The sequence below is a fragment of the Vogesella oryzae genome (assembly GCF_902829295.1).
GTDB lineage: Bacteria > Pseudomonadota > Gammaproteobacteria > Burkholderiales > Chromobacteriaceae > Vogesella > Vogesella oryzae.
Map to the genome: position 1 here is coordinate 1 of NZ_CADEPL010000009.1, position 57,111 is coordinate 57,111.

A 57,111-nucleotide genomic window follows, 5' to 3' on the forward strand; every position below is an offset into this window, starting at 1 on the left:
GTAGCGCAGCGCCTCGCCATCGATGCCCGTCGCGTAGATTGCCCCCACTACGCTGCCGGCACCAGCGCCGGCAGCGTAGTGGGGGCAATCTACGCGACGGGCATCGATGGCGAGGCGCTGCGCTACCGCGCGATGGGCATCGACGAGAGCCAGCTGCGCGACTTCACCTTTTCCACCACCGGTTTTCTCAAGGGCGAGAAGTTGGCCGCATTGGTGAACCGGCAGGTAGACGGCAAGAAGATCGAGCAGATGGTGCGCAAATTCGGCGCGGTGGCCACCAATCTGGATACCGGCGCGCGGGTGGTATTCCGCAGCGGCGATACCGGCACCGCGGTGCGTGCCTCGGCGGCCATTCCCAATGTATTCCAGCCGGTGAGCATCGCCGGCAAGCGCTATGTCGACGGCGGGCTGGTGAGCCCGGTGCCGGTCAGCGCGGCGCGCGAGATGGGCGGCGACGTGGTGATCGCGGTGGATATTTCCGCCAAGCCGGTAGGCAAGGCGGCGGACAGTTTCTTCAGCCTGCTGGACCGCAGCCTGAGCATCATGAACATGGCGGCGCTGGCGCAGGAACTGAAGCAGGCTGACGTGGTGATCCGTCCCAATGTGCTGACCATCGGCGCCGCCGATTTCGACGAGCGCAGCAGCGCCATCGCCGAAGGCGAGAAAGCCGCCCGCGCCGCGCTGCCGCAGATCAGGGCGGCAATCAGCCGCTGGCAACAGCAGCATGGCTAAACTGCGCCTGCTGCTGGCAACGTTGGCCGCTGCCGTGCTGGCCGCTTGCACTACGCCGCAACCGCCAACCAGCCCGGCGCTGCCGGCAGTCGCTTCCGCTCCCGCCGCAGCCAGCAGTCCGGTGGCCAGCGTGCCACCGCCGGCGGCCGCGCCTAAAGCTGCGCCGCCGCTGGCCCGCCCGCCCGTGCGCGCGCCGCGTATCGCGTTGGCGCTGGGCGGTGGCGCCGCCAAGGGGTTTGCCCATGTCGGGGTGATCCGCGTGCTGGAGCAGGCCGGCATCCGCCCGGAAATCATCGCCGGCACCAGTGCCGGCAGCGTGGTGGGGGCGATCTACGCCTCCGGCATCAGCGGCGAGAAGCTGTACCGCCGCGCGCTGGCGCTGAACGAGGACGAACTGAAGGATTTCACCCTGTCGGCCAACGGCTTCCTGAAAGGCGACAAGCTGCAGGACTTCGTCAATCGCCAGGTTGGCCGCCGACCGATCGAGGCCTTGCCGCGCAAGTTTGCCGCGGTGGCCACCAACTTCGACAGCGGCGAGCGCTCGGTTTTCCGTAGCGGCAACACCGGGCAGGCAGTACGCGCCTCGGCGGCGATTCCCAATGTGTTCCAGCCGGTCAGCATCAAGGGGCGGCGCTATGTGGATGGCGGGCTGGTGAGCCCGGTGCCGGTGGTGGCGGCGCGCGAGATGGGCGCCGACATCGTGATCGCGGTGGATATCTCGGCCAAGCCGGTACAGCGCAAGAGCGGGCTGTTCGGCAATCTGGACCAGAGCCTGACCATCATGAATCAGGCGGCGCTGGCGCTGGAGCTGAAACAGGCCGACGTGATTCTGCGGCCGCGGGTGCTTGCCCTGGGGGCCGCCGACTTCGACCAGCGCCGGCTGGCGATACGCGAAGGCGAAAAGGTTGGCCGCGAGGCGTTGCCGGTGATCCGCCGCATTGTGGCGGCCTGGCAGCAGCGCGCGCAGCTGGCCAGCCGCTGAGAGCATGTTCACGATCTGCTGCGCTTCGGCGATACGGCGTTGCATTCGACTCGGCGATGCGCATTGATGCCATGTCACAGCGCGCCCCTCAGTTTTCGTCTTGTCTCGCTCTAGCTCGCTAGATCGTGAACGCGCGCTAAGCGGCACGCACCAACCCCCTGATCCTGCCTTACACCGCCAGACGCCACCGCTTAGCCGGTGGCGTTGTCGTTGGTGGTGATATCGAACAGCTGCAACTGTTGCGGCACGCGCTGCGCCTCCTGCAGCCGCACCCCGACCCCCAGTAAACGCACCGCACGGTTGCCGCGGGCAAAGCCGGTGGCCAGCAGGCCGTCGATCACCGCCTCGTCCAGTAATTGCGCCACGGTTTCCACCGTGGTCTGGCTGAAGTCGGCAAACTTGATCTTGATGTTGACGCCGCGAAACGGCGGATCGCCGGCACGGCGCAGGCGGTCACGCAGCCGCTGCAGCAGCGCCGGCAGTTCGGCGCGACAGGCGGCGAGGTCCGGCAGGTCGCGGGTGTAGGTTTCTTCCACGCTCACCGATTTGCGCTCGTGGTCGTTATGCACCGCGCGATGGTCGATGCCGCGTGCCAGCTCGTACAGGTTTTTGCCGAACTTGCCGAAGCGGCGCAGCATGTCCAGCAGCTCCAGCTGTTGCAGGTCGCCGCAGGTATGAAAGCCCTGCTGTTTGAGCTTGGCGGCGGTCACTTCGCCCACGCCCCAGATCTTTTCCACCGGCAGCACGCGCACGAAGTCGGCAACATCCTCTGGTCGTACCAGAAACTGGCCGTCCGGTTTGTGCCAGTCGCTGGCGATCTTGGCGAGGAATTTGTTGGGGGCGATGCCGGCGGATGCGGTGATGCCGACCTCGCTGCGGATGGCGTCGCGGATCTCGGCCGCCATCAGGCTGGCGCTGCCCTGGCAGTGCGGCTGGCCGCTGACATCCAGATAGGCCTCGTCCAGCGACAGCGGTTCGATCAGGCTGGTGAAGCGCTGGAAGATGGCGTGCACCGCCTGGCTGGCGGCGCGGTAGCGGGCAAAGTCGGACGGCACGATCAGCAGTTCCGGACACAGCCGCAGCGCCAGCGACGATGGCATGGCGCTTTTCACGCCGTAACGGCGTGCCAGGTAGTTGCAGGTGGAGATCACGCCGCGCTGGCCCGGCTGGCCGCCCACCGCCAGCGGGATGTCGCGCCAGGCCGGGTTGTCGCGCATTTCCACCGCCGCGAAAAAACAGTCGCAGTCGATATGGATAATCTTGCGTTGCACTGACATGGTGCGGCCAACCCTGGTCTAGCTGGCGGGCTTGTCGCTGTGGCCCAGCGATTTTTCCGGCGCCACGCGGTCGCGTACCCGCTGTTTCAGTTCCTTGATGTCGGGAAAGCCGCCATCGCGGGCGCGATCCCAGATCAGCGCGCCGTCGATGCTGACCTGGAACACGCCGCCGCTGCCCGGCTGCAGTGCCACTTCGGCGACGTCTTTTTCAAAGGTGGTGAGCAGCTCCTGCGCCATCCAGGCAGCGCGCAACAACCAGCGGCAGCCGGTGCAGTAACGGATGGCAATACGGGGCAGAGTGCTGGAAACGGGATCGCTCATGACAGGTTGGCCGCAATGAAAAGGCGATGGTACTGGCCGCTGGCGATACTGGAAACTGGGATGTGCTATCGGGGGGAATGCTGGATGGGGAAGAACCCCGCGGGGGACGTTGCACCGTCGCCTTGTTCCGCTTGATGTCTGTATTGTGTCTGTTGTGGCCCATGCTGAGCTTGTCTCTCCTCCATCACCCGGTCTTTGGTAAACCTGGCGCAGTGCTGGAGGCGGCAGTGCAACGTGAGGGGCAGTGTGCATCATGTTGGCGCATCGGGGAAGCACAAGCGGCAACTGTCTGACAATGTTGCACTGCACGATGTGACATCGCTGCAACAATTCGTTGCAATTTTTATAACGTTCTGTCGAGAAATGCCGCTGTTATGCCCGCAGCGGCAATGGTCTTGCCGCGGCCAGGAACTGCTCCAGCGCCGGAGCCGCCAGCGGCCGGCTGATCAGGTAGCCCTGGGCAAAATCGCAGCCGTGCTGCGCCAGGAAACGCGCCTGTTCGATGTTCTCGATGCCCTCGCCGGTGACCGATGCGCCCAGGGTGTGGCCCATGGCCACGATCATGCGCACCAGGTTGCTGCTGCTGTCGTTCTCCGGCACATGGTCGAGGAACTGCTTGTCGATCTTCAGCTTTTCCACCGGGAAGCGGCGCAGGTAGCTGAACGAGGCGTAACCGGTGCCGAAATCGTCAATGGCGATGGCGATGCCCAGTGCGCGCAGCAGCTGCAGGTTGCTGTCGATGGCCGGCGTGTTGCGCAGTGCCAGGCCTTCGGTCACTTCCAGTTCCAGTGCCTCGCCCGGCAGGTGGTAGGTGGCCAGAATCGCCGCCACCATCTCGGCAAAGCGGGCATCTTCCAGTTGCAGCAGCGAGATGTTGATGGAAATGACAAAGTTGCTCAGGTAATGCTGGCGCCACTGCACGGCATGGCGGATGCCTTCCTGCAGCACCCATTCCCCCAGCGCGTGGATTACGCCGGATTCCTCGGCCAGCGGGATGAAATCCACCGGCGGAATCAGCCCCAGCTCCGGGTGCTGCCAGCGGACCAGTGCTTCGGCACCGGCCACCTTGCCGGACTTCAGCGACACATACGGCTGGTAGTTCAGCAGCAGCTCGCCGCGGGATACCGCCTGGCGCAGGTCGGCCTGCAGCCGGTTGCGCCGGCGCCAGTTACTGTTGATCTCCGGATGGAAGCGCACCCAGCTGCCCGGGCTTTCGCGCGACAGCAGCAGCGCGGCCTCGGCATTGTCCAGAATCGCCTCGGCTTCGTCGCAGTCGTGCGGGTAGATCGCCAGCCCGACGCTGAGGCGCAGGAACAGTGGCTGGCCCTGCACCTCCAGCGGCTTGGCCAGCTGGCTGGTGATGTCATCCACCCGGCGCGACAGCTGCTCTTCATCCTGCCCCAGCAGCTGCAAGGCGAAGCGGTTGTCGGCACAGCGCGCCACCATTTCGCCATTGCCGATACTGCTTTCCAGCCGGCGTCCCAGCTCGCGGATCACCAGGTCGCCGTTGTCGCGGCCGAACAGCTCGTTGATGTTGGCCAGCCCCTCCACTGCCATCATCATGCAGCCCACCGGCTGCGCCTCGCGCTGGCTGCTGTGCTGGCGCTGCTGCAACAGCTCGTCCAGCTGCATCAAGAGGCGGGTGCGGTTGGGCAGGCCGGTAAAGCGGTCGTAGTAGAACTGGCGGTACAGCTCGCCTTCGGCATGCAGCCGGGCGCGTGACTCCATGACCAGGGCGATCACGTTGGCCGCAGCGGTGATGAAACCGATCTCGTCCGCTTGCCATTCGCGGCGCGGGGTTTGCGACTCGGCGCACAGCACGCCCTGATGCATGCCGCCGACCACAATGCTGGCATCCAGCAAGGCGGTGACGCCGCGGGAATACAGGTACTGCTGCAGCGACAGCAGCCGCGGGTCGTCCTGCGGCTGGTTGCTGGCCAGTACCTGTTCGCTCTGCAGCGCCTGCAGGTAGTCATCGTGCTTGCTCTCGTCCAGCGTCTCGCCACCAAGGCGCTCGCCGGTGAGGGTGTTGATGCCGGCGATGCATTGCAGCTCCTTGCGGTCAGTGCTGAATTGCCAGACGCTGACCCGCGAGATGCTCAGGGTTTGCGCCAGCAGCGGCAGGACATCCGCCAGGTAATCGTCCAGATCCTGCTGGTCGTCGTGGCGCAGGTTCATCAACTGCTGCAGGGTGTTGCCGTGCTGCCGCTGCCGTTCCGATTGTTGCTGTTGCCGTTGCTGCAGATGGCGCGAGCCGCGGATCACCAGCATGCTGAGCAGGAACACGCTGCCCAGCAGTATCAGGCTTTGCGGCAGTACCCGTTGCAGTAATGCCTGGCCCGGACTCTGCCTGGGCCAGCTCAGATAGGCCAGGTTCTGGCCGCTATTGTTCTTCAGCGGCAGCACGTCCTCCAGTGCCGGATCGCTGATGCTGAAGTTGAGCGTCAGCCTGGGCAGGCCATAGGCCGTGGCGATCTGTTGCAGCAGGCTGCTGTCCAGATGCCGGGCGAACAGCAGATAGCGTGGCACCGGCCCCGGCAGTTTCTGCGGGTCTTCCGGCGAGATGCGCTGCAGCGACAGCATCAGCAGCCGCGATTCGGGCTGTCCCGATTGCGGGTTCAGTGCGTTGTACTGCAGCAGCTGGCTGAATGGCTGGTCGTACTGGTTGGCCGCAGCATAGCGGTCGGCGTTGCGCATCAGTTGCTGCCACTGCGCGGTCGACAGCGGCAGCAGCTGCGCCGGCTTGTCGACCAGTACGCCGTGCTGGCGGCCGACCAGCACGCCGCGTTCCTTGTCGACCAGCAGGGCCAGCTGTACGCCCAGGTTGTGGTAGATGGACGGGGTGAGGTTGTCGTTGAGCCAGAGCAGGTCGGGTTGCAGCGCGTTGACATGGGTAGCCATGTCATCCCAGATCGCGTAGTCGGCCAGATTGGTGGCCAGCTGGCGACGCTGGCGCAACAGCTCCTGCTCCAGCCCCTGCTGCACCAGCTGGTGGGCGGCATTGTCCAGTTCGCTGGCGGCACTGCGGGCAATCTGCCAGATGCCGGCCAGGCCGAGCAGCAATAGCAGTAGCAACAGAAGGGATGAGCGGTAGCGGGTGTTGAGCATGCGCGGCGCCGAGGGTGCGGCCAGGGTCGATGAGGCAATAAGCATAGCAGGACAGCGCATTGCCCCGCCGTGCTTTCCGTCGCAATGGCGGCTACACCGGCCCGCCGGCGGGGGCTGGCTGTTGCAGGAAGCGGAATTTCCCCTGCCGGCAGCCGCGGATGGCGTGCCGGCAATAAAAAAAGGCCACCGCAGTGGCCTTGCGCCGTGACGGCAATTATTGCGGCATTTTCATGCCATCGTGCTGCATCGGCATGGCGCCGCCATCTTCCACCTTGACCTCGACATTGATCTCGCCGGCCTTGTCGAACTTCAGCGTCAGCGGGAATTTGTCGCCGGCATGCGGCTGCTGTTTCACCCCCAGCAGCATCACGTGCAGGCCGCCGGGTGCCAGCGTCACGGTTGCGCCTGCCGGCACGGCAATGCCGCCCTCGATCTGGCGCATGCGCATCACGCCGTTGTCGTTCTGGTGGCTATGCAGTTCCACGCTTGCCGCCAGCGGGCTGCTGGCGCCCAGCAGCTTGTCGGCGGTTTTACCGTTGTTGCTGATGGCGAAGAAGGCGCCGGTGGTCGGGGCCATCGGCGGCATGGCGCGGCTGTACGGGTGGGCGATCTTCAGCGCGCCCAGGGTGTATTCGTGCGCGGCGGCAGGCAGGGCGATCAGGGCGGCTACGGCAATGGCAAGCAGGGAACGCATGGACAATCCTTGGACAACGGGTTGAATCGGTAAGTTGGCCGCCACGCTATCACGTCACGGCGGGCGGCGGCAGTGACAAAGTGTCGCAGGGGCGGTGGCGACGCGAACAGTGTGTTTGCGCAGCGCAGGGCGCGACTATGCCAGAATCGCGCTTTTTGCGGCGGGAGAGGGACTATGCAGCAGTTCGAAGGCGCTTGCCAGTGCGGCCAGCTACGTTACCGGGTGCGCGGTACGGTGGCGGCGCTGTTTGCCTGCCATTGCCGCGATTGCCAGCGCCAGTCGGCCAGTGCCTTCGGTATGGCGCTGTGGCTGCGCGACGCCGAGCTGACCCTGCTGCAGGGAAGCACGGCCTGCTGGGCGCGGCATACCCCCGGCGGGCGGGTAACGGATTGCCGGTTCTGCCCGCAGTGCGGCAGCCGCTTGTTCCACCAGAACCGCGATACCCCGCAGTTTCTCAGCATCAAGCCGGGCTCGCTGGACGATACCTCCTGGTTGCGGCCGGCGGCGCATATCTGGACGCAGAGCGCCCAGCCATGGCTGCCGTTGCCGGCGGAGGTGCCGGGCTGGCCCGGCAACCCGGACGATTTCGCCGAATTGATGGCGGCCTGGCAGGCCGCGCCGCATGATTGCCGCGGCTGAGGCAGATGGCCCGGTCGCTGCTGGCAAGCGGCGGCCAACCTTGTGGAGATAAAACATGTCTGACCGTGTTACCGCGCTGCTGGCCGGCAGCCGCGACACCATTCCGATGCTGGTGGGCGCCGCGCCGTTCGGCGTGATTTTCGGCACGCTGGCCATCGCCAGTGGCATTCCGGCCTGGGCCACGCTGGCGTTGTCGGCGCTGGTGTTCGCCGGCTCGTCGCAATTCGTTGCCGTCGGCCTGATCGGCGGCGGTGTGGCGTTGCCGGTGCTGTGGCTGACCACCTTCGTGGTCAACCTGCGGCATGCCTTGTATAGCGCCACGCTGCTGCCGCATGCGCGGCATCTGCCGGCGCGCTGGCGCTGGCCGCTGGCGTTCTGGCTCACCGACGAAACCTTTGCCGTGGTGGAGCACCGCCTGCGCGAGCATGGCGACGATATGGCCGGTGCTTGGTACTGGCTGGGCTCCTCGCTGGCGATGTACCTGAACTGGCAGCTGTGGACCATCGCCGGCGTGCTGCTGGGCAAGAGCGTGCCAGGCCTGGCCGAGCTGGGGCTGGATTTCGCCATGGTGGCTACCTTTGCCGCCATCGTGGCGCCGCAGCTGCGGCAGCGGCCGGTGTTGCTGGCGGCGCTGCTGGCCGGCACGGTGGCGCTGCTGGCGCGGCATTTGCCGTACAAGCTGGGGCTGATGCTGGCGGCGCTGGCCGGTGTGGCCGGCGGCATGCTGGCGGAAAGGTTGGCCGCAGGCACGGTCGCGGAGGAACAGGCATGAACCTGACGACACAGCAATTGCTGCTGGCGATCGCCGGCATGCTGGCGGTGACCTACGGCATCCGCCTGAGCTTTCTGGTGTTCGGCCACCGGCTGGCGTTTCCGCACTGGCTGGAGCGCAGCCTGCGCTACGTGCCGGCGGCGGTGCTGACCGCGCTGATCGTGCCGATGGCGCTGGCACCGCAGGGCGACATCGCGCTGAATCTGAGCAATGCCTACCTGCCGGGGACCGTGGCCGCCGGCGTGCTGGCGTTCTATACCCGCCAGACGCTGCTGGCCATCATCGGTGGTTTCGTGGTGTACGGACTGTGGCGCTGGCTGCTGTAGCGTTGCCGTTTACGGTGCCTGCAAGTCCGTGGCGGCATCGCTGAGCAGTGGCCATAGCCGTTCGGCATCGGCCGGATCGAAGTCGGCGTGTTTGTGCTTTTTGATGCCGTGATCGGATAGTTCGATGCAGCGGTCGGCGCGAATGCCGGCCTGCAGCAGACAGCCCTGTACGCAGGCCAGCGGGCAGCCGTCCAGCGCCAGGATGCGGCGGCCGCTGCGCGCCAGCCGCAGCAATGCCGGCACCTGGCCGCCGACGCCGGCGATGCACGACATCTCGGCCAGACCGGCGCGGGTCAGGCGTAGCGCGAAGTGGTTGGCCAGCTGCGCGGCACTGGAACAGCCGGAGCAGGAATAGACCAGCGGCAGGGCGGGATCGGGCTTCATGCTGGCAAGGCTAGCGCTGCCAGATTGCCACGGCTATTGGCCGGGTGGACTAGGCCAAAAGACGATGCGGCCAACCCGAGAGGTTGGCCGCATCGTGTGGTGTGTAGGCTTAGCGGTTGCGGTTGCCGATACTCATCAGCATGCCCAGCGCCACCGCCAGTGACACCGTGGCGGTACCGCCGTAGGACATGAACGGCAGCGGTACGCCGACCACCGGCAGGATGCCGGCCACCATGCCCATGTTGACGAAGGCGTAGACGAAGAACGACAGCGTGATGGCGCCGGCCAACAGGCGGCCGTACAGCGTCTGGGCACGGGCGGTAATCAGCATGCCACGGCTGATGATGCACAGGTACAGCACCACCAGCGTCAGGTTGCCGATCAGGCCGAACTCTTCGGAGTACACCGCGAAGATGAAGTCCGTCGTCCGCTCCGGGATGTAGTCGAGGTGGGTCTGGCTGCCGTTGAGCCAGCCCTTGCCCCACGGCCCGCCGGAGCCGATGGCGATCATCGACTGGATGATGTGGTAGCCGTCGCCCAGCGGGTCCTGCATCGGGTCGAGCAGCGTCAGCACGCGGCGGCGCTGGTAATCGTGCATCATGTTCCACACTACCGGCAGGCTGGCGGCGAACGCCACCAGGCCGCCGATGATCACCTTCCACGACAGGCCGGCAAAGAACAGCACGAAGAAGCCGGCGCTCATGATCAGCACCGCGGTGCCGAGGTCCGGCTGCTTCAGCACCAGCGCGCCCGGTACGGCGATCAGCAGCGCGGCCACGATGTAGTGTTTCCAGTTGAGCGTGGTCTCGTATTTCTGGAAGTACCACGCCAGCATCATCGGCAGCGCGATCTTCATGATTTCCGAGGGCTGGATGCGCACGATGCCCAGGTTCAGCCAGCGTTGCGAACCGTTGACGATCACGCCGAACAGCTCCACGCCGACCAGCAGGATCACGCCGATCGCGTACAGCGGCGGGGCAAAGTTCATGATCGCCTGCGGCCGCGCCTTGGCCAGCACCCACATGACGACCAGCGACAGCAGGGTATAGACCAGCTTGTTGTCGAGCTTGTACCAGCTCTGGTTGGAGGCGGAGTACAGCACCAGCAGGCTGAGCAGGAAGATGCCGCCGAGAAACGCCATCAGCCAGCCGTCAAACGGCTCGGCAATCGCGTCCCAGATGCGCTTAGCGAGCGGCTGATGCATCGCGTACTCCTTGATCCGGTTTCTTGCTCGAGGGGATGGTCAGCAGCTGCCCTTCCAGTTCCGGCGGTACCTTGCCGGTGAGTGCATAGTCGGTCACCGCACGGGCGATCGGTGCCGCACTGGTGGCGCCGAAGCCGGCGTTTTCCACGATCACCGCAATGGCAATGGTGGGGTGCTCCACCGGTGCGAAAGAGATGAACCAGGAGTGGTCACGGTACTGCTCGGCCAGCGCGCCGGCGTTGTATTTGGCGCCCTGCTTGATCTGCACCACCTGCGCGGTACCGGTCTTGCCGGCCATGTTGTAGCTCAGGCCGACACCGATACGGGCGGCGGTACCGCCGGCCTGCAGCACGGCATGCATGCCCTCTTTCACCGTGGCGAAGTGCTCCGGCTTGAAGGCAAGGGTTCGTACCGGTTCGGAATCGACCAGCCGCACCTTGTTGCTGGTGGCATCGACAATTTTTTCTACCAGGTGCGGAGTGAATGCCTTGCCGTCGTTGGCCAGGATGGCGGTGGCGTTGGCCATCTGCAGCGGCGTGTAGGCGTTGAAACCCTGGCCGATACCGACGCTGACCACGTCGGCCGGATACCAGCGGCCAACCTCGGGGCGGGCCTTGGCAAAGCGCTTGGCTTTCCACTCCTTGCTGGGCAGCACACCGCTGGCCTCGTTATCCAGGTCGATGCCGGTCTTGCTGCCCAGACCGAACTGCGCCACCAGCGGGTGGATGCGGTCGATGCCCATCTCCCACGCCAGACGGTAGAAATAGGTATCAGAGGAGACTGCAATGGCTTTGGCCAGGTTCACCATGCCGTGGCCGCTGGGCACCGAGTCACGGAACTGGTGGCTGGAGCCGGGCAAGGTGAAATAGCCGGGCGCCGGGCGCAGTTCGTTGGGATTGAGCGCGCCGGATTCCAGCCCCGCCATGGCAAAGAACGGCTTGAAGGTGGAGCCCGGTGGATACAGGCCGCGCAGTGCGCGGTTCACCAGTGGTTTCTGCCAGTCTTCGTTCAGGTTTTTCCAGGTGGCCGTGTCGATGCCGTCGATGAATACGTTGGGGTCAAAGCCCGGCTTGGAGACAAAGGCAAGCACGCCGCCGGTCTGCGGGTTGATGGCCACCAGCGCGCCGCGGCGCGTGCCGAACAGCTTGTCGGCGATTTCCTGGATGCGGATGTCCAGCGCTAGTTGCAGGTTGTTGCCGTGCACCGGTGGCGTGCGGCGCAGGCTGCGTACCGCGCGACCGCCGGCATCGGTTTCCACTTCCTCGAAGCCGTTCTTGCCGTGCAGTTCGTTCTCGTAGGTGGCTTCCAGCCCCAGCTTGCCGATATGGGTGGCACCGCGGTAGTTGGCCAGCGTGCCTTCCTCTTCCATCTGCTTCTGGTCACGCTGGTTGATACGGCCGATATAGCCCAGCACGTGGCTGGTCAGCTCCTTGTACGGATAGTCGCGGAACAGCCAGGCACGCACCTCGACGCCGGGGAAGCGCCAGATGTTGGCCGCCAGCCGTGCGGCTTCTTCTTCCTTCAGTTTGAGCTTGAGAGGTACCGGCTCGAACTCCTTGCTCTCGGCGAGGAATTTGCGGAAGCGGCGTTCGTCACGCGGGGTGATTTCCACCAGCTGGCCCAGCGCCTTCACAGTGGCATCCAGGTCCGGAATCTTGTTCGGCACCAGTTCCAGCGTGTAGGCCGCGTGGTTCTGTGCCAGCACGATGCCGTTGCGGTCGAGGATCAGGCCGCGGTTGGGCTGCACCGGCACCAGCGAGATACTGTTGTTCTGGGCCAGCGTGGAGAAGTGGTCGTATTGCAGTACTTGCAGCCAGACAAAGCGTGCGGCCAACAGCAACAACATCAGCACCATGAAGCCGAAGGCAATCAGCAGCCGTAGCTGGAACTGGTTTTCTTCGGACTGCGGGTCTTTCAGACGGGCGTGACGTGACATGCGGCTTACACGCTATGGTGACGGTAGGGCAACAGCAGCAGCTTGTTGAGCAGCGGCCACAGCAAGGCGCCGATCAGCGGCGGCAGGAAATAGCCCCAGCCGATAAAGGCGGCACCGCTGGCCAGCCGTACCAATACCATGATCAGCTGGTTGGCCTGCAGCAGCGCGAGGATCACCAGTGCCTGCTGTCCCAGGTTGAACATCACCAGCTGGTTCTGGCGCAGTTGCACCAGATAGGCGGTGATGCAGTAGGCCAGCGCGTGCTGGCCGAACAGGCCGGCGGTAGTGACATCGGCAATCAGGCCGATCAGGAACGCCATGCCGACGCCGATGCGCCGCGGCTGGTTGATCGCCCAGTACAGGATCAGCATGGCGACCAGATCCGGCAGCCAGCGGGTGGAGCCTACCGGCAACGGCAGCAGTTCCATCAGCAGGGCGACGGTGAACGTCAGGGTGATGAAGCGGCGGCGTATCGGCTTGAGCAGTTCTTGCGGGCGGTCGTAGCTCATGTCTAGCCAGCATCCTCGTCGGTGGTTTTTTTCTTCTTCTTGACGGCCGGTTCCGGTGCCGGAGCCGGTTCCGGCGGCATGGCGGAACGGGCCGGCAGAATCAGCACGTAGCGGCTGGACTGCACCCCGGCCACGCTCTGGCACAGCACGCGGGCAAAGGCGGCACCTGCCGGGCGGTCGACGCGGGTGACCCGTGCTACCGGAATGCCTTCCTGGTACAGATCATCGATGCCGGAGGTGACCAGTTGGTCGCCCGGACGGATGTCGGAACCGGATGACAGGTAGCGTACCTCGACCCCGCCGCCATAGCCGTACAGCAGCGTGCGCTGGCCGGTGCGCAGGTTGACCACCGGCACCATCTGGTTCTTGTTGATGATCAGGGTGATTTCCGAGGTCAGCGGCTGCACGCGGGTGATCTGGCCGATCAGCCCCTGCTCGTCGATGACCGGCAGCCCAGGCTTGACGCCGGCGTCCAGGCCCTTGTCGATGATGATCTTGTAGCTGAACGGATCGCGCGCGGTATACAGCACCTCTGCCAGTTGGCCGCGGTCGCTGCGGCCAACCTTGAGCTGGTTCAGCGCCTTGAGCTGTGCCAGTTCGCGTTCCAGCATCTGCAGCCGCATCAGGCGGCCGGACTGCGCCAGTTCCACGCTGCGCAGGCGGTCGTTTTCCTGTTTCAGTTCTGCCTGGGTGACGAAGAAATCGCCAATATGGCGGCCGGCCGTCAACGGCAGGTTGACCGCGCGCTGTATCGGGTAGAGCAGGACGGAAATGGCATCGCGGGCGCGATCCATCAGGCCGAAATGGCTATCCCCCACCAGCAGCGCCAGCGAGGCGAGCACGCACAGAATCAGACGCGCACCCGGACCCAGACCCTGGCTGGTGAAGCTCGGTGTATTGGCAAAGTTCATGCGACCGCACGCCGCCCGTGGCCGGGCGGCGTCTCATCAATGAGAAGCAGGATTGATTAAGGTACGTTGGTGAAAATGGTGCCGACTTTGTCCATTTTATCCAGCGCCTTGCCGGAGCCGCGTACCACGCAGGTCAGCGGTTCTTCGGCCACAAACACCGGCAGGCCGGTTTCTTCGGCCAGCAGGCGGTCGATGTCCTTCAGCAGCGCACCACCACCGGTCAGCACCATGCCCTTGTCGGCAATGTCGGCGCCCAGTTCCGGCGGGGTCTGTTCCAGGGCGATTTTCACCGCGGAAACGATCTGGTTCAGCGGCTCGGTCAGCGCTTCCAGGATTTCGTTGCTGGAAACGGTAAAGGCGCGCGGAATGCCTTCGGCCAGGTTGCGGCCCTTGACTTCCATTTCCTTGACTTCGGTGCCCGGGAAGGCGGAGCCGATGGTCTTCTTGATTTCTTCGGCAGTGGTTTCGCCGATCAGCATGCCGTAGTTGCGGCGGATGTAGTTGATGATGGCCTCATCAAACTTGTCGCCACCGACGCGCACCGAGTTGGAGTACACCACGCCGCCCAGCGAAATCACGCCCACCTCGGTGGTACCGCCACCGATGTCCACCACCATGGAACCGGTCGGGTCTTCTACCGGCAGGCCGGCACCGATGGCGGCAGCCATCGGTTCTTCGATCAGCTCGACACGGCGCGCGCCGGCGGCCAGGGCGGAGTCCTTGATCGCACGGCGTTCCACCTGGGTGGAACCGCACGGCACACAGATCACGATGCGCGGGCTGGCAGCGAAGAAACGGTTCGGGGTGACCTTCTTGATGAACTGCTTGAGCATCTGTTCGGTCACGGTGAAGTCGGCGATCACGCCGTCCTTCATCGGGCGGATGGCCTGGATGCTGCCCGGGGTACGGCCCAGCATGCGTTTGGCTTCCAGGCCGACGGCCAGGATGGACTTCTTGTTGGTGGGTGCATCGCTGTGGATGGCAACTACCGACGGTTCGTCGAGCACAATGCCCTTGCCGCGCATGTAGATCAGGGTATTGGCCGTGCCGAGGTCGATGGCCAGATCATTGGAAAAGTAGCCGGTGAGCGAACGAAACATGTGGCGATCCTGAAAAGATTTTTGGTGGCGCGGGCGGTATGGATGCCCGGCAAGCCCGGTGGCGGTTTGGTCATCTTGCAGGCGAAAGGTTCAACAGGCGTTACAGCGTGAGAAACCCGCCCGGCGGCCCTGCGCGATGGCCTTGTATTCTTGGGTGAATCAAACCAGTTATGATACCCTACAACGCTTGAATTATTAAAGGTTTTGACGAGGGTGTCATGTCGCTGACTCATGAGGATGTTGCGCGGATTGCGCGTTTGTCCCGCATCGCTGTAACCGACGCCGAAATCGAGGCCGTCGGCAAGCAGCTGAACAATATTCTTGGCCTGATCGAACAGATGCAGGCCGTCAACACCGATGGTATCGAGCCGATGGCGCACCCGCAGGATGTAAGCCTGCGCTTGCGCGAGGACGCGGTTACCGAGCCGGACCGCCGTGAAGTCTGCCAGGCGGTGGCGCCGCAGGTGGAAAAAGGCCTGTTCCTGGTGCCCAAGGTTATCGAATAACGCGACCTGTGCTGGTCGCTCCGCACTGCCGCAGTCATGCGGTTATGTCATTCCGGACGGAAATCAATACACAATGATTAACGCCACGCTGAAACAGCTATCCGCGCAACTGGCCGCCGGTCAGGTTAGCGCTGTCGAGCTGGCTGCTGCTTATCTCGACCGTATCGCGCTGCTCAATCCGCAGCTCAATGCCTTTATCACCGTTGACCGCGCCAAAACCCTGGCCGAGGCCGCTGCCGCCGATGCGCGCCGCGCTGCCGGTAATGCCACGGCGCTGACCGGTGTGCCGATCGCGCACAAGGACATCTTCTGCCAGCAGGGCTGGAAGACCAGCTGCGGCTCGAAGATGCTGGACAACTTCATCTCGCCGTACAGCGCACATGTGGTGGAGCAGTGTGCCGCCGCCGGCATGGTGACGCTCGGTCGCGCCAATATGGACGAGTTCGCCATGGGCTCCTCCAACGAGAACTCGTTCTACGGTGCAGTGAAGAATCCGTGGGACTTGAACGCCATTCCCGGCGGCTCTTCCGGCGGCTCTGCCGCTGCGGTAGCGGCCCGTCTGGCACCGGCAGCAACGGCTACCGATACCGGCGGCTCCATTCGCCCGCCGGCCAGCCATTGCGGCGTGACCGGGATCAAACCGACTTACGGCGCGGTGTCGCGCTTTGGCATGGTGGGCTACGCCAGCTCGCTGGATCATGGCGGCCCGATCGCGCAGACCGCCGAGGACTGCGCGCTGATGCTGAACGTGATGGCCGGCTTCGACGAACGTGATTCCACCAGCCTGGAGCGCGCCAAGGAAGACTACACCCGCGAGCTGGACCAGCCGCTGGCCGGTCTGCGTGTCGGCCTGCCGCGCGAATACTTTGCCGAAGGTCTGGCCAGCGACGTTGGCCGCATCATCGACAGCGCCGTGGCCGAGCTGAAGAAGTTGGGCGCCGAGGTGGTGGAAGTCAGTCTGCCCAATACCCAGCTGTCGATCCCGGCTTACTACGTGATCGCGCCGGCGGAAGCCTCTGCCAACCTGTCGCGCTTCGACGGCGTGCGCTACGGTCATCGCGCCAGCGAGTACAAGGACCTGGTGGACATGTACGAGAAGACCCGCGCCGAAGGCTTCGGCAGCGAGGTGAAGCGCCGCATCATGGTGGGTACCTATGTGCTTTCCCATGGTTACTACGATGCCTACTACATCAAGGCACAGAAGATCCGCCGCCTGATCGCCGACGACTTCAAGGCCGCTTTTGCCGGTTGCGACGTGATTCTCGGCCCGGTGGCGCCGACCGCCGCCTTCAATCTGGGCGAGAAATCCGGCGATCCGGTGCAGATGTACCTGTCGGACATCTACACCCTGTCGGTGAACCTGGCCGGTCTGCCGGCGATGAGTGTGCCGGCCGGCTTTGCCGACAACGGCCGTCCGGTGGGGCTGCAGATCATCGGCAACTACTTTGCCGAAGCCAAGATGCTTAATGTGGCGCACCAGTTCCAGCAGGCGACCGACTGGCATACCCGCGCTCCGGCGCTGTAATCGCGATCAATGTACAGGTTGGCCGCATGCGGCCAACCTTCTGAATAGAAAAAGGATTTTCCAATCATGAAATGGGAAGTCGTTATCGGTCTTGAGGTGCATGTGCAGCTCAACACTGTTTCCAAGATTTTCTCCGGTGCCAGCACCGCCTTTGGCGCCGAGCCGAATACCCAGGCTTCGCTGGTGGAGCTGGCGCTGCCGGGTGTGCTGCCGGTGATGAACAAGGCGGTGGTGGACAAGGCCATTCGCCTGGGTTTGGCGCTGGACGCCGACATCAACCAGAAGAACGTGTTCGCACGCAAAAACTACTTCTACCCCGACTTGCCCAAGGGCTACCAGATCAGCCAGATGGATCTGCCGATTGTCGAGCATGGCAAGCTGGCGATTCTGGTGGGTGACGAAGAGAAGGTGATCCGCGTTACCCGCGCGCACATGGAAGAAGATGCCGGCAAATCGCTGCATGAAGACTTCCATGGCATGACCGGTATCGACTTGAACCGTGCCGGCACGCCGCTGCTGGAAGTGGTGTCCGAGCCGGACATGCGCTCGCCGGAAGAGGCGGTGGCCTACGCCAAGGCGCTGCACACGCTGGTGACCTGGCTGGGGATCTGTGACGGCAACATGCAGGAAGGCAGCTTCCGCGTGGATGCCAACGTGTCGGTACGCCCGTTCGGTCAGGCCGAGTTCGGTACCCGCCGCGAGATCAAGAACCTGAACTCGTTCCGCTTCCTGGAGCAGGCGATCAAGTACGAGATCCAGTGGCAGATCGACACCATCGAGGATGGCGGCAAGATCCAGCAGGCTACCGTGCTGTTCGACCCGGACAGCGGCGAAACCCGCATGATGCGCAGCAAGGAAGACGCGCATGACTACCGTTACTTCCCGGATCCGGATCTGCTGCCGGTGCGCATCAGCGACGAGCAAATCGCGCGCATTCGCAGCGAAATGCCGGAACTGCCGGGGCAGATGAAGGCGCGTTTTGTCGAGCAGTTCGGCGTTTCCGCTTACGACGCGGCGCTGCTGACTTCCAGTCTGGCGCTGGCGCAGTATTTCGAGGCGGTGGCGACGGCAACCGGTCAGGGCAAGCTGGCGGCCAACTGGCTGGGCGGTGAGGTGGCGGCACGTCTGAATCGCGAAGGGCTGGATATTGCTGATTGCCCGATCCCGGCCGAGCGTTTGTCTGGCCTGATTGCGCGCGTTGCCGATGGCACGCTGTCCAACAAGCTGGCCAAGCAGGTGTTCGATGCATTGTGGGAGAGTGATCTGAGCGCCGATGCCATTATCGAGCGCGATGGCCTGAAGCAGGTGTCCGATGTCAGCGCCATCGAGAAGATGGTGGAAGAAGCCATTGCGGCCAACCCCAAGGCGGTGGAAGAGTTTCGTGCCGGCAAGGAAAAGGCACTTAACGCACTGGCAGGTCAGGTGATGAAGGCCTCCAAAGGCAAGGCCAATCCGGCGCAGGTGCAGGAAATCCTGAAGCAGAAGCTGGCCTGATCCGGCGGTGGTCTGGTTGCTGGCGGCGCACCCGGGTGGTGCGCCGCAGTTTTTTGGGGTGTGACCAATCGTGCCAATGGCATGATTTGACACCCTTTCTTGGGTTGTTTCTGTAAGCCGCTGATTTGCCTACATTTCCCGCTTTAAACAAACCGGTAAGTCATTGTCGCCAAAGGCTAATTGCCTTTTTTCGATGTTGACCGGGTAAAACCGTTTCCCTATAGTGGCGAAAAGTGGGGTGAAGTGGGTAATTGTGGGGCGATGGCCCCTAACTTCTAGGCGAAGTGTCCAAGCAAAATGATCGGCGGCGTAAGTCTTGTCTCTCTTGATGCCAAGGGGCGTCTGGCCATTCCGGCCAGGCACCGCGAGACACTGCTGTCCGCATTCGGCCACAAGCTTGTCGTTACCCTCGAATCCTCCGATCACCTGCTGATCTACCCCGAACCCAACTGGAAGCCCGTCGAGCAGCGCCTGCTGGCTCTGCCTAGCGGTAACCCCATGCTGAAAAGCTACCAGCGTCTGGTGCTTGGCCATGCCGAAACGCTGGAAATGGACTCTGCCGGCCGCATCCTGCTGCCAGCCCGCCTGCGCGAGCTGACCCGGCTGGACAAGGATGTGGCACTGGTGGGAATGGGAAACCGCTTTGAACTGTGGGATGCCGCCGGCTGGGACAACCAGACCACCGCGGCACTCGACATTGATCCTGCTGACCTTGCGCAGCATCTTGGAGATTTCACGCTTTGACCGACGCAGTTTTTGTTCACCGCACGGTGCTACTCGATGAGGCCGTCGCGGCCCTCGCCATTCGTCCGGATGGCGTTTACGTCGATTGCACCTTCGGGCGCGGCGGCCACAGCCGGTTGATCCTGTCCCAGCTCGGGCCGCAGGGTCGCCTGATCGCATTCGACAAGGATCCGGAAGCCATCGCCGTAGCCACTGCGCTGGCGGCGGCGGATCCGCGTTTCACCATCGTGCACAACGGTTTCGAAACCTTTGCAGCCGAACTGTCTGCGCTCGGCGTAGACAAGGTGGACGGCGTGCTGATGGATTTGGGTATTTCCTCGCCGCAGATCGACGATGGTCGTCGCGGCTTCAGTTTCCGGTTCGATGCGCCGCTGGACATGCGCATGGACACCACTCGCGGCATGACGGCGGCCGAATGGCTGGCAACTGCCGACGAGGCCGACATTGCAGAGGTAATCAAGACTTATGGTGAAGAGCGGTTTGCTCGCAAGATCGCAGCAGCCATTGTTGCGCAAAGGGCTGAGCGCCCCCTCGAGACGACGCGTGAGCTCGCCTTGCTCGTTGGGAAGAACGTCCGCACTCGGGAACCAGGTCAGGACCCCGCGACGCGAACCTTCCAAGCGATAAGGATTTACATCAATCGCGAGCTGGATGAGCTGAAAGCAGTGCTGCCGCAGGTGGTATCCCAGCTGGCGCCGGGCGGCCGCATGGCGGTAATCAGCTTCCATTCGCTGGAAGACCGTATCGTCAAGAATTTCATCCGCGCTGCCAGTACTACTGACACCTTGCCGTCCTGGGTGCCGGTCCGTGCTGCCGATATCGCCGAGGCGGCGATCAAGCCGGTGGGCAAGGCGATTCGCGGTAGCGAGGAAGAGGTTGCGGCCAACCCACGGGCGCGCAGTGCCATTATGCGCGTGGCCGAGCGTACTGCCGGCGAATGGAAGGGGGCGCAGTGAGCATTAACAAGCTCAATGCCGCCTTGCTGGTGGCCGTGATCGGGTGTGCGATGTCCGTGGTGACTTCGCAGCACGTGTCGCGCCACCTGTACAACGAGCTGGAAAAGCAGCAGAAGCTGTCGCGCCAGCTGGATGTCGAGTATGGCCAGCTGCAGCTGGAGCAGAGTACCTGGGGCGCGCATGCCCTGATCGAGAAGTCCGCCACTAGCCGTCTTGGCATGCTGACACCCAGTCAGCGCCAGGTATACGTCATTACGCCGGAGGGTGTGCGATGAGCCGCGTGTACTCGCCGCCGATCCGTAACACCGTCAAACCGCATATGCGGCTGGCGCCGGGCCGTGTGGCCGTGGTGCAGCTGGTGCTGGGCCTGCTGTTGCTGGGCCTGCTGTCACGCGCCATCTATCTGCAAGTGGTGCAACAGGATTTTCTGGTCAACCAGGGCGAGGCACGCTTCCGCCGCAGCATGGTGCTGGAAGCCAACCGCGGCGTGATTACCGATCGTAACGGCGAGGTGCTGGCGATCAGCACCCCGGTGCAGTCCATCTGGGCCAGTCCGATGGATATGAACCCGGTGCCGGCCGACAAGTTGGCCGCATTGTCGCGCCTGCTGGAGTTGCCGCTGGCGGAGCTGCAGCAGAAGTTTGCCGACAAGAAGCGTGAGTTTGTGTATCTGAAGCGCCAGATCAGCCCGCAGCTGGCGGAGCAGGTAATGGCGCTGGGCATTCCCGGCATCGCCAAGCAGCAGGAATATCGCCGCTATTATCCGGCTGGCGAGATGCTGTCGCACGTGATCGGCTTTACCGGGGTCGACGGCAAGGGCCAGGAAGGGCTGGAGCTGACCCGCGAAAAGATGCTGGCAGGCCGTTCGGGCAGCCGTACAGTACTGAAAGACCGTCGCGGTCACATTATCGAGGACGTGACCGCTATCGAGCCGCCACGCGACGGCCAGACACTGGCGCTGTCTATCGACAAGCGCATCCAGTACCTGGCCTACCGCGAGCTGTCGGCGGCGACCGAGGCCTTCAAGGCCAAGGCCGGCGGGGTGGTGGTGCTGGATGCCCAGACCGGCGAAGTGCTGGCGCTGGCCAATACCCCGTCGTACAACCCCAACAACCGTGCGGTGCTGGAGCCGGAAATGCGCCGCAACCGTGCGGTGGTGGACATGTTCGAGCCGGGCTCCACCATGAAACCATTCACGGTGGCGATGGCGATTGACGCCGGTCGTATTAACCCGAATACCGTTTTCGACACCCGTCCGTACATGATCGGGCCGGCCACGGTGCGCGACTCGCACTCCAACCCGACACTGACTGTGACCGGCATCATCCAGAAATCCTCCAACGTCGGCGCTTCCAAGATCGCGGCGATGTTCAGTCCGGAGCAGATGTGGACCTTCTACCGCCAGAGCGGTTTCGGCCAGAGCCCGCAGTCCGGCTTTCCCGGTGAGTCCAGTGGCCGCCTGCGCGACTGGCAGACCTGGCGTCCGATCGAGCAGGCCACCATGTCTTTCGGCTACGGCGTAACCGTCAGTCTGCTGCAGCTGGCCCGCGGCTACACCATCTTTACCCACAATGGCGCCTTGTTGCCGCTGTCGTTTACCCGACTGGCGGTGCCAAACCCGGGGCGTCAGGTTGTGAAGCCGGCCACCGCCAAGGCCATGAGCGAAATGATGATGACGGTTACCGAGGAAGGCGGCACGGCGGTGCGTGCACAGGTGCTCGGCTATCACGTCGCCGGCAAGTCCGGTACCGCCCGCAAGCTGGTGGGCGGCCATTACGCGCCGGACAAGCATATCGGCCTGTTTGTCGGCTTCGCGCCGGCAACCCGGCCACGGTTGATCGTGGCAGTGATGATCGATGAGCCGAGTGTTGGTGGTTACTACGGCGGCACAGTATCGGGCCCTGCCTTCTCCAACATCATGGCCGGCAGTTTGCGCATTCTGGGGGTCGAGCCGGATGCTCCCTCCAATAACCAATTGATTCCGGAACAGCAGATTTCGGAAGTGCGGGAAGAAACATGAAAACCACTCTGGTCAATCTGCCGGACTGGGACCCTGCCATGCTGCAGGGTCTTGGCGTAGCCATGAGCCGCGTCGAAACCGACAGCCGGCGCGTGCTGCCGGGCGACCTGTTCCTGGCCTGTCGCGGCGAGTACACCGACGGCCGCGACTTCATTCCGGCCGCGCTGGCAAAGGGCGCGGCAGCGGTGCTGTGGGACAGTGCCGACGGTTTCAGCTGGAACCCGGCCTGGCAGGTGCCAAATCTGCCGGTGCCGGACCTGCGTGCCAATGCCGGCATCGTGGCGGCCCACGTTTACGGCCAACCCAGCCGCGATATGGCGGTAATCGGCATTACCGGCACCAACGGCAAGACATCGATCTCGCACTGGCTGGCGCAAGCCTACGCGCTGCTGGGCGAGAAGGCGGCGCTGATCGGTACCGTCGGCAACGGCTTCTATGGCGAGCTGACCGAAACCACCCACACCACGCCGGACCCGGTCACCGTGCAGCAGAAGCTGGCCGAATACCGTCGCCAGGGCGCCAGCGTGGTGAGCATGGAAGTCTCCAGCCACGGGCTGGACCAGTTCCGCGTTAACGGCGTGACCTTCCGCTCGGCCGTGTTCACCAACCTGACCCGTGATCATCTGGACTACCACGGCAGTATGGAAGAGTACAGCGCCTCCAAGGCCAAACTGTTCCACTGGCAAGGTCTGCAGCACGCGATCATCAATGCCGATGACGCTTTCGGCCGTACCCTGGCCGCCGGCATCGATAGCAGCAAGACCCGGGTGATTACCTACGGGCTGGAGCAGGGCGATGTGCGCCCGCTGAGCCTGGCGGCCAACCTGGATGGGCTGCAGCTTGCCGTTACCACGCCGTGGGGCGATGCAGTGATCAAGAGCCCGCTGCTGGGGCGTTTCAATGCGGCCAACATGCTGGCTTGCCTCGCGGTGCTGTGTGTCAACGGCGTGGCGCTGGAAGATGCTGCCCGCGTGCTCGGCAAGATTCAGCCGGCGCGCGGCCGCATGCAGCGCATCGGCAGCAGTCTGGAGCCGCTGGTGGTGGTGGATTACGCCCACACGCCGGATGCGCTGGACAAGGCGCTGGCCACGCTGGCGGAGATCCGTCCCGCCGGCAGCAAGCTGTTCTGCGTATTTGGCTGTGGCGGCGATCGCGACAAGGGCAAGCGTCCGCTGATGGGCGGGATCGCCGAGCGCATTGCCGATGTGGCGGTGGTCACCAGTGACAACCCGCGCAGCGAAGATCCGCAAGCCATCATCAATGACATCCTGGCCGGCATGCAGGCGCCGGGCCATATCGAAATCGACCGTGCTGCCGCCATTCATTGGGCGGTGCTGCAGGCGCGTGTCGGTGATGTGATCCTGATCGCCGGCAAGGGCCACGAGGAATACCAGGACATCGCCGGGGTAAAGCACCCGTTCTCCGATTTCCGCGTTGCCGAAGACGCACTCACCGCCTGGGGGGCCAAGCATGCTGCTGCTGAGTGAGGCCGCCCACATCCTGTCCGGCACACTGGCCGGCAGCGATGCCGAGTTCCTGCGCGTGGTGACCGATAGCCGCGCGGTGCAGGCCGGCGACCTGTTCGTGGCGCTGAAGGGCGACAACTTCGATGCCCACGACTTCGTGGCCGACGTACTGGCCAAGGGTGCTTTCGCCCTGGTGCGCCGTGACTTTGCCGCCAGCAGTGGCAGCGTGATCCGTGTTGACGACACCCGGCTGGCGCTGGGCACCCTGGCCGCAGCCTGGTGCGCGCGGCTGGATGTGAAGCGTATCGGCATCACCGGCTCCAACGGCAAGACCACGGTCAAGGAAATGGTGGCGGCCATCTTGCGTGCCCATGCCGGTGACGCCGCGGTGCATGCCACCGCCGGCAACTTCAACAACGACATCGGCCTGCCGCTGACGCTGTTGGCGTTGCGCCCGGCGCACCGCTACGCGGTGATCGAGATGGGCATGAACCACTTTGGCGAGATCCGCTACCTTTCCGGGCTGGCCCGGCCGCAGGTGGCGCTGGTCAACAATGCCATGCGCGCGCATCTGGGCGGCGGCTTCGACAGCACCGCCGACATCGCCCGCGCCAAGAGCGAGATTTTCGAAGGACTCACCGCCGACGGCGTAGCCATCATCAATGCCGACGATGCCCAGCTGGACATCTTCGCCGCCGCTGCCGGCCAGCATCGCCAGCTGCGTTTCGGCCTGAACGCTGCGGCCAACGTTCGCGCCCGTGACATCGTCGCCAGCGCCACCGGCAACCATTTCACCCTGGTGTGCTCGCAAGGCGAGCAAGCGATCGAGCTGCCGGCTGCCGGCGAGCACAACGTGCGCAACGCGCTGGCTGCCGCTGCGGTAGCGCTGGCGCTGGACGTGCCGCTGGCTGCCATCGCTGCCGGTCTTGCTGCCTTCGGTGGCGTGAAGGGCCGGCTGCAGCTGAAGCAGGCCGCCTGTGGCGCCACGGTGATCGATGACAGCTACAACGCCAATCCGGATTCGATGAAGGCCGGTATCGATGTGCTGGCGGCCTATCCGGCGCCGCGCATCTTCGTGATGGGGCAGATCGGCGAATTGGGCGACACCGCGCCGCAACTGCACGCCGAAGTGGGCGCGCATGCCCGTGCCCGCGGCATCGAGCAGTTGCTGTGCCTGGGCGAACTGGCCCGCCATGCGGCCAACGCCTATGGTGCCGGTGCGCAGTATTTCGACGATCTGCCGGCGCTGTTGGCCGCGCTGGATCAGCAAGTCACCGCCGGTAGCACCGTGCTGGTGAAAGGGTCGCGCTTCATGCGCATGGAACGGGTGGTCGACCACCTGCAAACACAACAAGAACACGGGAAGGATTAAACGTGCTGCTACTGCTGGCCGATCTGCTGCGCGAACACATTCGCGCCTTCAATGTACTGAACTACGTCACCCTGCGCGCGGTGATGGCGGCGCTGACCTCGCTGGCCATTTCGCTGTGGATGGGGCCGTGGGTGATTGCCAAACTGACCGAACTGAAAGTCGGCCAGGCAGTACGCAAGGATGGTCCGCAGACCCATCTGGTCAAAACCGGCACCCCGACCATGGGCGGTACGCTGATCCTGCTGGCGATGACGGTGACCACTCTGCTGTGGGCCGACCTGTCGAACCTGTATGTATGGATTCTGCTGCTGGTAACGCTGGGTACCGGCGCACTGGGTTTCTACGATGACTGGCGCAAGGTGGTGTACAAGGACCCGAAAGGCGTCTCCGCCCGCTTCAAGATGATCTGGCAGTCCACCATTGCCATTGCCGCCGGCGTGTTCCTGCTTACCACCGCCAAGCTGCCGGCCTCTACCGAATTCATCGTGCCGTTCTTCAAGAACATCGTCTATCCGCTGGGCGGCATCGGTTTCTGCGTGCTGACCTATTTCGTGATCGTCGGCACTTCCAATTCGGTGAACCTTACCGATGGCCTGGATGGTCTGGCGGCGCTGCCGGTGGTGCTGGTGGCCGCCGGCCTGTCGATCTTCGCCTACGTGGCCGGTCACGCCGTGTTCTCCAAGTATCTGGGCATGCCGTTTGTACCCGGTGCGCACGAGGTGGTGGTGTTCTGTGCCGCCATCTGCGGTGCCTGCCTCGGCTTCCTGTGGTTCAACGCCTATCCGGCGCAAGTATTCATGGGTGACGTCGGCGCGCTGGCACTGGGCGCCGCACTGGGTACCGTGGCAGTGATCGTGCGCCAGGAAATCGTGCTGCTGATCATGGGCGGCCTGTTCGTGATGGAAGCCCTGTCGGTGATGATCCAAGTGGGTTCGTTCAAGCTCACCGGCAAGCGCGTGTTCCGCATGGCGCCGCTGCATCACCACTACGAGCTGAAGGGCTGGAAGGAAACCCAAGTGGTGGTGCGCTTCTGGATCGTGACCATGATGCTGGTGCTGGCCGGTCTGGCCACCCTGAAACTGCGTTAAGGACTACGTGATGCGCTTCGATAACCGCCACATCATCGTCATCGGCCTCGGCGACACCGGCGTTTCCGCCGCGCGCTGGCTGCTGGCGCATGGCGCGCGCGTCACCATCGCCGACAGCCGCGACAACCCGGCCAATGCGGCCAACGTGGCCGCCGAGCTGGGCGTGGCCCTGCGCCTGGGCGCGTTCAGCGACGCCACTTTCGCCGACGCCGACCTGCTGATGGTGAGCCCGGGCGTCAGCTGCCGTACACCGGCCATTGCCGCCTTTGCTGCCCGCGGTGGCGAGGTGGTGGGCGATGTCGAGCTGTTCTGCCGTGCCATCGCCGGCAATGGCAGCAAGGTCATCGCCATTACCGGTTCCAATGGCAAGAGCACGGTGACCAGCCTTGTTGGCCACCTGTGCGAGGCCGCCGGGCTGGATACCGTGGTGTGCGGCAACATCGGTCTGCCGGTATTGACCGCGCTGGCCGAGCGCGAAGCCAGCGGCAAGCAGCCGGACGTGTACGTGATCGAGCTGTCCAGCTTCCAGCTGGACACCACCAGCAGCCTGCGCGCCGATGCCGCCACGGTGCTGAATATTTCCGAAGACCATCTGGATCGCTACAACGATCTGCTGGATTACGCGCATAGCAAGACCGCCATCTTTGCCGGTGCCGGCGTGCAGGTGCTGAACCGCGACGATGTGTTCTGCCGCGCCATGGTGCGCCCGGGCCGGCCGCTGCGCTGGTTCTCGCTGCGCGAGCAGACCGATTACGCTCTGCAACAGACGGATGGCCGCTACCTGCTTACTATCGCCGGCCAGCCGGTTTTCGACTGCGCCGATATGCCGTTGCAGGGGCTGCACAATGCGGCCAACGCCCTGGCGGCGCTGGCACTGGTAGAGGCGATCGGTGTCGATCGCGCGTTGCTGTTGCCGGCGCTGCAGACCTTCCGTGGCCTCGCGCATCGCGTGGAGTTCGTCGCCGAGTTCGGCGGTGTGATGTTTATCGACGATTCCAAGGGCACCAATGTCGGCGCTACCGAGGCCGCGCTGAACGGCATGACCCGCAAGGTGGTGCTGATCGCCGGCGGTGATGGCAAGGGGCAGGATTTTGCGCCGCTGGCAGCCGCCTGCGCCCGCATTGCCCGTGCCGTGGTGCTGATCGGTCGCGATGCGCCGGCCATCCGCGCCGCGCTGGCCGCCAGCGGTGTTGCGTTGACCGACTGCGCCACGCTGGAAGACGCCACCCGCACCGCCGCCAAACTGGCACAAGCCGGTGACGTGGTGCTGCTGTCGCCGGCTTGCGCCAGTCTGGACATGTTCAAGAACTACGCGCATCGCGCCCAGGTGTTCATCGATACCGTGGCGGCGATCCGGGCCGAGGGGGCGTACTGATGGTCAGCCTCGGGCAGCGTTCATCGGTCACCGCCATCACCGTGCTCGACGAAGCACTGATGTGGGCGATTGCGCTGCTGCTGTCGATCAGCCTGGTAATGGTGTATTCGGCATCGATTGCCTATGCCGAGGCCGATCCGGCCACCAACAACCGCTACTTCTACCTGCAGCGCCACATGATCTTCATGACCATTGGCCTGGTGGGTGCCTGGGTGACCTTCCAGGTGCCGACCCGACTCTGGCAGCAGTATGCGGGCAAGTTTTTCCTGCTGGCGGGTTTCATGTTGCTGCTGGTGCTGATTCCGGGCATCGGCAAGGTGGTGAACGGTTCGCGGCGCTGGATCAACCTGCTGGTGCTGAACCTGCAGCCATCGGAAGTGATGAAGTTGGCCGCGGCGATTTACGCCGCCGATTACACGGTACGCAAGGCGGCCAAGCTGCACAGCTTCCGCCAGGGGTTTTTGCCAATTCTGGTGGCCATCGTGTTTGTGGCCATGCTGTTGCTGCTGGAGCCGGACTTCGGCGCGCTGATGGTGGTGATGAGCATCACCATGGGCATCGTGTTTCTGGGCGGCATCAACCTGCGTATTTTCGCCGGTCTGGCGGCGATGGCGGTGGTGGCGATCGCGTTGTTGATCATTACCTCGCCGTACCGGCTGAAGCGGGTGCTGGGCTTCCTCGATCCGTGGGATGACCCGTACGGCAAGGGCTATCAGCTTAGCCACTCGCTGATCGCTATCGGTCGCGGCGAATGGTGGGGCGTGGGGCTGGGCGGCAGCGTGGAAAAACTGTTCTACCTGCCGGAAGCGCATACCGACTTCATCATGGCGGTGATTTCGGAAGAGTTCGGTTTTATCGGCATCTGTGTGGTGCTGGGGCTGTATGCCTGGATTGTGCGTCGCGCCTTCCACATCGGCGTGGAAGCAAAGAAGCTGGAGCGTTACTACCAGGCGCTGGTGGCGCAGGGGATCGGCATCTGGCTGGGGATCCAGACCTTCTTTAACGTCGGCGTGAACATGGGTTTGCTGCCGACCAAGGGTCTGACCCTGCCGCTGATGTCGTTCGGTGGTTCGGCGATGCTGTGCAACCTGGCGTCGCTGGCCGTACTGCTGCGCGTGGATTATGAAAACAGGCGCTTGATGCGGGGCTTCAAAGTTTGAAGCACCGCATGGCTCCGCAAGGAGCTCGAGCGCAGCGAGCAGGCGCCTGTTTGCCCGAGCCGTAGGGCGAGTGGAGCGAAGCGTCAGGCGTTGATTTGCCCGCGCGCGTAGCGGCGAAGGAAAAACAGGCAGTGAGGCTCCACGGTTTAACGGAAAACGCTGCGGCCAACGTTGGCCGCAGAGATAGCAACAACGGGCAAGGCCCACGGTAGGGAAAGCAGAGATGGCAAAGCGTACGGTCATGGTGATGGCAGCAGGCACGGGTGGACACATCGTCCCCGGCATCGCCGTGGCGCGCGAGCTGCAAGACCGTGGCTGGAGCGTGGTGTGGGTCGGTACCGAGCGCGGCATGGAAAACAAGCTGGTGCCGCCGGCCGGCTTCCCGCTGGTGCGGCTGCCGTTCCACGGTGTGCGCGGCAAGGGCCTGCTCGGGTCGATCAAGGGCGTGTTGCAGCTGGGGCTAGCTTTCCTGCAGAGCCTGAAACTGATGTTCGAGCACCGTCCGGACGTGATCCTCGGCATGGGCGGTTATGTCTGCCTGCCGACCGGTCTCGCCGGCGCGCTGCTGTGGAAGCCGCTGGTGATGGTGAATGCCGACGCCGGCCTGCTGCTGAGCAATAAGGCGCTGCTGCCGTTTGCCGACCATCTGGCCTGCGGTTTCGACGGCGAAGCCGCCAAATTGCAGAAAGCGGTGGTGACCGGTAACCCGGTACGCGCCGAGATCGAACAGATGATGCCGCCGGCGGAGCGTTTCGCCGGCCGTCAGGGGCCGCTGCGCGTACTGGTGGTGGGCGGCAGTCTGGGCGCCAAGGTGTTGAACGACACCCTGCCGCTGGCACTGGCCGCGATGCCGGCGGACGCGCGTCCGCTGCTGACGCACCAGACCGGCGAGAAGAATTTTGATGCCGTGCAGCAGGCGTATGCCGCTGCCGGGCTGAAGGTTGGCCGCGATGTGACGCTGCTGCCGTTCATCGACAACATGGCGGCGCTGCTGGCCGAATGCGACGTGATCCTGTGCCGGGCCGGCGCGATCACCGTCAGCGAACTGTGTGCCGCCGGCGTGCCGGCGATTCTGGTGCCGCTGGTGGTATCCACCACCTCGCACCAGCGTGATAACGCGGAGTGGATGGCAGCCAATGGCGCGGCGATCCACCTGCCGCAAAAAGAGATGAATCCGCAGCAACTGGCAACCCTGCTGGGCGGTCTTACTCGCCCGCAGCTGCAGCAGATGGCCGAACAGGCGCGCCTGCTGGCCAAACCGGCGGCGGCGGCCAAAGTGGCCGATCTGTGCCAGGCACTGGCGGATAGCGAATAGGACAGGGGCCCGACGGGACCCGAGCAAGAGAAGACACAATGAAACATCGAGTCAAACATATTCACTTTGTCGGCATCGGCGGTGTCGGCATGTGCGGCATTGCCGAGGTGCTGCTGAACCTGGGCTATACCGTGTCCGGTTCCGACATGGCCGACAATGCCGCCACCAAGCGCCTGACCGAGCAGGGTGCGCGCATCCATTTCGGTCACGACGCCACCTATATCCAGGGTGCCGACGTGGTGGTGACCTCCACCGCGGTGAAGGCGGACAACCCGGAAGTGATGGAAGCGCAGGCGCGCCACATCCCGGTGATCCCGCGCGCGATGATGCTGGCCGAGCTGATGCGCTTCAAGCAGGGCATCGCCATTGCCGGCACCCACGGCAAGACCACCACCACCAGCCTGACCGCGTCGGTGCTGGGTGCGGCCAACCTGGACCCGACTTTCGTGATCGGCGGCAAGCTCACCGCGGCCGGCACCAATGCCCGCCTCGGCAGTGGCGAATACCTGGTGGCCGAGGCCGACGAATCCGACGCCTCTTTTCTGCACCTGCAGCCGGTGATGGCGGTGATCACCAATATCGATGCCGACCACATGGACACCTACGAGCACAGCTTCGACAAGCTGAAGCAGGCGTTTATCGATTTTGTGCACCGTTTGCCGTTCTACGGTCGTGCCGTGCTGTGCGTGGACGACGAGCACGTCCGCAGCATCGTGCCGGCGCTGAAAAAGCCGGTCACCACCTACGGTCTGGACGACAGCGCCGACATCTACGCCGAGAACGTGACTGCCGACGCCGGCCGCATGCATTTCGACGTGGTGGTGAAGGCCGAAGGCCTGCGCTTCCCGGTCACCCTGAATATGCCGGGCCGTCACAACGTGCTGAACGCGCTAGCGGCCACCGCCATCGGGCTGGAGTGTGGTGCCGATGTCGCCGCCATCCAGCAGGGTCTGGCCGAGTTTGCCGGTGTCGGCCGCCGCTTCCAGCGCTACGGCGAGGTGCCGGCCAAGGATGGCGGCAGCTACACCCTGATCGACGATTACGGCCATCACCCGGTGGAAATGGCGGCCACGTTGGCCGCGGTACGCGGCGCGTTTCCGGAGAAGCGTCTGGTGCTGGCGTTCCAGCCGCACCGTTACAGTCGCACCCGCGACCTGTTCGAAGATTTCGTGAAAGTACTGTCCACCGTGGACGCGCTGCTGCTGGCCGAGGTGTATGCCGCCGGTGAAGCGCCGATCGTTGCTGCCGATGGCCGCGCGCTGGCGCGGGCGGTACGCGTCGGCGGCAAGGTGGAGCCGCTGTTTGTCGAGCAGATTGCCGACATGCAGCAGACCATCAGCGATATCGCCCGCGATGGCGACGTGGTGATCACCATGGGCGCCGGTTCCATCGGCGGCATTCCAGCCAAGCTGGTTGCCGCCGCCAGGGCCTGACATAGAGACAAGGTTGGCCGCATGCATCACATGCGGCAGCAAGGAAGCAAGATGAAGCAGTTCGGCAAGGTAGCAGTAGTAATGGGTGGCAACTCGGCAGAGCGCGAAGTGTCGCTGATGAGCGGCGGCGGCGTGCTGGCCGCGTTGCAGAGCCAGGGCGTGGATGCGCATGCCTTCGATCCGGCGGAAAAACCGTTGGCCGCACTGAAGGAAGAGGGCTTTGTCCGCGTGTTCAACATCCTGCATGGCCCGTTTGGCGAGGATGGCACGCTGCAGGGCGCGCTGGAAGCGATGGGCATGCCGTACACCGGTTGCGGCGTACTGGCCTCGGCGATCTGCATGGACAAGTGGCGTACCAAGTTGCTGTGGAAGGGCGCCGGTTTGCCGATCCCGGCCTTCGAGCTGCTGAACGACAACAGCGATTTCGCTGCCATCGAACAACAGCTGGGCCTGCCGATTTTCGTGAAGCCGTCCACCGAGGGCTCCAGCATCGGCGTGACCAAGGTGAAAAATCCGGGCGAGCTGAAAGCCGCCTACGAGGAAGCCCGCAAGTACGACAGCATCGTGATCGCCGAGCAGTTCATCGGCGGCGGCGAGTACACCTGCGCGGTGATCGATGACAAGGCCTACCCGACCATCAAGATCGAGCCGGCTACCGAGTTCTACGACTACCAGGCCAAGTACTTCCGCGACGATACCGTGTACCGCTGCCCGTCCGGGCTGGCGCAGGAAACCGAGCAGCGTGCACGCGAGCTGGCGCTGCAGGCGTTCCGCGTGCTGGGTTGCCGTGGCTGGGCGCGGGTGGATTTCCTGATGGACGAGCAGGGTGGCATCTACCTGCTGGAAGTGAATACCAACCCGGGCATGACCAGCCACAGCCTGGTGCCGATGGCGGCGCGTGCCGAGGGGCTGTCCTACGAGGAGCTGTGCGTAAAGGTGCTGGCGGCAGCTCATGTGGGATAACCATGCCGTATTGCGGGCAGTAGCCAATCTGCTGCTGACCGCGTCGTTATTGATGTTGTTGTATGCCGGGGGCTTCTGGCTGACGCACTCGCCACTGTTCCCGGTGAAGCGGATCCACATCGGTGGAGAAGTGAACAAGGTAACGCCGGTGCAGTTGAAGTACATCGCGCAGAACGAGCTGACCGGCACGTTTTTCACGCTGGACATCGACAAGACCCGGGCCGCGTTCGAAAAGCTGCCATGGGTGAGCAAGGTGCAGGTAAGGCGCACCTGGCCGGACCGGCTGGATATCACGGTCGGCGAGCATGTGGCGCTGGCGCGGTGGGGAGACTCCGGTCTGATCAGCACCGAAGGGCGCTGGTTCGATGCCGCCAGCGACCAGCCGCTACCGGTGCTGTTCGGGCCGGCAGCGAGCGAGAAGGAAATGGTGAAGATGCTGCAGGCCGCAAGGCAGCAGCTGATGCCGGTACACCTCCAGCCAGCCCGGTTGTGGCTGTCGGAACGGGAGGCGTGGCGGATGGAACTGGATAACGGGATCACGCTGGAACTGGGTAGCGGCCCGGTCATGGAAAGGTTGGCGCGCTTCGTGCTGCACTGGCCGAAAAGCCTAGCCACGCTGCCCTACTACATCACGTATGTGGATATGCGTTACCCCAATGGATTCGCCGTGCGGATGCCTGATTACAAGGCACCGCCGGTGGCAGGAAAGAAGCTTTGAGCTTGGAGCGACAGGTGAGCAAACCTAAGGAAAGCAAGAACATGCTGGTCGGCCTGGACATCGGCACCTCGAAGATCGTGGCGATCGTTGCCGAGGTGCTGGAAGAAGGCCAGATCAATATCGTCGGCATGGGCCAGGTGCCTTCGCGCGGCCTGAAGCGCGGCATGGTGGTGAATATCGAATCCACCGTGCAGGCGATCCAGCGCGCGCTGGAAGAGGCCGAGCTGATGGCCGACTGCAAGATCAACGAGGTGTTTACCGGAATCGCCGGCAGCCACATCAAGAGCGTCAACTCGCACGGCATGGTGGCGATCAAGGATCGCGAAGTCACCCAGATGGATATCGACCGCGTGATCGAAACCGCGCGTGCGGTGTCGATTCCGCCGGATCATCAGGTGCTGCACATCCTGACCCAGGAATACAGCATCGACGGCCAGGAAGGCGTGCGCGAGCCGCTGGGCATGAGCGGTGTGCGGCTGGAGGCCAAGGTGCATATCGTTACTGGCGCGGTATCCGCGGCGCAGAACGTGGCCAAGTGCGTGCGTCGCTGCGGGCTGGAAGTGTCCGACCTGGTACTGCAGCCGATGGCGTCGGCCAACGCGGTGCTGTCGGAAGACGAGAAAGAACTGGGCGTGTGCCTGATCGATATCGGTGGCGGTACCACCGATATCGCGGTGTATGCCAACGGCGCCATCCGCCATACCGCGGTGATTCCGATTGCCGGTGACCAGATCACCAACGACATCGCCATGGCGTTGCGCACCCCGACCAAAGAGGCCGAGGACATCAAGATCCAGCATGGCGTGTCGCTGGTGGGCCTGGCCGATCCGTCGCAGATGATCGAGGTGCCGGGCGTGGGCGAACGCGGTCCGCGCCAGATGTCGCGCGCCACCCTGGCCGAAGTGATCGAGCCGCGGGTGGAAGAGTTGTTCCAGCTGGTGCAGCAGGAGCTGCGCCGTAGTGGCTTCGAGGAAGTGTTGTCCTCGGGCATGGTTTTGACCGGTGGTGCCAGCCTGATGCCGGGCATGGTGGAACTGGCCGAAGAAGTGTTCCACATGCCGGTACGCATTGGCGTGCCCAAGTATGTGGGTGGCCTGTCGGAAGTAGTGAAGAATCCGCGCTTTTCTACCGGCGTGGGTCTGCTGCTGTACGGCAAGGACCAGATGCAGCCCCGTATCGGCCACAAGTCTGACGCCGCCGGTGTAGGGCAGATGTTCCAGAAGATGAAGGCGTGGTTCGCCGGCAACTTCTAAGTAGGTAAGCGATTCGTCCGTCAACAGCTCATCTTTTTACAGGAGAGGAAAAATGAGCGGCATGGTATTCGAAGTAATGCAAGAAACTGCCAATGCGGCAGTGATCAAGGTGATCGGTGTCGGCGGTGGCGGCTGCAACGCTATCGACAACATGATCGACAGCAAGGTGGCCGGCGTGGAATTCATCTGTGCCAACACCGATGCACAGGCCCTGCAACGCAACAAGGCGGGCCTGAAACTGCAACTGGGCAATAATCTGACCCGTGGTCTGGGTGCCGGTGCCAATCCGGAGGTTGGCCGCAGTGCCGCGCTGGAAGACCGCGAGCGCATCGCCGAGATGCTGCGCGGTGCCAACATGGTATTCGTGACTGCCGGCATGGGTGGCGGTACCGGTACCGGCGCCGCGCCGGTGGTGGCCGAAGTGGCCAAGGAACTGGGCATCCTGACCGTGGGCGTGGTTACCCGTCCGTTCGAGCACGAAGGCCGCCGCCTGCGCGTAGCCGGTGATGGTATCGACCTGCTGAAAAAGCATGTCGACTCGCTGATCGTGATCCCGAACGAAAAGCTGATGGCGGTGCTGGGTGAGGATGTCACCATGCGTGAAGCCTTCCGCGCTGCCGACGATGTGCTGAAGGGCGCCGTGGCCGGTATCTCGGAAGTGATCACCTGCCCGGGTCTGATCAACGTCGACTTTGCCGACGTGCGCGCGGTAATGGGCGAAATGGGCCTGGCAATGATGGGTTCCGCCTACGCGGCCGGTATCGATCGTGCCCGCGTGGCTGCCGAGCAGGCCGTGGCCAGCCCGCTGCTGGACAACATCACGCTGGAAGGCGCCCGCGGCGTGCTGGTGAACATTTCCACCGCACCTGGCTGCCTGAAGATGAGCGAATACCGCGAAATCATGAGCATCATCCGTCAGTATGCCGACGAAGATGCCCAAGTGAAGTTCGGTACCGCCGAAGTGGAAGACATGCCGGAAGACACCATCCGCGTGACGCTGATCGCCACCGGCCTGGGGCAGAAGCCGCAGACTGGCCGCACCGAGCGTCCGGATTACATCAAGGTGCTGAAAACCGGTACCGACAATGTCGCGATGGAAGTGAACTACGCCGACCTGGAAAAGATGCCGGCGATCAGCCGTAGCAATCGCCGTACTCCGGTTGCCGCCGACTTCAGCGATCCGGGCGTTAGCGAGTCCTACGATATTCCGGCGTTCCTGCGCAAACAGGCTGACTGATAGCCTTGGCTTATTGATTGCGGCAGATGAATCAATCAGGGCCGAAAATGCCCTGTGATAAAATTGCCGTCATCAAACAAGTCAGGGACGCATCATGATCCTGCAGCGCACGCTGAAACAGACGATCAGCGCAACCGGCGTTGGTCTGCATTCCGGCGAGCGGGTGAAACTCACCCTGCACCCGGCTGCGCCCGATACCGGTATCGTCTTTCGCCGCACCGACCTGCCCGAGCCGGTCGAGGTGGCGGCACAACCGTCGCTCGTGAACGACACGCGCCTCTCCTCGACGCTGGTGACTGACACCGGCGTGCGTGTCGGCACGATCGAGCATCTGATGTCGGCTTTTGCAGGGCTGGGTATCGATAACGTGGTTGTGGATGTAACGGCGGCAGAGATTCCCATCATGGATGGCTCTGCCGCTCCGTTCATCTTTCTGTTGCAGACGGCTGGCATCGAGGAACAGGCCAGACCGAAAAAATTCATCCGGGTGAAGCAGCCGGTGGAGGTGGTGGAAGGTGACAAGTGGGTGAAGCTAGTGCCACACGAGGGCTTCAGCGTCGAACTGTCCATCGAATTCAACCATCCGGCATTCAACCGCGCACCGCAGACGGTGCACATCGATTTCGCGTCGCGTTCGTATATCGACGAGATCAGTCGCGCACGTACCTTCGGCTTTATGCACGAAGTGGAGTACATGCGTCAGCATGGTCTGGGACGTGGCGGTAATCTCAATAACGCCATCGTGATCGATGACGAGTACGTACTGAATCCGGAAGGGCTGCGCTTTCCGGACGAATTCGTGCGCCACAAGATTCTGGATGCCATCGGCGACTTGTACATCGTTGGCCACCCGCTGATTGCCGCATTCAGCGGCCACAAGTCCGGCCATGCACTGAATAACAAGCTGTTGCGGGTATTGCTGGCTACGCCGGATGCCTGGGAGTTTGTTTCTTTCTCCCAGACCGACGAGGTGCCGTCGAGCTTCCATCGCCTGCCGGAAGTGATCTGATATTAACTGTTGGCCGCAAAGAAAAAGCCGCGATAAGGATCGCGGCTTTTGTGCTTACAGGCGGGAGGTACAGCTTGCGCTCTTTTTCCCGTTGCGGTGTACGGTCGATGTTGCCCGCTTTGTTCAGATTAAGACGGAGTTCCTCCAGCGTGGGGGGGGTCCAGCCCTTAGGACACATATCTTCCATCAGCTCGCGTCTTATCCAGTCATTAGCGGCAATACCGCGCCAGTCGCTATTTTGTGCTTCTATCCAGCGCTTGTTGACCGTATCGCCATAAGCGTAACTACGCAGTTGACGCTTGATGCAGTAAAGGCCTTCCCGGCTGATGTTCTCGATGCCGCTACTGCTTAGCTGGCGCAAGGTGTACCGAATTACTTCGTCTTCGCCCAGTTGCAGATCTGAGATGTCGACAAATACCTTGGGGCGTACACTGGCGGGCATCGGCAGTTCCAGCCATTGCGGGGCAGTCGCGTATGGAGGCAGAGTCTGCGATTTTTCCTGCCAGACAAAATCCTCGGTATATGGGTTGACTGGCAGCTTGCGCGGGCGGTCTTTGCCTGACAGGTCGGCATGGGCGAGGTTGGCCGCAAGCAGTAGCGCCAGCGCAAAGGGAAGTTGTTGCAAGAGTCGTTTCAAAATTATGTCCTGGGTTGTCCAATGCGCAGCTGGTAACGGCGGCGACCGGTTTCGCGACCGCCCATGCCCCAGCTGATTTCGGAAAAGCCGACATCGCCACGGGCATTGACGGTCAGCAGGGAAGAGGCGCGTGTACCGTAGTCACGGCCTACGATAAATACAGGGGACAGCATTTTTTCCTGCGCCAGACCGACGCCGGTATTGGGAAGTTCCGCCACGTTGGCCGCAGTGCTGTCGCACAGCCAGGGCAGCACTTCTGCCTCTTGCGGCGGACGGCGCAGCGTACCCATGCGTTCGCGCAGACGTTCGCACTTGAACCACGGGGTATCCATGTCGGCATTGGCCAGCAGATGGATGCCGGGACTGACGCGGTTCAGCATGCCGGTGCGGCTGTTGAAGTGCAGCAGGTCATTGCTGGGACCGAACAGCAGATTGAACGGGCCGAATTCGTGGCGGTGCTCACGCAGCCAGGCGGCAAACGCCAGCGGTTCCTCGTTGCCGGAAACAAAGCGCTGCACCAGTTCGCCACGCGAACGCGGAGCCATCTGCGGCCGGCCGTCGCGGATATGCGTGACGGCGGCCAACCTGCCGCGGGTGTCGATCGCCAGCCAGCTGCCGCCGGCCTGCAGATCGCGTCCACCCAGCGTTTGCGGCGCATCCTGCCAGTAATCCAGTGCGGCACTGGGGCGGCGGTAGTACTCGTCGCGGTTGGCGAGCAGTACCAGCGGGCCGAGCGCCGGCGTCTTGTAAGCCAGGGCAATCACACACATGGTTGGGGTTTTGCGTCCAAGCTCATTTAAAATGACCGCTTTATTGTAGCGACTATGCGTGCAGGGAGCGACTATGCAACCAGATCAACAGCTGGACCTCTCCGGGCTGAATTGCCCATTACCGATTCTGCGCTCCAAGAAGGCGCTGGCCACCATGGAGAGCGGCCAGGTGTTGTCGGTGCTGGCGACCGACCCTGGTGCGCCCAAGGATTTCGAGGCCTTCTGCCGGCAGACCGGTAACGCGCTGCTGGAGTCGTCCGTTACCGCAGAAGGCAAGTTTTTGCTCGTTGTCCGCCGTAAATAGCCGTTGCGGCCAACGTTTACCGGCTTTACCGCTTACCCGAGAGACCAATCATGAAATTGACCATTACCCGCCCGGATGACTGGCACCTGCACCTGCGCGATGGCATTGCCATGCAGGCGGTGCTGCCGGATACCTGCCGCCAGATGGGGCGCGCCATCGTGATGCCCAACCTCAAGCCGCCGGTGACCACGGTGGAAGCCGCCGCCGCCTACCGCGAGCGCATCCTGGCCGCGCGGCCGGCTGGCAGTCAGTTTGAGCCGCTGATGACGCTGTATCTGACCGAAACCACCACCGCAGAAGAAGTGCGCAAGGCCAAGGCCAGCGGTTTCGTGCATGGCATCAAGCTGTATCCGGCTGGCGCGACCACCAACTCCGATGCCGGTGTGCGCGATGTTGCCAATGCCATGGTGGCACTGGAGGCCATGGCGGAAGTCGGCATGCCACTGCTGGTACATGGCGAAGTGACCGATCCGAACGTGGATGTGTTCGATCGCGAGGCGGTGTTCATCGACACCGTATTCGAGCCGCTATTGCAGCGCCTGCCGCAGCTGCGCGTAGTATTCGAGCACATCACTACCCGCCAGGCTGCCGAGTACGTGGCTGCCGCGCCGGCCAACGTGGCGGCCACCATTACCGCCCATCACCTGCTGATGAACCGCAATGCGCTGTTTACCGGTGGCATCCGCCCGCACCACTATTGCCTGCCGGTACTGAAGCGCGAGCTGCACCGCGAAGCGTTGCTGGCCGCCGCCACCAGCGGCAGCGACAAATTCTTCCTCGGCACCGATAGTGCGCCGCACGCACGCCACACCAAGGAAAACGCCTGCGGTTGCGCTGGCATGTACACCGCCAATGCCGCTATCGAGCTGTACGCTGAAGCCTTCGAGCAGGCCGGTGCCCTGGACAAGCTGGAGGCGTTCGCCAGCTTTAACGGGCCGGCATTTTATGGTCTGCCACGCAATGCCGATACCATCACTTTGCATAAGGAAAGCTGGCAAGTGCCGGCGGCACTGACCTATGGTGAAGAGGAGCTGGTGCCGTTACGTGCCGGCGAGCATGTGCATTGGCGATGCCAGCCATGAGTCTTTTTCATGGCTTGGCATGAAAATGGCGTTTCTACCACAACCATATGAAGGAAATGCCACGTATTGATGCGGCTGTGGCGTGGTAAGCGCGTTTTGGCTCTTGTGACAGCTATGTCTGCTGTGCATAATGGCCTCGCCTTTACGTACTGTATACACAGATTGTTTTTCAGGACGACCTGCGCTTTTGCAGGTCGTTTCTTGTTCAAGGAGAGCAGGAGAATATGAAAAAAACCATGACATTCAGCGTCGTTGCCGCATCCGTTGCCCTGGCCCTGGCCGCTCCGGTTGCCCTGGCCGCCAAGGTACCGGCCGGTGTCCAGCTGGACGCCAAGCAGGAACTGGTGCGTAACAACGGTTCCGAAGCCGAGTCGCTTGATCCGGCTCTGGCCGAATCGGTTGGCGCCAACAACATCGCCCGCGACCTGTTCGAAGGTCTGACTGCCACCGACGCCGACGGCAAGGTTGTGCCGGGCGTGGCCGAGTCCTGGAAACAGACCGACGCGACGACCTGGGTATTCAAGCTGCGCAAGAACGCCAAGTGGTCCGACGGCACTGCCGTGACTGCTGACGACTTTGTTTACGGTATCCGCCGCTTCCTGGATCCGAAAACCGCTTCCCCGTACGCCACCACCTACGGCATTTTCCTGGTGAATGGCCAGGAAGTCGCCGAAGGCAAGAAGCCGGTGACCGAGGTGGGCGTAAAGGCCATCGACAAGTACACCCTGGAACTGAAGACCCCGTATCCGGTAGCGTTCATGCCGGAGCTGGTGTCCAACACCCAGCTGGGCCCGGCACCGAAGGCCGCCATCGAGAAGTACGGCAAGGACTGGACCAAGCCGGGCAAACTGGTTGGCAACGGTGCTTTCATGCTGAAAGACTGGCTGGTAAACAGCAAGCTGGTGATCGAGAAGAACCAGAACTACTGGGACAAGGCCAACGTACAGCTGACCAAGGTGACCTACCTGCCGGTTGAAGACGGTTTTGCCGACGTGAAACTGTTCCAGTCCGGCGAAAACGACTGGGTATACCAGCTGCCTCCGGGCACCTACGAGAAGTACAAGGCCGAACTGCCGAAAGACATCCGCAATGCGCCGATGCTGGGCCTGCGTTACTACTCCTTCAACGTGAAAGATCCGCTGCTGAAGGACGTGCGCGTGCGCAAGGCACTGTCGATGGTGATCGACCGCGACATCCTGTCCTCCAAGATCACCGCTGACGGCCAGGTTCCGGCTTACAGCGCCATCGTGCGCGGCACTGCCGGCGCCGACGTGACCACCTACGACTGGGCAAAATGGCCGATGGCACAGCGCGTTGCCGAAGCCAAGAAGCTGCTGGCCGCTGCCGGTGTCCAGCCGGGCACCAAGATCAAGTTCACCTACAACACCAGTGAATACCACAAGAAGATGGCGATCTTCGCCGCTTCCGAGTGGAAGTCCAAGCTCGGCCTGAACACCGACATGGAAAACATGGAGTTCAAGGTGCTGCTGAAGAAGCGTCATGACGGTGACTACCAGATCGCCCGTAACGGCTGGGTAGCTGACTACAACGACGCCACTTCCTTCCTGGCACTGATCCAGTGCGGCAACGACCAGAACGACAACGGCAACTGCAACCCGAAGGCAGACGAACTGATCAAACAGGGCAACCTGAGCAAGGATCCGGCCAAGCGCAAGCAGCTGCTGACCCAGGCTACCAAGATGATCATGGACGACTACCCGATGCTGCCGCTGCTGCAGTACACCGTTCCGCGTCTGGTTAAGTCCTACGTTGGTGGCTACTCCACCAAGAACCCGATGGACCGTTACCGCAACAAGGACCTGTACATCATCAAGCACTAAGTGCCTGATGGTAGGCGGGGAGGCTGGTTCTCCCCGTTGTTCAAGGCCGGGCCCCGTATCGCGGGCGCCCGGCTTATAGTTGTTATAAGTGCTGTCGGCGTGTCTGGTTCCGGCTGTCCCCACAAGGGACAGGCGGGTGCAGGGTTTCCTGCTGCACTCTACCGACCGGGCACTCACCCTCCCGACTTGGAGTATTCCCGTTATGTGGTCTTACGCTTTTCGCCGCGTATTGATGACGATCCCCACTTTGCTGCTCGTCATCACTGTCTGTTACCTGATGTTGCACGCCACCCCCGGTGGCCCGTTCGATAGCGAACGCAAGATTTCCGCCGCAGTGCTGGCCAACTTGCAGGCCAAGTACCATCTGGATTTGCCGCTGTGGCAGCAATACCTCTATTACCTGAAGAGCCTGCTGCAGGGTGACCTCGGCGCCTCTTTCCGCTACGCCGACTGGAGCGTGAACGATCTGGTGGCCAATGCGCTGCCGGTATCGCTGGCCATCGGCGGCGGCTCGCTGCTGCTGTCGGTGTTCATCGGTGTTGGCCTCGGCATCATCGCCGCGCTGCGCCAGAACAGCATCGTCGACTATCTGGTGATGCTGATCGGCAACCTGGGTAGCGCCTTCCCGTCCTTCATCATCGGCCCGGTGCTGATCATGATCTTTGCCATCTGGCTGAAAGTATCGCCGGCCGGTGGCTGGAACGACTTCCAGATCAGCTATATGGTGCTGCCGATGGCGCTGCTCACCTTCATCAATATCTCGACCATCGGCCGGGTGATGCGCGGCAGCCTGATCGAAGTGCTGAACTCCAACTTCATCCGTACCGCCAAGGCCAAGGGCCTGCCGATGAGCACCATCGTGTTCCGCCATTCGCTGAAGCCGGCGCTGATGCCGGTGGTGTCGGTACTGGGGCCGTTGGCCATTTCGTCGATTACCTCCGCGGTGGTGACCGAGTCGGTGTTCTCGCTGCCGGGTTTGGGCAAGCTGATCGTCAACGGTGCGGCCAACCGTGACTACACCCTGGTACTGGGTCTGGTGGTGCTGGTGACCGTGGTTGCCGTGGTACTCAACCTGCTGGTCGATCTGGCGTACGCGCTGCTTGACCCGAAAATCCGCTACTGAGCATCGCAAGGAATCCGAACATGTTGAGAAGTAAACAGAAAGCCGCAGCCGAAGCCATTGCGGCCAACGTCAGCGCCTTGCCGGTAGACGGTCGCAGCCCGTGGCGCGATGCGCGCGAGCGTTTCCTGCGTAACAAGGCCGCCGTAGTCAGCCTGGTAATCCTGGCGCTGATTACCCTGGCCTGTATCTTCGGGCCGATGCTGCTGTCGCACAGCTACGAAGACACCGACTGGGAGGCGATGAGCCTGGCCCCGACCATGCTCAACGGCCACTACTTCGGTACCGACGAGCTGGGACGTGACCTCTTGGTGCGTTGCCTGATCGGTGGCCGCATCTCGTTGATGGTGGGCCTCCTGGCCACCATCGCCTCGGTCACCATCGGTATCGTGTGGGGCGCCACTGCCGGCTTCCTCGGCGGCAAGGTGGATACCCTGATGATGCGTATCGTCGACATGATGTACGCCGTGCCCTACCTGCTGATCGCCATCCTGATGGTGACCCTGCTGGGCCGCGAGTTCTACCTGGTGGTGCTGACCATCACCGTGTTCTCGTGGATGGACATGGCACGCGTGGTGCGCGGCCAGACGCTGTCGATCAAATCCAAGGAATACATCGAAGCGGCGCGCGCCATCGGTGTCTCCACCAGCAGCATCATCTTCCGCCATGTGGTGCCGAACCTGCTGGGCATCGTGGTGATCTACACCACCGTCACGGTACCGGGCGTGATCCTGACCGAATCGGTGCTGTCCTTCCTCGGCCTTGGCGTGCAAGAGCCGATGACCAGCTGGGGCGTGCTGATCGAAGACGGCACCGGCGTGATGGAAACCACCCCGTGGATCCTGCTGTTCCCGGCCGCGATGCTGTCCATCACCCTGTACTGCGCCAACTATATCGGCGACGGCATGCGCGACGCGCTGGACCCGAAGGATCGTTGAGGAGCACACCATGAGCCTGTTGCAAGTAAAAAACCTGGGGGTACAGTTCCAGACCCCCGATGGCTACGTGTATGCCGTCAACGGAGTGAACTTCGAGCTGGAAAAAGGCAAGACCCTGGGTATCGTCGGCGAGTCCGGCTCCGGCAAGAGCCAGAGCGTGCTGGCGATGATGGGCCTGCTGGCCAAGAACGGCAAAGCCACCGGCGAAGCGCTGTATAACGGCCAGAACCTGCTGACCATGAGCCCCAAGCAGCTCAACGGCATCCGCGGCGACCGCGTGTCGATGATCTTCCAGGACCCGATGACCTCGCTGAACCCCTACCTGACGGTAGAGCGCCAGATGACCGAGGTACTGCAGCTGCACAAGGGCATGACCCGTCGCGAAGCCAAGAAGCGCGCCATCGAGCTCTTGGAAGCGGTACGCATTCCGGAAGCGGCACGCCGCATCGACATGTACCCGCACGAGTTCTCCGGCGGTATGCGTCAGCGCGTGATGATCGCCATGGCGCTGCTGTGCGAGCCGGAAGTGTTGATCGCCGACGAACCGACCACCGCGCTGGACGTGACCGTGCAGGCGCAGATCCTCAGCCTGCTGAAAGACCTGCAGCGCGATTTCGGCACCGCCATCATCATGATCACCCATGACCTGGGCGTGGTGGCCGGCCTGTGCGAAAACGTGATGGTGATGTATGGCGGCCGCGTGATGGAGTACGGCAAGTCCGACGACCTGTTCTATCACCCGACCCACCCTTACACCATCGGCCTGTTGGGCGCGCTGCCGCGTCTGGATCACGATGGCGACACGCTGGTGAGCATCCCGGGCAACCCGCCGAACATGGCGCACATGCCCAAAGGCTGCCCGTTCTCCGAACGCTGCGCCCACGCCAATGCCCATTGCGCCGAAGTGCTGCCGCTGCTGGAAGCCGCCGGCAACCATTCCTCCGTGCTGCGGGCCTGTCACAAGCCGGTAGCTGAACTGCAGATCATCAAGGAGAAGGCGCATGTCTGAACGCCAGCCCATCCTGTCGGTCCGCGATGTCAAGGTGCACTTCCAGGTGAAGAGCAACAATGCCTGGCCGTGGACTCCGAAGAAAACCCTGAAGGCGGTCGATGGCGTCAGTTTCGACCTGTATGCCGGTGAAACCCTGGGCGTGGTCGGCGAATCCGGCTGCGGCAAGTCCACCCTGGCGCGCGCCATCCTCAACCTGCACCCGGCCAAATCCGGCGAAATCGTGTGGATGGGCCGCGACCTGCGCAAAGGCACGGACAAGGACTGGCTGGCGGTGCGCAAGGACATCCAGATGATCTTCCAGGATCCGCTGGCGTCGCTGAATCCGCGCATGAACATCGGCCAGATCATCGGCGAGCCGCTGCGCGTGCATCGTCCGGAGCTGTCAGGTGCCGAGATCGACAAGCGCGTGCGCGCCATGATGGCCAAAGTCGGCCTGCGCGAGCAGATGATCAACCGCTACCCGCACGAGTTCTCCGGTGGCCAGTGTCAGCGTATCGGCATCGCCCGCGCGCTGATCCTGGAGCCGAAGCTGATCATCTGTGACGAGCCGGTATCGGCACTGGACGTGTCGATCCAGGCGCAGATCATCAACCTGCTGAAGGACCTGCAGCGCGAGATGGGTCTGGCGCTGATCTTCATCGCCCACGATCTGGCGGTGGTGAAGCACATTTCCGACCGCATCCTGGTGATGTACCTGGGCCGCGAGATGGAGCTGGCGGAGAAACACGCGCTGTACGATGCGCCTAGCCACCCGTACACCCGTGCGCTGCTGTCGGCGATTCCGATTCCGGATCCGAAGCTGGAGAAGAACAAGCAGATCCAGATCCTGCAGGGCGACCTGCCCAGCCCGATGAACCCGCCGTCCGGCTGCGTGTTCCGTACCCGCTGCCCGCAGGCGCAGGAACGTTGCGGCAAGGAAGACATCGTGCTGCACGCGGTCAGCGACAAGTCGCAATCGTCCTGCCTGCTGGTGTAAGGCGCTCAAGGTTGGCCGCATGCGGCCTGCTGACAGAAACCCCGCTACGGCGGGGTTTTTTCTTGCCGCTATTCTGGTTGCGGCCAACCTTGCTGGATCTTCAACCCAGTTGCGGGTAGCTCAGCAGCGCCAGATGCAGGCTGTTGAGCGCGCCATGCGCCAGGATCGCCCACCCTAGCTGCCCGCTGGCACGGTAAATCAGCGCATAGCCGAGGCCGGCCAGACTGGCAGACATCACCCATACCGGCCCGCCGGCAGCATGGGCGACACCGAACAGCAGGCTGCAGGCCGACATCTGCACCAGCGGCGGCCAGCTGGCGGGGAGCAGTTGCGGCAGGGTGCGGCGGAACAGCGCTTCTTCGGCGATACAGGTCAGCAGCAGGTTGCCGGCCAGCCAGTACGGCCACCACGTCGGCCATTTCACATCGATGCGTACCAGCCCCAGTAGCAGCGCGCTGGCGAGTGCCAGCAGCAGCAACAGCAGGGCCGACGCCAGCTGCGGCCAACGTTGGCCGCGCAGCGCCGGCCGCCAGTCGTCAAACGCCAGTAGCAACAGCGCGCCGGCCAGCGCCTTGTCCAGCCCCCAGCGCAGCAGGTAGGGGCTGCTGTCGGCCGCCAGCCGGCCCTGCCATAGCGTCACGGTGTTGAACCCCGGCAACAAATGCAGCCCGAGCAGCAGCGCCAGCAACAGCAACAACCCGCGCGGGGCAGGTCGCTGCGGCTGGCGCAGCTGCCAGTACAGCAGCGCTGCGGCCAACAGCAGCACGGGCAAGGCGGAGAGGGTCAGCAAGCCGGCGGCTAGCGCGGCGGGCAGGGCGGCGATGAGCAGGCCGCAAGCGGCAGGGCGCTGGCGGGCCAGCAACAGCAGGCCGGCGGTGGCGAGCAGGGCGAAGGCAAGCAGTTGCAGCGGGGCGAGTGCAGGCATGGCGGGATTTCGTCGGGCGTAAAAAAACCGCCAACGGCTGTTGGCGGTTAGTTATCGCGGCAAGGCTCAGGCCAGTTTGCCGTGGCACTGCTTGTAACGTTGGCCGCTGCCGCACGGGCAGGGGTCGTTGCGGCCAACGCGCAGGCCCTGGGCCGCCATTGCTTCCGGCGAGTACGGGTTGTCTTCCTGCTCGACGGCGGACGGCAGTTCGTCGTGGTGCAGTTCCATGCCGGCCACTTCGTGCGGCGCAACGGCATCCAGATCGGCATCGCCACGCACCTGCACCGTCATCAGCAAGGTGACCACGCTGTGCTTGATGCGGTTGAGCATGGCCTCGAACAGTTCGAACGCCTCGCGCTTGTATTCCTGCTTCGGGTTCTTCTGCGCGTAGCCGCGCAGATGGATGCCCTGACGCAGGTGATCCATCGCCGCCAAGTGTTCGCGCCAGGTGTTGTCCAGCATCTGCAGCACCAGACCATGCTCGAACTGCTGCATCTGCTCGGCGCCGACGGCGGCCACTTTCTCGGCGTAGCTGGCGGCGGCCAGGTCCAGAATGCGCTGCTTGATGTCCGGAATATCCAGTGTCGGCTCGGCCTGCAGCCAGGCAGCTACCGGCGCCTGTAGCAGGAACTCGGCTTCCAGCGCGCGCTCCAGGCCCGGCAGGTCCCACTGTTCTTCCATCGAATCCGGCGGCAGGTGCAGGTCGACCAGGTCGGACAGTACGCTTTCGCGCATATTGGTCACGATGTCGGACGCGTCGTCGTCTTCCAGGATCTCGTTGCGTTGCTGGTAAATCACCTTGCGCTGATCGTTGGCCACGTCGTCGTATTCCAGCAGCTGTTTGCGGATGTCGAAGTTGCGACCTTCCACCTTGCGCTGCGCGTTCTCGATGGAGCGCGATACCCACGGATGCTCGATGGCTTCGCCATCCGGCATCTTCAGCTTGTCCATGATCATCGCCACGCGTTCGCCGGCGAAGATACGCAGCAGCGGGTCTTCCAGCGACAGGTAGAAGCGGCTGGCGCCCGGGTCACCCTGACGGCCGGCACGGCCGCGCAGCTGGTTGTCGATACGGCGCGATTCGTGGCGTTCGGTACCGATGATGTACAGACCGCCGGCGGCCAGTACTTTTTCATGACGTTGCGACCATTCGGCGCGGATGGCCTCGATACGCGCGGCCTTGTCGGCGTCGCTCAGCGCTTCGTCGGCTTCGATGGCCTTGATTTCCGGTTCCGGGTTACCGCCCAGCACGATGTCGGTGCCGCGGCCGGCCATGTTGGTGGCCACGGTGATCACGCCGGGACGGCCGGCCTGCACCACGATGTCGGCTTCGCGCGCATGTTCCTTGGCGTTGAGCACGTTGTGCTGCAGGTCGGCCTGGGTCAGCAGTTGCGATACCAGCTCGGAGTTCTCAATGCTGGTGGTACCCACCAGCACCGGTTGGCCGCGTTCGACGCAATCCTTGATGTCGCTGATGATGGCGTTGTATTTCTCGCGTGCCGAACGGTAGATCTTGTCCTGATGATCCTTGCGCACCATCGGGCGGTTGGTCGGGATCACCACGGTTTCCAGCGCATAGATGTTCTGGAATTCGTAGGCCTCGGTGTCGGCGGTACCGGTCATGCCGGACAGCTTGCCGTACAGGCGGAAGTAGTTCTGGAAGGTGATCGATGCCAGCGTCTGGTTTTCGCGGTTGATCTGTACGCCTTCCTTGGCTTCCACCGCCTGGTGCAGGCCGTCGGACCAGCGGCGGCCGGACATCAGGCGGCCGGTGAATTCGTCCACGATCACCACTTCGCCATCCTGCACCACGTAGTGCTGGTCCAGATGGAACAGCGCGTGCGCCTTGAGTGCGGCGTTCAGGTGGTGCATCAGGGTGATGTTGGCCGCGGAGTACAGGCTGTCGCCCTCGCCCAGCAGGCCCATGTCGGCGAGGATCTGCTCGGCGCGTTCATGGCCGGCTTCGGACAGCAGTACGCTGTGCGCCTTTTCATCGACCCAGTAGTCGCCTTCGCCTTCTTCGGTTTCCTGCTTTTTCAGCAGCGGCGGTACCGCGTTCATGGCGCGGTACATGTCGACGTTGTCTTCGGCCGGGCCGGAGATGATCAGCGGGGTGCGCGCCTCGTCGATCAGGATGGAGTCCACTTCATCGACCACGGCGTAGGCCAGTTCGCGCTGCACTTTTTCGTCGGTGCTGAACACCATGTTGTCGCGCAGGTAGTCGAAGCCGAATTCGTTGTTGGTACCGTAGGTGATGTCGCAGGCGTAGGCCACCTGCTTCTCGTCGTGCGGCATCTGCGACAGGTTGACGCCAACCGACAGCCCCAGGAAGTTGTACAGCTTCTGCATGATGCCGGCGTCGCGGCTGGCCAGGTAGTCGTTGACGGTAATGACGTGCACGCCCTTGCCGGACAGCGCGTTCAGGTACACCGGCAGGGTGCCGACCAGGGTCTTGCCTTCACCGGTACGCATTTCGGCGATCTTGCCCTGATGCAGCACCATGCCGCCGATCAGCTGTACGTCGAAGTGGCGCATGCCCAGCACGCGGCGCGAGGCCTCGCGGCAGACGGCAAAGGCTTCCGGCAGCAGCGCGTCCAGGCTTTCGCCCTTGGCGTGGCGCTCGCGGAATTCGGCGGTCTTGGCGGCCAACTCTTCGTCGGACAGCGCTTTCATCGCGTCTTCCATGCCGTTGATGCGGGCGACAACCTGGCGGTACTGCTTGAGCAGTCGATCGTTGCGGCTGCCGAATACTTTCTTGAGAAGCGACGAAATCATCTTGTGGACATCCAGCGGCCAACGGCCGAATCGAAAAATGGGCCAGAGTTTAACACAGGCGAATCCCCAGTTAATGGGGGCGAGTTTGCAGCTAATCAAGAGCTGTGCTAACGGTCAGGCAATAAACCCTGGCCGGAACGTGGCAATCGGTATGGCTGGCGGGCATTTGGGCTACACTACACGCCGATTGTTTCGTCTTGTAAGCACATGAGCAGCCAACTCTTCAGCCACTTCGGCAAGAAGGACCAGCAACTGGCCGACCTGACCGCCGCGGCGCAGGCCATCCTGGCGCTGGACCGCGCCTTCAAGCGCCTGTTGCCCGGCCGTCTGGCCGAGCAGTGCCAGGTTGCCTGCGTGCGCGGTGGCGAACTGGTGGTGTTCGCCCACAACGGCACGGTCGCCGCGCGCCTGCGCCTGCTGGGCAATAGCGTGGTGGCGCCGCTGGCGCGCCAGGGCTACCCGCTGACCACGTTGCGGGTGAAGGTGCTGCCCACCCCGCCGCGCAAGCCGCGGCAGAAATCGTTTTCCCTGTCCGATGCCGGCATCGATGCCTTTGCCCGCGCCGCCGACGAAGTGCGCAATCCGGTAGTCAAGGGTGCGCTGCAGAAGCTGTTGCGCCACCACAAGGGCTGACATCCGCACCACCGTTACAGCCATCTTGTTGTCATCCCTGTAGGGCAGCATGCCGCTAGCTGGCAGGCTTGTTGCATCACTACCGCCACGGGTAAGCTGCCCGCCAGCAGCCGCAGAGCTGCCCGTGGGCCTGTGCCGCTTATCGGCGCCGGTCCGGAAACCAGGGATACCGGAACATGATTACGCTCAAGACACACCCGCTGCGCCGCAGCCTCAATGACGAGGCGCACGCGCGGCCGCCGGTGGCGATTCCGTCGCCGGCCAGACTGACCACCCTTACCTTGTTCTTCGATGAAGCCGAAGCCGAGCAACGCGCGGCCATGCACGATCTGGCCAACCGGCTGGGCTTGCCGCTGCCGGATGCCGGCCAGGTGCACTACACCGGCGTGGCCGGCGACCTGACCGTGCGCTGGGCGCTGCATACCGAGTTCGCGCGCTACAGCTTTGTGCTCAGTGGCGACTTTGTCGAACCGTTCGACCGTACCGCGCTGGATCGCCTGCCCGGCGACTGGCTTAACCAGCTGCCGGGCGAGCTGATGGTGGCGACCCATGCCGTGCTGCTGCCGGCCGAGCAGGAAGCGCCGGCGGCGGAGATCGCACAACGCTGGTTCGGCGGCCACGACCTGATCGGCGCCGAGATCGGCGATGGCAACGGTGTGGCCTATACCGACCTGCGCCTGCACCCGGACCCGCGGCTGGCGGAAGGCTTCAGCCGCTTCGTGCTGATCGACCGCGACATGGGGCCATCGCAGTCCGGCCGCATGGTGCAGCGGCTGTTCGAAATGGAAACCTATCGCCTGCTGGCCTTGCTGGCGCTGCCGGAAGCCAAACGCCAGATGCGCGAGCTGGACCGGCTTGGCACCTTGCTGCGCCGGGTCACCCAGCGCATGGCGCAACCGCAGGGCCACGACGCCGGCATGCTGGACGAGCTGACCGACCTGTCGGCACAGGCCGAGCAGCTGATCGCGCAGAGCCAGTACCGCTTCGCCGCCGCGCGCGCCTACTACCAGCTGGTAGGGCGCCGTATCGGCGAGCTGCGCGAACGGCGCCTGTCCGGTTTGCAGCCGTTTCACGAATTCATGGAACGGCGGCTGGGGCCGGCGATGGAAACCTGCGCCACCGCGGTGCGGCGCCAGGAACGGCTGATGACCCGGCTGCAGCGCAGCACCGCCTTGCTGCGTACGCGGGTGGAAGTGGTGCACGAGGAGCAGAACCGGGCACTGCTGGCCAGCATGGATCGCCGCGCCGCCTTGCAGCTGCGGCTGCAGGAAACGGTGGAAGGGCTGTCGGTGGGCGTGCTGACCTATTACGCGGTCAGCCTGCTGGGCTATCTGTTCAAGGCAGTTAAGGCCGCCGGCCTGCATCTCAATGTCGAACTGCTGACCGGGCTGTCGATCCCGGCGGTGGCTTTCAGCGTGTGGCTGGGCATGCGGCGGGTGAAGCGCGGACTGCAGCACTGATCCGTGTGACGGCGCTTTTCGGCAATGGCCGGCGTGGCGACGCCGGCCATTTTTGCTGGTCTTGTTTAACGAAATCATTAAGCATTTGATGAAAAACAACAACACAGATGCTTTAAGATTGCGGCCTTTGCTGCAAAGCGGCAAGAATGCGGTTTTTGCCTGTTCAGTGGTTTGAGGATGTCGATTCCGTTTACGCGCCAACTGCGCCCCTTGTTGCTGTCTTTCATCGTTATCACGGTCACCCTGCTGCTGCTGCAAAGCGTCGGTGTCAGCGTCAGTCTGCAGCGGGTACTGGCCAGCAGCCAGCACGAGCATGCGGTCACCAGCAAGCTGACCGACAACATGAGCAGTCTGCGTTTCCACGTGGTGCAGATCCAGCAGTTCCTGACCGATGTCAGCGCCACCGGCGAGCGTGATGGCTTTGCCGATGCAGACGAGCACTACCATGCCGGGATGCAGAACCTGGACGCCATTGCGGCGCTGTCGCCGGAGCTGGGGCGCGATCTGGAGACGACGCGTCCGGCGCTGCAAGGCTTCTACGAGGTCGGCAAGCAGATGGCCGAGACCTATCTTGCCAGCGGTCGCGAGGCCGGCAACCAGCTCATGAAAGCCAGCGGCAGCGGCTTCGACGATCGCGCCGCCGCGCTGACCCGGGTGCTGGACAAGTTGCAGGCCGATGTGGCGGCCAACAATGCCCGGGCGGTGGCCGATAGCGAGGCGACGATAGAACACTCGCACCAGATTCTGCTGATTAGCGGCGTGCTGCTACTGGTGATGGTTGCCGGCGGCGGCTTGCTGCTGTATCGCCGGGTGTTCGGCACGCTGGGCGGCGAGCCGCTGGAGGCGATGAGCCAGACCCGCCACATCGCGGCCGGTGACCTGAGCCGCAGCCTGGCGGTGCCGGCCGGCCGGCAGGAAAGCCTGCTGGGCGCGCTGGTGGACATGCAGGACAAGCTGCGCGGCATCACCGGTCATATCCGCGAGTTGGCCGCACAGATGCACGGCAATGCCCGGCTGCTGAGCAGTTCGGCGCAAGGGGTGCAGCAGGCATCGCACACCCAGGGCGAAGCTTCGCGCGCGATTGCGGTGTCGGTGGAGGAGGTGCTGCAAAGCATCGGCCAACTGTCCGACCAGCTGGAGCAGGTGAAGCAGGAGGCCTACGAGGCCGATGGCGCAGTGGTGGACTGTGCCACACTGATCCACCATTCCGCCGACGGCATCAACGGTATCGCCGGCCATATCGCCACTGCCGCGCAGGCGCTGGAAGGGTTGCGCGAGCAAACCGCCACCATCGCCACCATTACCCAGACCATCCACGATATTGCCGACCAGACCAATCTGCTGGCGCTGAATGCCGCCATCGAGGCGGCGCGGGCCGGCGAAACCGGCCGCGGCTTTGCCGTGGTGGCCGACGAAGTACGCAAGCTGGCCGAGCGCACCAGCCAGGCCACGGTAGACATCAGCAGCCAGATCGATGCGCTGGGGCAGGGCATGAACACCGTGGTGAGCCGGATGCAGAGCAGTGTCACCGCCACCCGCGATGGCGTGGAGCAAAGCCGGCTGGCCAGCGCTGCGATCGGCGGCATCCGCGACAATGCGCGCCGCATCAGCAGCCATATCGAGGCGGTGGCGCTGGCGCTGCACGAGCAGCAGCTGGCAGTGCAGGACATCGCCCAGCGCGCCGAGGTGATTTCGGCGATGACCGAGTCCAACCAGGGCAGTGTGGATGCCACCGCCAGCTCGTCGCAGCAGCTGAGCAGCCATGCCGACAGCCTGCACGAGGCGGTGGCGGTGTTCCGGCTGTAAGCCTTGCGGCCAACGTTGGCCGCAAAAACCGCCCGCCAACGTTGGCCGCATAAAAAAAGACCGCCATTCCTCGACAATGGCGGTCCCAAGGGAGCCGGCGGCCAGCGGCCGCCTTGCTGTTAGGCTGGTTTGACGGCCAGACGGATCTGCTCGATGCCGACCGGATCGTCCAGCGTGGTCAGGTCGCCCGGGTCGCGGCCCTCGGCCAGCGCCTGGATCGAGCGGCGCAGCACCTTGCCGGAGCGGGTTTTCGGCAGCTGGTTGACGAAGTACACCCGCGCCGGGTTGGCGATCGCCCCCAGTTGTGCCGCCACCTGGGCGATGACTTCCTTCTCCAGTGCGGCACGCTGCGCCGGATCATCCAGCAGCGCCGGATTCTTCACCACGGCAAACGCCTTCGGTACCTGGCCCTTGAGGCTGTCTTCCACACCCACCACCGCCACTTCGGCGATGGCGCTGTGGCTGCTGACCGCTTCCTCAATCTCGCGGGTGCCGAGGCGGTGGCCGGCGACGTTGATCACGTCATCGGTGCGGCCGAGGATGGTGAAGTAGCCGTCGGCATCCTTGATGCCCCAGTCGAAGCTGGAATACACCAGTTTGTCCGGAAACAGGCTGAAGTAGGTATCGACAAAGCGCTGGTCCTGCTGCCAGATGGTGCTCATGCAGCCCGGCGGCAGCGGCGGGATCACGCCGATCACGCCTTTCTCGCCGGGACCGACTTCCTCGCCGCTGGCCTCGTTGAACAGCCGCACGTCAAAGCCGTACACCGGCAGGCCGGGGCTGCCGAGCTTGACCGCCTTCGGCTCGACGCCGTTGCACAGCGTCAGCATCGGCCAGCCGGTTTCGGTCTGCCAGTAGTTGTCCAGCACCGGAATCTGCAGCTCGCCGGCAATCCAGCTGGCGGTCGGTTCGTCCAGCGGCTCGCCGGCGAGGAACAGCGCGCGCAGGCTGGAGAGGTCGTACTTGTGCAGCCACGCCGGGTCCTGCTTCTTCAGCACGCGGATGGCGGTGGGTGCCGAGAACATCACCGTGACCTGGTATTTCTCCACCAGCTGCCACCAGATGCCGGCGTCGGGGCAGATCGGCAGGCCTTCGTAGACCAGCGTGGTCATGCCGGTGAGCAGCGGGCCGTACACGATGTAGGAGTGGCCCACCACCCAGCCGATGTCGGAGGTGGAAAAGAAGCATTCGCCCGGCTTGCCGCCGTAGATGTATTCCATGCTCGCCGCCAGCGCCACCGCGTAGCCGCCGGTATCGCGCTGCACGCCCTTGGGTTTGCCGGTGGTACCGGAGGTATACAGGATGTAGCTGGGATGGTTGGACTCCACCCACTCCACCTCGGCGCGGTCGTTCAGGTGTGCTTCGCGCAGGGTGTCGTAGTCCAGGTCGCGGCCCGGTTTCATCATCGGCGCTTCGGCCAGCCCGCGGTTGACCAGAATCACCTTGCCGGGCGCGCTGCAGCCGGCCAGCGTCAGTGCCTCGTCCACCAGCGGCTTGTACGGGATCAGCTTGCCGCCACGCAGGCCGGCATCGGCGGTCACCATCACTTTCGGCGCGGCATCCTCGATGCGGGTCGCCAGGCTGGCCGGGGCAAAGCCGCCGAATACCACCGAGTGGATGGCGCCCAGCCGCACTGTGGCCAGCATGGCGAACACCGCCTCCGGAATCATCGGCATGTAAATCAGCACGCGGTCACCCTTGCCCACGCCCTGCGCCTTGAGGATGGCGGCAAAGCGCGCCACTTCGGCATGCAGCTCGCGGAAGGTGTAGCCGGTTTCGATACCGGTTTCGGTGGAGACATAGGCCAGCGCGATCTGCTCCGGGCGCTCGGCCAGATGGCGATCCACCGCGTTGTAGCACAGGTTGGTCAGTCCGCCGGCGAACCACTGCCGGAAAGGCGGCTGGCTGTATGCCAGTACCTGGTCGCAGGGTTTGTGCCAGTGGATGCGGCCGGCCTGCTCGCCCCAGAAGGCTGCGGGTTGTTCGATGGAATGGCGGTGGAACGCCTGGTAACTCGGCATGCTGGTGTCTCCTGTGTCTTCGGCGTGCGGGTGACGCTCTTTTTTATCAAGCGGTTGCTTGTCGGACAAAGTAATGGCAGCGGCGGGGTGTGGTCAATCCTGGCGTAGCGCATGGGGCGGCAAGGCGGGTGCGGCGTTGTACAAATCCCGATAAAGCAGGCACTTGGCGTCTTGCCGGCCTGCTCCGGCAGCCGGCCGGCTGCCGACAAACACTGGCAGAAACGGGGTGCTTTGCAGTACTCTGCGTTACATAACAACCGCCGCTGTCGCAGGACAAGACCATGGACATCAAGCATTACATGAACGTAGTCGGGCAGGCCGCCCGCAAGGCCAGCCGCTCGCTGGCCCGTGCCGATACCAACCAGAAAAACAAGGCGCTGCATGCCATCGCCGATGCCATCGAGCGCGACATGGAGCGCCTGATTGCGGCCAACATGCAGGATCTGGCCGCCGCCCAGCAAAGCGGGCTGGAAGAGGCGCTGGGGGATCGCCTGACGCTGTCGGAAAAAACCGTGCGCGGCATGGCCGAAGGTCTGCGCCAGATCGCCGCGCTGCCGGACCCGGTCGGCGAGATGGACGACTTCACTTATCGCCCGTCCGGTATCCAGCTTGGCAAGATGCGCGTGCCGCTGGGAGTGGTGGGCATCATTTACGAGTCGCGCCCCAACGTCACCGCCGATGCTGCCGGGCTGTGTCTGAAGTCCGGCAACGCAGTGATCCTGCGCGGCGGCTCCGAGGCCTTCCACAGCAACCAGGCGATTGCCGCCTGCGTGCACGAGGGCCTGCGCGTGGCCGACCTGCCGCAGCACGCGGTGCAGGTGCTGGAAACCACCGATCGCGCCGCGGTGGGCGAGCTGATCACCATGAGCGAGTTTGTCGATGTGATCGTGCCGCGCGGCGGCAAGGGCCTGATCGAGCGCATCAGCCGCGAGGCACGGGTGCCGGTGATCAAGCATCTGGATGGCAACTGCCATGTCTACATCGACGACACCGCCAACCCGGACAAGGCGTTCAACATCGCGCTGAACGCCAAGACCCACCGCTACGGCACCTGCAACACCATGGAAACACTGCTGGTGCATACCGCGTTTGCCGAGTTCATCCTGCCGCGGCTGGCCGAGGCGTACTGGGAGAAGGGCGTCGAGCTGCGCGGTTGCGAACGCACGCGCGGCATCCTCGGCGATAAGGTGGTGGTGGCTACCGAGGCCGACTGGGAAACCGAATACCTGGCGCCGATCCTCGCCATCAAGGTAGTCGGCGGCATCGATGACGCCATCGAGCACATCAACCACTACGGCAGCCACCACACCGACGCCATCGTCACCGATGACTACGGTCGCGCGCGCCGCTTCCTGCGCGAGGTGGATTCCTCCAGCGTGATGGTGAATGCCAGCACCCGCTTTGCCGACGGTTTCGAGTACGGGCTGGGCGCGGAGATCGGCATCTCCACCGACAAGATCCACACCCGCGGTCCGGTCGGCCTGCACGGCCTTACCAGCCAGAAGTGGGTGGTACTGGGGGACGGGCAGATTCGCAGCTGAGCATCGCCGCTGCTAGTCTGAGTTTACGCCCCGCCTTCCGGCGGGGTTTTCATATCCAGCTGACCTGCCGTGCCGGAAAGGATCACCCGATGTTGCTACCCGCCGTGCCTGCTGAACGCCACAGCCTGCAGCAGGAAGTGCAGGCGATCTGCATCAAGCTGGTGGCCCGCCGCGGGCTGGTGGCCGGGCTGACCGCGCCCAGTGCCGCCATCCTGCTGCACTTTGTGCTGGAAGAAGAGGGCGTACTGGCGCAAGTGCCGTTCTGGCCGTGGTTCGGCTGCCTGTGTCTGGCGCTGTTCCTGCAACTGCTGGTGGATGCGCGGGCACTACTCGCCAGGGCCGATGCCGTCATGCTGCAACGTTGGCCGCTGCTCAATGCCGGCAGCCTGGTGCTGGTCGGGCTGGGCTGGGGCAGTGCTGCCTGGTGGCTGCAGTCGACGTCACCGCTTGCCACCATGATGCTGTATCTGGTGCTGGCGGCAGTGGGGGCGCTGGTGATGATCGTGCAGTCGGCATTCATGCTGGCGGTGGTCGCCTTCGAACTGGCGCTGCTGCTGCCGGGCATGCTGCACGGGGTGCTGGGGGTTGGCCGCATGGCGCAATACATCGGGGTAGCCAGCTTGCTGTATTTCGGCCTGCTATGCCTGTACGGCTGGGTGGTGCACCGCCAGCTGCGCCACGGCGTGCGTGCCAGCGTGCAGGCAACGCTGCTGAACACCGACCTGATGGCGGCCAACGTGC

51 protein-coding genes (1 of these 51 only partly in view) are annotated in these 57,111 nt (G+C 63.6%); 36 read left to right on the forward strand and 15 right to left on the reverse strand.

What is annotated here, in order from left to right; translation table 11 throughout:
* Nucleotides 1-732 (forward strand): patatin-like phospholipase family protein (locus tag HU218_RS03050; RefSeq protein WP_174873480.1); only part of this gene is annotated, 732 nt, incomplete at its 5' end.
* Nucleotides 725-1,714 carry a patatin-like phospholipase family protein gene (locus tag HU218_RS03055; protein WP_174873481.1) on the forward strand — a complete coding sequence of 330 codons (990 nt, stop codon included), beginning with the start codon at nt 725-727 and terminating at the stop codon, nt 1,712-1,714. The genes HU218_RS03050 and HU218_RS03055, both read left to right, overlap by 8 nt.
* 191 nt (nt 1,715-1,905) lie before the next feature.
* On the opposite strand, the gene dinB is transcribed toward HU218_RS03055, so the two are convergent.
* From dinB to HU218_RS03075, 4 genes are all read right to left on the reverse strand, one after another.
* Entirely contained in the window at nt 1,906-2,991 is a 1,086-nt protein-coding gene (gene dinB / locus HU218_RS03060) for a DNA polymerase IV (RefSeq protein WP_174873482.1), read from the reverse strand.
* An 18-nt stretch (nt 2,992-3,009) separates the two neighbouring features.
* Nucleotides 3,010-3,312: an Rdx family protein gene (locus tag HU218_RS03065; protein WP_174873483.1), complete on the reverse strand. Its 303-nt coding sequence runs from the start codon at nt 3,310-3,312 to the stop codon at nt 3,010-3,012.
* A 372-nt stretch (nt 3,313-3,684) separates the two neighbouring features.
* Nucleotides 3,685-6,465, reverse strand: coding sequence for a bifunctional diguanylate cyclase/phosphodiesterase (locus tag HU218_RS03070; RefSeq protein WP_174873484.1), 2,781 nt, complete (start codon nt 6,463-6,465; stop codon nt 3,685-3,687).
* Between the two features lie 169 nt (nt 6,466-6,634).
* Nucleotides 6,635-7,114: a copper chaperone PCu(A)C gene (locus HU218_RS03075; protein WP_174873485.1), complete on the reverse strand. Its 480-nt coding sequence runs from the start codon at nt 7,112-7,114 to the stop codon at nt 6,635-6,637.
* Nucleotides 7,115-7,288: 174 nt separating this feature from the next.
* Between HU218_RS03075 and HU218_RS03080 the strand changes: the two genes are divergently transcribed.
* From HU218_RS03080 to HU218_RS03090, 3 genes are read left to right on the forward strand one after another with little or no spacing between them, the layout of a single operon-like run.
* On the forward strand, nt 7,289-7,753 hold the full coding sequence (locus tag HU218_RS03080; RefSeq protein ID WP_174873486.1) for a GFA family protein: 465 nt from the start codon (nt 7,289-7,291) through the stop codon (nt 7,751-7,753).
* Between the two features lie 55 nt (nt 7,754-7,808).
* Complete coding sequence (locus HU218_RS03085; RefSeq protein WP_174873487.1) at nt 7,809-8,525, forward strand: AzlC family ABC transporter permease; 717 nt, start codon at nt 7,809-7,811, stop codon at nt 8,523-8,525.
* The gene (locus tag HU218_RS03090; RefSeq protein WP_174873488.1) at nt 8,522-8,851 is read left to right on the forward strand and encodes an AzlD domain-containing protein; all 330 of its coding nucleotides are present in this window, start codon (nt 8,522-8,524) and stop codon (nt 8,849-8,851) included. Before HU218_RS03085 ends, HU218_RS03090 begins: the two co-directional genes overlap by 4 nt.
* A 9-nt stretch (nt 8,852-8,860) precedes the next feature.
* On the opposite strand, the gene HU218_RS03095 is transcribed toward HU218_RS03090, so the two are convergent.
* The 6 genes from HU218_RS03095 to HU218_RS03120 form a co-directional block, all read right to left on the reverse strand.
* Nucleotides 8,861-9,235 carry a putative zinc-binding protein gene (locus tag HU218_RS03095; RefSeq protein ID WP_174873489.1) on the reverse strand — a complete coding sequence of 125 codons (375 nt, stop codon included), beginning with the start codon at nt 9,233-9,235 and terminating at the stop codon, nt 8,861-8,863.
* Nucleotides 9,236-9,344: 109 nt separating this feature from the next.
* The gene (rodA, locus tag HU218_RS03100; RefSeq protein ID WP_174873490.1) at nt 9,345-10,439 is read right to left on the reverse strand and encodes a rod shape-determining protein RodA; all 1,095 of its coding nucleotides are present in this window, start codon (nt 10,437-10,439) and stop codon (nt 9,345-9,347) included.
* On the reverse strand, nt 10,420-12,375 hold the full coding sequence (mrdA, locus tag HU218_RS03105) for a penicillin-binding protein 2 (RefSeq protein ID WP_174873491.1): 1,956 nt from the start codon (nt 12,373-12,375) through the stop codon (nt 10,420-10,422). The genes rodA and mrdA overlap by 20 nt, the downstream gene beginning before the upstream one ends.
* A 5-nt stretch (nt 12,376-12,380) precedes the next feature.
* Nucleotides 12,381-12,884: a rod shape-determining protein MreD gene (mreD, locus tag HU218_RS03110; RefSeq protein ID WP_174873492.1), complete on the reverse strand. Its 504-nt coding sequence runs from the start codon at nt 12,882-12,884 to the stop codon at nt 12,381-12,383.
* Between the two features lie 2 nt (nt 12,885-12,886).
* Nucleotides 12,887-13,795, reverse strand: coding sequence for a rod shape-determining protein MreC (mreC, locus tag HU218_RS03115; RefSeq protein ID WP_174873493.1), 909 nt, complete (start codon nt 13,793-13,795; stop codon nt 12,887-12,889).
* Nucleotides 13,796-13,851: 56 nt separating this feature from the next.
* Nucleotides 13,852-14,895, reverse strand: a complete 1,044-nt coding sequence (locus tag HU218_RS03120) for a rod shape-determining protein (RefSeq protein WP_174873494.1) — start codon at nt 14,893-14,895, stop codon at nt 13,852-13,854.
* A 218-nt stretch (nt 14,896-15,113) separates the two neighbouring features.
* Here HU218_RS03120 and gatC point away from each other — a divergent pair, with 218 nt between their 5' ends.
* The 19 genes from gatC (at nt 15,114) to lpxC (ending at nt 36,529) form a co-directional block, all read left to right on the forward strand.
* Nucleotides 15,114-15,401 (forward strand): Asp-tRNA(Asn)/Glu-tRNA(Gln) amidotransferase subunit GatC, encoded by a 288-nt coding sequence (gatC, locus tag HU218_RS03125; protein WP_174873495.1) that lies wholly within the window; start codon nt 15,114-15,116, stop codon nt 15,399-15,401.
* A gap of 73 nt (nt 15,402-15,474) precedes the next feature.
* Nucleotides 15,475-16,926, forward strand: coding sequence for an Asp-tRNA(Asn)/Glu-tRNA(Gln) amidotransferase subunit GatA (gene gatA, locus HU218_RS03130; RefSeq protein WP_174873496.1), 1,452 nt, complete (start codon nt 15,475-15,477; stop codon nt 16,924-16,926).
* Between the two features lie 66 nt (nt 16,927-16,992).
* Nucleotides 16,993-18,420, forward strand: a complete 1,428-nt coding sequence (gene gatB / locus HU218_RS03135) for an Asp-tRNA(Asn)/Glu-tRNA(Gln) amidotransferase subunit GatB (RefSeq protein WP_174873497.1) — start codon at nt 16,993-16,995, stop codon at nt 18,418-18,420.
* 297 nt (nt 18,421-18,717) lie between these two features.
* Entirely contained in the window at nt 18,718-19,164 is a 447-nt protein-coding gene (gene mraZ / locus HU218_RS03140) for a division/cell wall cluster transcriptional repressor MraZ (RefSeq protein ID WP_174873498.1), read from the forward strand.
* On the forward strand, nt 19,161-20,120 hold the full coding sequence (gene rsmH, locus HU218_RS03145; RefSeq protein WP_174873499.1) for a 16S rRNA (cytosine(1402)-N(4))-methyltransferase RsmH: 960 nt from the start codon (nt 19,161-19,163) through the stop codon (nt 20,118-20,120). Before mraZ ends, rsmH begins: the two co-directional genes overlap by 4 nt.
* The gene (gene ftsL / locus HU218_RS03150; RefSeq protein WP_246210709.1) at nt 20,117-20,395 is read left to right on the forward strand and encodes a cell division protein FtsL; all 279 of its coding nucleotides are present in this window, start codon (nt 20,117-20,119) and stop codon (nt 20,393-20,395) included. Before rsmH ends, ftsL begins: the two co-directional genes overlap by 4 nt.
* Nucleotides 20,392-22,140, forward strand: coding sequence for a peptidoglycan D,D-transpeptidase FtsI family protein (locus HU218_RS03155; RefSeq protein ID WP_174873500.1), 1,749 nt, complete (start codon nt 20,392-20,394; stop codon nt 22,138-22,140). Before ftsL ends, HU218_RS03155 begins: the two co-directional genes overlap by 4 nt.
* Before the next feature lie 38 nt (nt 22,141-22,178).
* Nucleotides 22,179-23,627 (forward strand): UDP-N-acetylmuramoyl-L-alanyl-D-glutamate--2,6-diaminopimelate ligase, encoded by a 1,449-nt coding sequence (locus HU218_RS03160; RefSeq protein WP_246210712.1) that lies wholly within the window; start codon nt 22,179-22,181, stop codon nt 23,625-23,627.
* Entirely contained in the window at nt 23,611-24,978 is a 1,368-nt protein-coding gene (locus tag HU218_RS03165) for a UDP-N-acetylmuramoyl-tripeptide--D-alanyl-D-alanine ligase (RefSeq protein ID WP_174873502.1), read from the forward strand. The genes HU218_RS03160 and HU218_RS03165 overlap by 17 nt, the downstream gene beginning before the upstream one ends.
* Before the next feature lie 5 nt (nt 24,979-24,983).
* Nucleotides 24,984-26,066 carry a phospho-N-acetylmuramoyl-pentapeptide-transferase gene (gene mraY, locus HU218_RS03170; RefSeq protein WP_425509244.1) on the forward strand — a complete coding sequence of 361 codons (1,083 nt, stop codon included), beginning with the start codon at nt 24,984-24,986 and terminating at the stop codon, nt 26,064-26,066.
* Nucleotides 26,067-26,076: 10 nt separating this feature from the next.
* Entirely contained in the window at nt 26,077-27,441 is a 1,365-nt protein-coding gene (murD, locus tag HU218_RS03175) for a UDP-N-acetylmuramoyl-L-alanine--D-glutamate ligase (RefSeq protein WP_174873504.1), read from the forward strand.
* The gene (gene ftsW / locus HU218_RS03180) at nt 27,441-28,601 is read left to right on the forward strand and encodes a putative lipid II flippase FtsW (RefSeq protein WP_174873505.1); all 1,161 of its coding nucleotides are present in this window, start codon (nt 27,441-27,443) and stop codon (nt 28,599-28,601) included. The genes murD and ftsW overlap by 1 nt, the downstream gene beginning before the upstream one ends.
* Before the next feature lie 223 nt (nt 28,602-28,824).
* A complete protein-coding gene (murG, locus tag HU218_RS03185) occupies nt 28,825-29,916 on the forward strand; it encodes an undecaprenyldiphospho-muramoylpentapeptide beta-N-acetylglucosaminyltransferase (RefSeq protein ID WP_174873506.1) in 1,092 nt (363 codons plus the stop codon).
* A 38-nt stretch (nt 29,917-29,954) separates the two neighbouring features.
* A complete protein-coding gene (gene murC / locus HU218_RS03190; RefSeq protein ID WP_174873507.1) occupies nt 29,955-31,349 on the forward strand; it encodes a UDP-N-acetylmuramate--L-alanine ligase in 1,395 nt (464 codons plus the stop codon).
* A 51-nt stretch (nt 31,350-31,400) separates the two neighbouring features.
* Nucleotides 31,401-32,312, forward strand: coding sequence for a D-alanine--D-alanine ligase (locus HU218_RS03195; protein ID WP_174873508.1), 912 nt, complete (start codon nt 31,401-31,403; stop codon nt 32,310-32,312).
* The gene (locus HU218_RS03200) at nt 32,302-33,030 is read left to right on the forward strand and encodes a cell division protein FtsQ/DivIB (protein WP_174873509.1); all 729 of its coding nucleotides are present in this window, start codon (nt 32,302-32,304) and stop codon (nt 33,028-33,030) included. The genes HU218_RS03195 and HU218_RS03200 overlap by 11 nt, the downstream gene beginning before the upstream one ends.
* Nucleotides 33,031-33,071: 41 nt before the next feature.
* Nucleotides 33,072-34,283: a cell division protein FtsA gene (ftsA, locus tag HU218_RS03205; RefSeq protein WP_217450702.1), complete on the forward strand. Its 1,212-nt coding sequence runs from the start codon at nt 33,072-33,074 to the stop codon at nt 34,281-34,283.
* A gap of 52 nt (nt 34,284-34,335) precedes the next feature.
* Nucleotides 34,336-35,520, forward strand: coding sequence for a cell division protein FtsZ (gene ftsZ, locus HU218_RS03210; RefSeq protein WP_174873511.1), 1,185 nt, complete (start codon nt 34,336-34,338; stop codon nt 35,518-35,520).
* Between the two features lie 97 nt (nt 35,521-35,617).
* A complete protein-coding gene (gene lpxC / locus HU218_RS03215; protein ID WP_174873581.1) occupies nt 35,618-36,529 on the forward strand; it encodes a UDP-3-O-acyl-N-acetylglucosamine deacetylase in 912 nt (303 codons plus the stop codon).
* On the opposite strand, the gene HU218_RS03220 is transcribed toward lpxC, so the two are convergent.
* Entirely contained in the window at nt 36,444-37,166 is a 723-nt protein-coding gene (locus tag HU218_RS03220) for a CNP1-like family protein (protein ID WP_174873512.1), read from the reverse strand. The genes lpxC and HU218_RS03220 overlap by 86 nt on opposite strands.
* A gap of 2 nt (nt 37,167-37,168) precedes the next feature.
* On the reverse strand, nt 37,169-37,936 hold the full coding sequence (locus tag HU218_RS03225; RefSeq protein WP_174873513.1) for an NRDE family protein: 768 nt from the start codon (nt 37,934-37,936) through the stop codon (nt 37,169-37,171).
* A gap of 73 nt (nt 37,937-38,009) precedes the next feature.
* Here HU218_RS03225 and HU218_RS03230 point away from each other — a divergent pair, with 73 nt between their 5' ends.
* The 7 genes from HU218_RS03230 to oppF all read left to right on the forward strand — a co-directional run bounded on the left by HU218_RS03230 (nt 38,010) and on the right by oppF (nt 45,209).
* Nucleotides 38,010-38,240, forward strand: a complete 231-nt coding sequence (locus tag HU218_RS03230; RefSeq protein ID WP_174873514.1) for a sulfurtransferase TusA family protein — start codon at nt 38,010-38,012, stop codon at nt 38,238-38,240.
* A 47-nt stretch (nt 38,241-38,287) separates the two neighbouring features.
* Nucleotides 38,288-39,322: a dihydroorotase gene (gene pyrC, locus HU218_RS03235; protein WP_217450703.1), complete on the forward strand. Its 1,035-nt coding sequence runs from the start codon at nt 38,288-38,290 to the stop codon at nt 39,320-39,322.
* 236 nt (nt 39,323-39,558) lie between these two features.
* Nucleotides 39,559-41,163, forward strand: a complete 1,605-nt coding sequence (locus HU218_RS03240; RefSeq protein ID WP_246210710.1) for a peptide ABC transporter substrate-binding protein — start codon at nt 39,559-39,561, stop codon at nt 41,161-41,163.
* A gap of 202 nt (nt 41,164-41,365) precedes the next feature.
* Nucleotides 41,366-42,286: an oligopeptide ABC transporter permease OppB gene (oppB, locus tag HU218_RS03245; RefSeq protein ID WP_174873517.1), complete on the forward strand. Its 921-nt coding sequence runs from the start codon at nt 41,366-41,368 to the stop codon at nt 42,284-42,286.
* Nucleotides 42,287-42,306: 20 nt separating this feature from the next.
* Nucleotides 42,307-43,221 (forward strand): ABC transporter permease subunit, encoded by a 915-nt coding sequence (locus HU218_RS03250; protein WP_174873518.1) that lies wholly within the window; start codon nt 42,307-42,309, stop codon nt 43,219-43,221.
* 10 nt (nt 43,222-43,231) lie between these two features.
* On the forward strand, nt 43,232-44,230 hold the full coding sequence (locus HU218_RS03255; RefSeq protein ID WP_174873519.1) for an oligopeptide/dipeptide ABC transporter ATP-binding protein: 999 nt from the start codon (nt 43,232-43,234) through the stop codon (nt 44,228-44,230).
* Nucleotides 44,223-45,209, forward strand: a complete 987-nt coding sequence (gene oppF, locus HU218_RS03260; RefSeq protein ID WP_174873520.1) for a murein tripeptide/oligopeptide ABC transporter ATP binding protein OppF — start codon at nt 44,223-44,225, stop codon at nt 45,207-45,209. Before HU218_RS03255 ends, oppF begins: the two co-directional genes overlap by 8 nt.
* Nucleotides 45,210-45,309: 100 nt before the next feature.
* Here oppF and HU218_RS03265 read toward each other — a convergent pair whose 3' ends face one another.
* Both HU218_RS03265 and secA read right to left on the reverse strand, forming a co-directional pair.
* The gene (locus tag HU218_RS03265) at nt 45,310-46,134 is read right to left on the reverse strand and encodes a CPBP family intramembrane glutamic endopeptidase (protein ID WP_174873521.1); all 825 of its coding nucleotides are present in this window, start codon (nt 46,132-46,134) and stop codon (nt 45,310-45,312) included.
* Between the two features lie 66 nt (nt 46,135-46,200).
* The gene (gene secA / locus HU218_RS03270) at nt 46,201-48,909 is read right to left on the reverse strand and encodes a preprotein translocase subunit SecA (protein WP_174873522.1); all 2,709 of its coding nucleotides are present in this window, start codon (nt 48,907-48,909) and stop codon (nt 46,201-46,203) included.
* Nucleotides 48,910-49,116: 207 nt separating this feature from the next.
* On the opposite strand from secA, the gene HU218_RS03275 reads away from it, so the two are divergent.
* The 3 genes from HU218_RS03275 to HU218_RS03285 all read left to right on the forward strand — a co-directional run bounded on the left by HU218_RS03275 (nt 49,117) and on the right by HU218_RS03285 (nt 52,808).
* Nucleotides 49,117-49,542 (forward strand): DciA family protein, encoded by a 426-nt coding sequence (locus HU218_RS03275; RefSeq protein WP_174873523.1) that lies wholly within the window; start codon nt 49,117-49,119, stop codon nt 49,540-49,542.
* 176 nt (nt 49,543-49,718) lie between these two features.
* Entirely contained in the window at nt 49,719-51,002 is a 1,284-nt protein-coding gene (locus HU218_RS03280) for a DUF3422 family protein (RefSeq protein ID WP_174873524.1), read from the forward strand.
* A 177-nt stretch (nt 51,003-51,179) separates the two neighbouring features.
* Complete coding sequence (locus HU218_RS03285; protein WP_174873525.1) at nt 51,180-52,808, forward strand: methyl-accepting chemotaxis protein; 1,629 nt, start codon at nt 51,180-51,182, stop codon at nt 52,806-52,808.
* A gap of 119 nt (nt 52,809-52,927) precedes the next feature.
* On the opposite strand, the gene HU218_RS03290 is transcribed toward HU218_RS03285, so the two are convergent.
* On the reverse strand, nt 52,928-54,898 hold the full coding sequence (locus HU218_RS03290; protein WP_281357103.1) for a propionate--CoA ligase: 1,971 nt from the start codon (nt 54,896-54,898) through the stop codon (nt 52,928-52,930).
* A gap of 212 nt (nt 54,899-55,110) precedes the next feature.
* On the opposite strand from HU218_RS03290, the gene HU218_RS03295 reads away from it, so the two are divergent.
* On the forward strand, nt 55,111-56,370 hold the full coding sequence (locus HU218_RS03295) for a glutamate-5-semialdehyde dehydrogenase (RefSeq protein WP_174873527.1): 1,260 nt from the start codon (nt 55,111-55,113) through the stop codon (nt 56,368-56,370).
* A gap of 89 nt (nt 56,371-56,459) precedes the next feature.
* Nucleotides 56,460-57,111, forward strand: the 5' portion of a protein-coding gene (locus tag HU218_RS03300; protein WP_174873528.1) for a GGDEF domain-containing protein. Its footprint extends 554 nt past the window's final position; the window shows 652 of its 1,206 coding nt (coding positions 1-652); it begins with the start codon at nt 56,460-56,462; its stop codon lies off the right edge, out of view.

What these genes read in the sequence shown, in the direction of transcription:
- mreC (WP_174873493.1), bottom strand. Translation starts at nt 13,795, where the DNA reads ATGAACTTTGCCAATACACCGAGCTTCACCAGCCAGGGTCTGGGTCCG.
- HU218_RS03065 (WP_174873483.1), bottom strand. Translation starts at nt 3,312, where the DNA reads ATGAGCGATCCCGTTTCCAGCACTCTGCCCCGTATTGCCATCCGTTAC.
- gatA (WP_174873496.1), top strand. Translation starts at nt 15,475, where the DNA reads ATGATTAACGCCACGCTGAAACAGCTATCCGCGCAACTGGCCGCCGGT.
- HU218_RS03090 (WP_174873488.1), top strand. Translation starts at nt 8,522, where the DNA reads ATGAACCTGACGACACAGCAATTGCTGCTGGCGATCGCCGGCATGCTG.
- HU218_RS03070 (WP_174873484.1), bottom strand. Translation starts at nt 6,465, where the DNA reads ATGCTTATTGCCTCATCGACCCTGGCCGCACCCTCGGCGCCGCGCATG.
- HU218_RS03230 (WP_174873514.1), top strand. Translation starts at nt 38,010, where the DNA reads ATGCAACCAGATCAACAGCTGGACCTCTCCGGGCTGAATTGCCCATTA.
- HU218_RS03240 (WP_246210710.1), top strand. Translation starts at nt 39,559, where the DNA reads ATGACATTCAGCGTCGTTGCCGCATCCGTTGCCCTGGCCCTGGCCGCT.
- gatC (WP_174873495.1), top strand. Translation starts at nt 15,114, where the DNA reads ATGTCGCTGACTCATGAGGATGTTGCGCGGATTGCGCGTTTGTCCCGC.
- HU218_RS03295 (WP_174873527.1), top strand. Translation starts at nt 55,111, where the DNA reads ATGGACATCAAGCATTACATGAACGTAGTCGGGCAGGCCGCCCGCAAG.
- murC (WP_174873507.1), top strand. Translation starts at nt 29,955, where the DNA reads ATGAAACATCGAGTCAAACATATTCACTTTGTCGGCATCGGCGGTGTC.
- HU218_RS03225 (WP_174873513.1), bottom strand. Translation starts at nt 37,936, where the DNA reads ATGTGTGTGATTGCCCTGGCTTACAAGACGCCGGCGCTCGGCCCGCTG.
- HU218_RS03195 (WP_174873508.1), top strand. Translation starts at nt 31,401, where the DNA reads ATGAAGCAGTTCGGCAAGGTAGCAGTAGTAATGGGTGGCAACTCGGCA.
- HU218_RS03095 (WP_174873489.1), bottom strand. Translation starts at nt 9,235, where the DNA reads ATGAAGCCCGATCCCGCCCTGCCGCTGGTCTATTCCTGCTCCGGCTGT.
- gatB (WP_174873497.1), top strand. Translation starts at nt 16,993, where the DNA reads ATGAAATGGGAAGTCGTTATCGGTCTTGAGGTGCATGTGCAGCTCAAC.
- ftsA (WP_217450702.1), top strand. Translation starts at nt 33,072, where the DNA reads ATGCTGGTCGGCCTGGACATCGGCACCTCGAAGATCGTGGCGATCGTT.
- HU218_RS03265 (WP_174873521.1), bottom strand. Translation starts at nt 46,134, where the DNA reads ATGCCTGCACTCGCCCCGCTGCAACTGCTTGCCTTCGCCCTGCTCGCC.
- mreD (WP_174873492.1), bottom strand. Translation starts at nt 12,884, where the DNA reads ATGAGCTACGACCGCCCGCAAGAACTGCTCAAGCCGATACGCCGCCGC.
- HU218_RS03285 (WP_174873525.1), top strand. Translation starts at nt 51,180, where the DNA reads ATGTCGATTCCGTTTACGCGCCAACTGCGCCCCTTGTTGCTGTCTTTC.
- HU218_RS03075 (WP_174873485.1), bottom strand. Translation starts at nt 7,114, where the DNA reads ATGCGTTCCCTGCTTGCCATTGCCGTAGCCGCCCTGATCGCCCTGCCT.
- HU218_RS03055 (WP_174873481.1), top strand. Translation starts at nt 725, where the DNA reads ATGGCTAAACTGCGCCTGCTGCTGGCAACGTTGGCCGCTGCCGTGCTG.
- mraZ (WP_174873498.1), top strand. Translation starts at nt 18,718, where the DNA reads ATGATCGGCGGCGTAAGTCTTGTCTCTCTTGATGCCAAGGGGCGTCTG.
- HU218_RS03120 (WP_174873494.1), bottom strand. Translation starts at nt 14,895, where the DNA reads ATGTTTCGTTCGCTCACCGGCTACTTTTCCAATGATCTGGCCATCGAC.
- HU218_RS03085 (WP_174873487.1), top strand. Translation starts at nt 7,809, where the DNA reads ATGTCTGACCGTGTTACCGCGCTGCTGGCCGGCAGCCGCGACACCATT.
- ftsZ (WP_174873511.1), top strand. Translation starts at nt 34,336, where the DNA reads ATGAGCGGCATGGTATTCGAAGTAATGCAAGAAACTGCCAATGCGGCA.
- HU218_RS03080 (WP_174873486.1), top strand. Translation starts at nt 7,289, where the DNA reads ATGCAGCAGTTCGAAGGCGCTTGCCAGTGCGGCCAGCTACGTTACCGG.
- murG (WP_174873506.1), top strand. Translation starts at nt 28,825, where the DNA reads ATGGCAAAGCGTACGGTCATGGTGATGGCAGCAGGCACGGGTGGACAC.
- oppF (WP_174873520.1), top strand. Translation starts at nt 44,223, where the DNA reads ATGTCTGAACGCCAGCCCATCCTGTCGGTCCGCGATGTCAAGGTGCAC.
- HU218_RS03275 (WP_174873523.1), top strand. Translation starts at nt 49,117, where the DNA reads ATGAGCAGCCAACTCTTCAGCCACTTCGGCAAGAAGGACCAGCAACTG.
- HU218_RS03165 (WP_174873502.1), top strand. Translation starts at nt 23,611, where the DNA reads ATGCTGCTGCTGAGTGAGGCCGCCCACATCCTGTCCGGCACACTGGCC.
- murD (WP_174873504.1), top strand. Translation starts at nt 26,077, where the DNA reads ATGCGCTTCGATAACCGCCACATCATCGTCATCGGCCTCGGCGACACC.
- HU218_RS03200 (WP_174873509.1), top strand. Translation starts at nt 32,302, where the DNA reads ATGTGGGATAACCATGCCGTATTGCGGGCAGTAGCCAATCTGCTGCTG.
- secA (WP_174873522.1), bottom strand. Translation starts at nt 48,909, where the DNA reads ATGATTTCGTCGCTTCTCAAGAAAGTATTCGGCAGCCGCAACGATCGA.
- mrdA (WP_174873491.1), bottom strand. Translation starts at nt 12,375, where the DNA reads ATGTCACGTCACGCCCGTCTGAAAGACCCGCAGTCCGAAGAAAACCAG.
- HU218_RS03280 (WP_174873524.1), top strand. Translation starts at nt 49,719, where the DNA reads ATGATTACGCTCAAGACACACCCGCTGCGCCGCAGCCTCAATGACGAG.
- HU218_RS03160 (WP_246210712.1), top strand. Translation starts at nt 22,179, where the DNA reads ATGCTGCAGGGTCTTGGCGTAGCCATGAGCCGCGTCGAAACCGACAGC.
- dinB (WP_174873482.1), bottom strand. Translation starts at nt 2,991, where the DNA reads ATGTCAGTGCAACGCAAGATTATCCATATCGACTGCGACTGTTTTTTC.
- HU218_RS03155 (WP_174873500.1), top strand. Translation starts at nt 20,392, where the DNA reads ATGAGCCGCGTGTACTCGCCGCCGATCCGTAACACCGTCAAACCGCAT.
- rodA (WP_174873490.1), bottom strand. Translation starts at nt 10,439, where the DNA reads ATGCATCAGCCGCTCGCTAAGCGCATCTGGGACGCGATTGCCGAGCCG.
- ftsW (WP_174873505.1), top strand. Translation starts at nt 27,441, where the DNA reads ATGGTCAGCCTCGGGCAGCGTTCATCGGTCACCGCCATCACCGTGCTC.
- HU218_RS03255 (WP_174873519.1), top strand. Translation starts at nt 43,232, where the DNA reads ATGAGCCTGTTGCAAGTAAAAAACCTGGGGGTACAGTTCCAGACCCCC.
- oppB (WP_174873517.1), top strand. Translation starts at nt 41,366, where the DNA reads ATGTGGTCTTACGCTTTTCGCCGCGTATTGATGACGATCCCCACTTTG.
- HU218_RS03250 (WP_174873518.1), top strand. Translation starts at nt 42,307, where the DNA reads ATGTTGAGAAGTAAACAGAAAGCCGCAGCCGAAGCCATTGCGGCCAAC.